Annotated in this window: 55 protein-coding genes (1 of these 55 cut by a window edge); 20 read left to right on the plus strand and 35 right to left on the minus strand. The window is 55.2% G+C overall.

Annotated features, from left to right (window positions below; all coding sequences use genetic code 11):
• Positions 1–211 precede the first annotated feature (211 nt).
• Entirely contained in the window at positions 212–622 is a 411-nt protein-coding gene (locus ABJL60_RS19420) for a PaaI family thioesterase (protein WP_348374043.1), read from the plus strand.
• Positions 619–1,302, plus strand: a complete 684-nt coding sequence (locus ABJL60_RS19425; RefSeq protein ID WP_348288087.1) for a hypothetical protein — start codon at positions 619–621, stop codon at positions 1,300–1,302. The genes ABJL60_RS19420 and ABJL60_RS19425 overlap by 4 nt, the downstream gene beginning before the upstream one ends.
• Before the next feature lie 3 nt (positions 1,303–1,305).
• Here the strand turns inward: ABJL60_RS19425 and ABJL60_RS19430 are convergent, their stop codons facing one another.
• The 6 genes from ABJL60_RS19430 to proS form a co-directional block, all read right to left on the minus strand.
• Entirely contained in the window at positions 1,306–2,292 is a 987-nt protein-coding gene (locus ABJL60_RS19430; RefSeq protein ID WP_348288088.1) for an Ldh family oxidoreductase, read from the minus strand.
• Between the two features lie 71 nt (positions 2,293–2,363).
• On the minus strand, positions 2,364–3,725 hold the full coding sequence (locus tag ABJL60_RS19435; protein ID WP_348374044.1) for a calcium-binding protein: 1,362 nt from the start codon (positions 3,723–3,725) through the stop codon (positions 2,364–2,366).
• A 143-nt stretch (positions 3,726–3,868) separates the two neighbouring features.
• The gene (locus ABJL60_RS19440) at positions 3,869–4,549 is read right to left on the minus strand and encodes an ABC transporter ATP-binding protein (RefSeq protein WP_348374045.1); all 681 of its coding nucleotides are present in this window, start codon (positions 4,547–4,549) and stop codon (positions 3,869–3,871) included.
• Positions 4,542–5,828 (minus strand): ABC transporter permease, encoded by a 1,287-nt coding sequence (locus tag ABJL60_RS19445; RefSeq protein ID WP_348374046.1) that lies wholly within the window; start codon positions 5,826–5,828, stop codon positions 4,542–4,544. The genes ABJL60_RS19440 and ABJL60_RS19445 overlap by 8 nt, the downstream gene beginning before the upstream one ends.
• 52 nt (positions 5,829–5,880) lie before the next feature.
• Positions 5,881–6,381: a DUF2937 family protein gene (locus ABJL60_RS19450; RefSeq protein ID WP_348374047.1), complete on the minus strand. Its 501-nt coding sequence runs from the start codon at positions 6,379–6,381 to the stop codon at positions 5,881–5,883.
• 11 nt (positions 6,382–6,392) lie between these two features.
• A complete protein-coding gene (gene proS, locus ABJL60_RS19455) occupies positions 6,393–7,730 on the minus strand; it encodes a proline--tRNA ligase (protein ID WP_108829080.1) in 1,338 nt (445 codons plus the stop codon).
• A gap of 253 nt (positions 7,731–7,983) precedes the next feature.
• Between proS and ABJL60_RS19460 the strand changes: the two genes are divergently transcribed.
• The 5 genes from ABJL60_RS19460 to ABJL60_RS19480 all read left to right on the plus strand — a co-directional run bounded on the left by ABJL60_RS19460 (position 7,984) and on the right by ABJL60_RS19480 (position 14,402).
• A complete protein-coding gene (locus tag ABJL60_RS19460; RefSeq protein ID WP_348374048.1) occupies positions 7,984–8,499 on the plus strand; it encodes a fasciclin domain-containing protein in 516 nt (171 codons plus the stop codon).
• Between the two features lie 294 nt (positions 8,500–8,793).
• Positions 8,794–9,903 carry an AI-2E family transporter gene (locus tag ABJL60_RS19465; protein WP_348318589.1) on the plus strand — a complete coding sequence of 370 codons (1,110 nt, stop codon included), beginning with the start codon at positions 8,794–8,796 and terminating at the stop codon, positions 9,901–9,903.
• Position 9,904: 1 nt separating this feature from the next.
• On the plus strand, positions 9,905–10,576 hold the full coding sequence (locus ABJL60_RS19470; RefSeq protein ID WP_348374049.1) for a chromosomal replication initiator DnaA: 672 nt from the start codon (positions 9,905–9,907) through the stop codon (positions 10,574–10,576).
• Between the two features lie 52 nt (positions 10,577–10,628).
• The gene (locus ABJL60_RS19475; RefSeq protein ID WP_348288105.1) at positions 10,629–12,800 is read left to right on the plus strand and encodes an RNA degradosome polyphosphate kinase; all 2,172 of its coding nucleotides are present in this window, start codon (positions 10,629–10,631) and stop codon (positions 12,798–12,800) included.
• A gap of 57 nt (positions 12,801–12,857) precedes the next feature.
• Positions 12,858–14,402 (plus strand): Ppx/GppA family phosphatase, encoded by a 1,545-nt coding sequence (locus ABJL60_RS19480; RefSeq protein WP_348374050.1) that lies wholly within the window; start codon positions 12,858–12,860, stop codon positions 14,400–14,402.
• Here the strand turns inward: ABJL60_RS19480 and ABJL60_RS19485 are convergent.
• From ABJL60_RS19485 to ABJL60_RS19500, 4 genes are read right to left on the minus strand one after another with little or no spacing between them, the layout of a single operon-like run.
• A complete protein-coding gene (locus tag ABJL60_RS19485; protein ID WP_348374051.1) occupies positions 14,399–15,424 on the minus strand; it encodes an endonuclease/exonuclease/phosphatase family protein in 1,026 nt (341 codons plus the stop codon). The genes ABJL60_RS19480 and ABJL60_RS19485 overlap by 4 nt on opposite strands.
• Complete coding sequence (locus ABJL60_RS19490) at positions 15,425–16,105, minus strand: molecular chaperone DjiA (protein WP_348288111.1); 681 nt, start codon at positions 16,103–16,105, stop codon at positions 15,425–15,427. It abuts the gene before it with no gap.
• A gap of 41 nt (positions 16,106–16,146) precedes the next feature.
• Positions 16,147–16,620: an N-acetyltransferase family protein gene (locus ABJL60_RS19495; RefSeq protein ID WP_348374052.1), complete on the minus strand. Its 474-nt coding sequence runs from the start codon at positions 16,618–16,620 to the stop codon at positions 16,147–16,149.
• Positions 16,617–17,225: a VOC family protein gene (locus tag ABJL60_RS19500; RefSeq protein ID WP_348374053.1), complete on the minus strand. Its 609-nt coding sequence runs from the start codon at positions 17,223–17,225 to the stop codon at positions 16,617–16,619. The genes ABJL60_RS19495 and ABJL60_RS19500 overlap by 4 nt, the downstream gene beginning before the upstream one ends.
• A gap of 299 nt (positions 17,226–17,524) precedes the next feature.
• Between ABJL60_RS19500 and ABJL60_RS19505 the strand changes: the two genes are divergently transcribed.
• Together ABJL60_RS19505 and ABJL60_RS19510 are read left to right on the plus strand one after the other, a co-directional pair.
• The gene (locus ABJL60_RS19505; RefSeq protein WP_348288117.1) at positions 17,525–18,136 is read left to right on the plus strand and encodes a tail fiber protein; all 612 of its coding nucleotides are present in this window, start codon (positions 17,525–17,527) and stop codon (positions 18,134–18,136) included.
• 72 nt (positions 18,137–18,208) lie between these two features.
• Positions 18,209–18,817: a tail fiber protein gene (locus ABJL60_RS19510; RefSeq protein WP_348288119.1), complete on the plus strand. Its 609-nt coding sequence runs from the start codon at positions 18,209–18,211 to the stop codon at positions 18,815–18,817.
• Positions 18,818–18,895: 78 nt separating this feature from the next.
• On the opposite strand, the gene scpA is transcribed toward ABJL60_RS19510, so the two are convergent.
• Positions 18,896–21,025 (minus strand): methylmalonyl-CoA mutase, encoded by a 2,130-nt coding sequence (gene scpA / locus ABJL60_RS19515; RefSeq protein WP_348288121.1) that lies wholly within the window; start codon positions 21,023–21,025, stop codon positions 18,896–18,898.
• Complete coding sequence (locus tag ABJL60_RS19520) at positions 20,988–21,932, minus strand: hypothetical protein (RefSeq protein WP_348374054.1); 945 nt, start codon at positions 21,930–21,932, stop codon at positions 20,988–20,990. The genes scpA and ABJL60_RS19520 overlap by 38 nt, the downstream gene beginning before the upstream one ends.
• Before the next feature lie 162 nt (positions 21,933–22,094).
• On the opposite strand from ABJL60_RS19520, the gene ABJL60_RS19525 reads away from it, so the two are divergent.
• Positions 22,095–22,553 carry a DUF4174 domain-containing protein gene (locus tag ABJL60_RS19525; RefSeq protein ID WP_348374055.1) on the plus strand — a complete coding sequence of 153 codons (459 nt, stop codon included), beginning with the start codon at positions 22,095–22,097 and terminating at the stop codon, positions 22,551–22,553.
• Between the two features lie 32 nt (positions 22,554–22,585).
• Here the strand turns inward: ABJL60_RS19525 and ABJL60_RS19530 are convergent, their stop codons facing one another.
• The 9 genes from ABJL60_RS19530 to ABJL60_RS19570 all read right to left on the minus strand — a co-directional run bounded on the left by ABJL60_RS19530 (position 22,586) and on the right by ABJL60_RS19570 (position 29,617).
• Positions 22,586–24,631 (minus strand): acetyl/propionyl/methylcrotonyl-CoA carboxylase subunit alpha, encoded by a 2,046-nt coding sequence (locus tag ABJL60_RS19530; RefSeq protein ID WP_348288127.1) that lies wholly within the window; start codon positions 24,629–24,631, stop codon positions 22,586–22,588.
• Positions 24,632–24,997: 366 nt separating this feature from the next.
• Positions 24,998–25,201, minus strand: coding sequence for a hypothetical protein (locus tag ABJL60_RS19535; protein ID WP_348288129.1), 204 nt, complete (start codon positions 25,199–25,201; stop codon positions 24,998–25,000).
• A gap of 340 nt (positions 25,202–25,541) precedes the next feature.
• Positions 25,542–25,889: a hypothetical protein gene (locus ABJL60_RS19540; protein WP_348288131.1), complete on the minus strand. Its 348-nt coding sequence runs from the start codon at positions 25,887–25,889 to the stop codon at positions 25,542–25,544.
• 81 nt (positions 25,890–25,970) lie between these two features.
• Positions 25,971–26,117, minus strand: coding sequence for a hypothetical protein (locus ABJL60_RS19545; protein WP_181364489.1), 147 nt, complete (start codon positions 26,115–26,117; stop codon positions 25,971–25,973).
• Between the two features lie 214 nt (positions 26,118–26,331).
• Positions 26,332–26,718 carry a DUF6497 family protein gene (locus ABJL60_RS19550; RefSeq protein ID WP_348374056.1) on the minus strand — a complete coding sequence of 129 codons (387 nt, stop codon included), beginning with the start codon at positions 26,716–26,718 and terminating at the stop codon, positions 26,332–26,334.
• Complete coding sequence (locus ABJL60_RS19555; RefSeq protein ID WP_348374057.1) at positions 26,715–27,113, minus strand: cupin domain-containing protein; 399 nt, start codon at positions 27,111–27,113, stop codon at positions 26,715–26,717. The genes ABJL60_RS19550 and ABJL60_RS19555 overlap by 4 nt, the downstream gene beginning before the upstream one ends.
• Positions 27,110–27,556, minus strand: a complete 447-nt coding sequence (locus tag ABJL60_RS19560) for a hypothetical protein (RefSeq protein ID WP_348374058.1) — start codon at positions 27,554–27,556, stop codon at positions 27,110–27,112. Before ABJL60_RS19560 ends, ABJL60_RS19555 begins: the two co-directional genes overlap by 4 nt.
• Positions 27,553–28,074 (minus strand): hypothetical protein, encoded by a 522-nt coding sequence (locus tag ABJL60_RS19565; protein ID WP_348374059.1) that lies wholly within the window; start codon positions 28,072–28,074, stop codon positions 27,553–27,555. Before ABJL60_RS19565 ends, ABJL60_RS19560 begins: the two co-directional genes overlap by 4 nt.
• A 10-nt stretch (positions 28,075–28,084) precedes the next feature.
• Positions 28,085–29,617 (minus strand): acyl-CoA carboxylase subunit beta, encoded by a 1,533-nt coding sequence (locus ABJL60_RS19570; RefSeq protein WP_348374060.1) that lies wholly within the window; start codon positions 29,615–29,617, stop codon positions 28,085–28,087.
• Positions 29,618–29,808: 191 nt separating this feature from the next.
• Between ABJL60_RS19570 and ABJL60_RS19575 the strand changes: the two genes are divergently transcribed.
• Positions 29,809–31,023, plus strand: a complete 1,215-nt coding sequence (locus ABJL60_RS19575) for a multidrug effflux MFS transporter (RefSeq protein WP_348374061.1) — start codon at positions 29,809–29,811, stop codon at positions 31,021–31,023.
• An 89-nt stretch (positions 31,024–31,112) separates the two neighbouring features.
• Entirely contained in the window at positions 31,113–32,513 is a 1,401-nt protein-coding gene (locus ABJL60_RS19580) for a short-chain fatty acyl-CoA regulator family protein (RefSeq protein WP_348318588.1), read from the plus strand.
• Between the two features lie 9 nt (positions 32,514–32,522).
• Here ABJL60_RS19580 and ABJL60_RS19585 read toward each other — a convergent pair whose 3' ends face one another.
• From ABJL60_RS19585 to ABJL60_RS19615, 7 genes are all read right to left on the minus strand, one after another.
• Positions 32,523–33,188, minus strand: a complete 666-nt coding sequence (locus tag ABJL60_RS19585) for a thermonuclease family protein (protein WP_348374062.1) — start codon at positions 33,186–33,188, stop codon at positions 32,523–32,525.
• Positions 33,189–33,274: 86 nt separating this feature from the next.
• Complete coding sequence (gene betA / locus ABJL60_RS19590; RefSeq protein ID WP_348374063.1) at positions 33,275–34,924, minus strand: choline dehydrogenase; 1,650 nt, start codon at positions 34,922–34,924, stop codon at positions 33,275–33,277.
• Entirely contained in the window at positions 34,924–36,375 is a 1,452-nt protein-coding gene (betB, locus tag ABJL60_RS19595; RefSeq protein WP_348374064.1) for a betaine-aldehyde dehydrogenase, read from the minus strand. The genes betA and betB overlap by 1 nt, the downstream gene beginning before the upstream one ends.
• 75 nt (positions 36,376–36,450) lie before the next feature.
• The gene (locus tag ABJL60_RS19600) at positions 36,451–37,635 is read right to left on the minus strand and encodes a BCCT family transporter (RefSeq protein ID WP_348374065.1); all 1,185 of its coding nucleotides are present in this window, start codon (positions 37,633–37,635) and stop codon (positions 36,451–36,453) included.
• A gap of 84 nt (positions 37,636–37,719) precedes the next feature.
• Complete coding sequence (gene betC, locus ABJL60_RS19605; RefSeq protein WP_348374066.1) at positions 37,720–39,228, minus strand: choline-sulfatase; 1,509 nt, start codon at positions 39,226–39,228, stop codon at positions 37,720–37,722.
• A complete protein-coding gene (gene betI, locus ABJL60_RS19610) occupies positions 39,215–39,799 on the minus strand; it encodes a transcriptional regulator BetI (RefSeq protein ID WP_348374067.1) in 585 nt (194 codons plus the stop codon). The genes betC and betI overlap by 14 nt, the downstream gene beginning before the upstream one ends.
• 86 nt (positions 39,800–39,885) lie before the next feature.
• Positions 39,886–40,791 carry a DMT family transporter gene (locus tag ABJL60_RS19615; RefSeq protein WP_348374068.1) on the minus strand — a complete coding sequence of 302 codons (906 nt, stop codon included), beginning with the start codon at positions 40,789–40,791 and terminating at the stop codon, positions 39,886–39,888.
• A 313-nt stretch (positions 40,792–41,104) separates the two neighbouring features.
• Here ABJL60_RS19615 and ABJL60_RS19620 point away from each other — a divergent pair, with 313 nt between their 5' ends.
• Entirely contained in the window at positions 41,105–41,374 is a 270-nt protein-coding gene (locus ABJL60_RS19620) for a hypothetical protein (protein WP_348288153.1), read from the plus strand.
• A 103-nt stretch (positions 41,375–41,477) separates the two neighbouring features.
• On the opposite strand, the gene ABJL60_RS19625 is transcribed toward ABJL60_RS19620, so the two are convergent.
• Positions 41,478–42,218, minus strand: coding sequence for a YebC/PmpR family DNA-binding transcriptional regulator (locus ABJL60_RS19625; RefSeq protein WP_348288151.1), 741 nt, complete (start codon positions 42,216–42,218; stop codon positions 41,478–41,480).
• 192 nt (positions 42,219–42,410) lie between these two features.
• On the opposite strand from ABJL60_RS19625, the gene ABJL60_RS19630 reads away from it, so the two are divergent.
• The 3 genes from ABJL60_RS19630 (at position 42,411) to ABJL60_RS19640 (ending at position 46,776) form a co-directional block, all read left to right on the plus strand.
• Positions 42,411–44,183, plus strand: coding sequence for an SLC13 family permease (locus ABJL60_RS19630; protein WP_348374069.1), 1,773 nt, complete (start codon positions 42,411–42,413; stop codon positions 44,181–44,183).
• A gap of 65 nt (positions 44,184–44,248) precedes the next feature.
• Complete coding sequence (locus ABJL60_RS19635) at positions 44,249–45,106, plus strand: bile acid:sodium symporter family protein (RefSeq protein ID WP_348374070.1); 858 nt, start codon at positions 44,249–44,251, stop codon at positions 45,104–45,106.
• 11 nt (positions 45,107–45,117) lie between these two features.
• Complete coding sequence (locus tag ABJL60_RS19640) at positions 45,118–46,776, plus strand: FAD-binding dehydrogenase (protein ID WP_348374071.1); 1,659 nt, start codon at positions 45,118–45,120, stop codon at positions 46,774–46,776.
• 276 nt (positions 46,777–47,052) lie between these two features.
• Here ABJL60_RS19640 and ABJL60_RS19645 read toward each other — a convergent pair whose 3' ends face one another.
• From ABJL60_RS19645 to ABJL60_RS19660, 4 genes are read right to left on the minus strand one after another with little or no spacing between them, the layout of a single operon-like run.
• Positions 47,053–48,840, minus strand: coding sequence for an SLC13 family permease (locus tag ABJL60_RS19645; RefSeq protein ID WP_348374072.1), 1,788 nt, complete (start codon positions 48,838–48,840; stop codon positions 47,053–47,055).
• Between the two features lie 27 nt (positions 48,841–48,867).
• Positions 48,868–49,809: a DMT family transporter gene (locus tag ABJL60_RS19650; RefSeq protein WP_348374073.1), complete on the minus strand. Its 942-nt coding sequence runs from the start codon at positions 49,807–49,809 to the stop codon at positions 48,868–48,870.
• The gene (locus ABJL60_RS19655) at positions 49,806–50,618 is read right to left on the minus strand and encodes a TIGR00282 family metallophosphoesterase (RefSeq protein ID WP_348374074.1); all 813 of its coding nucleotides are present in this window, start codon (positions 50,616–50,618) and stop codon (positions 49,806–49,808) included. Before ABJL60_RS19655 ends, ABJL60_RS19650 begins: the two co-directional genes overlap by 4 nt.
• A 54-nt stretch (positions 50,619–50,672) precedes the next feature.
• A complete protein-coding gene (locus ABJL60_RS19660) occupies positions 50,673–51,308 on the minus strand; it encodes an outer membrane beta-barrel protein (RefSeq protein WP_348431215.1) in 636 nt (211 codons plus the stop codon).
• Between the two features lie 107 nt (positions 51,309–51,415).
• Here ABJL60_RS19660 and ABJL60_RS19665 point away from each other — a divergent pair, with 107 nt between their 5' ends.
• The 3 genes from ABJL60_RS19665 to ABJL60_RS19675 are packed head-to-tail and all read left to right on the plus strand — an operon-like array spanning position 51,416 to position 53,807.
• Positions 51,416–51,988 carry a DUF2975 domain-containing protein gene (locus ABJL60_RS19665; protein WP_348374076.1) on the plus strand — a complete coding sequence of 191 codons (573 nt, stop codon included), beginning with the start codon at positions 51,416–51,418 and terminating at the stop codon, positions 51,986–51,988.
• 23 nt (positions 51,989–52,011) lie between these two features.
• Positions 52,012–52,221 carry a helix-turn-helix transcriptional regulator gene (locus tag ABJL60_RS19670; RefSeq protein WP_348374077.1) on the plus strand — a complete coding sequence of 70 codons (210 nt, stop codon included), beginning with the start codon at positions 52,012–52,014 and terminating at the stop codon, positions 52,219–52,221.
• A 5-nt stretch (positions 52,222–52,226) separates the two neighbouring features.
• Positions 52,227–53,807, plus strand: a complete 1,581-nt coding sequence (locus ABJL60_RS19675; RefSeq protein WP_348374078.1) for a GSCFA domain-containing protein — start codon at positions 52,227–52,229, stop codon at positions 53,805–53,807.
• On the opposite strand, the gene ABJL60_RS19680 is transcribed toward ABJL60_RS19675, so the two are convergent.
• Together ABJL60_RS19680 and mgtE are read right to left on the minus strand one after the other, a co-directional pair.
• A complete protein-coding gene (locus ABJL60_RS19680; RefSeq protein ID WP_348374079.1) occupies positions 53,794–54,354 on the minus strand; it encodes a 5-formyltetrahydrofolate cyclo-ligase in 561 nt (186 codons plus the stop codon). The two genes, ABJL60_RS19675 and ABJL60_RS19680, sit on opposite strands and share 14 nt — an antisense overlap.
• Positions 54,351–55,748, minus strand: a complete 1,398-nt coding sequence (gene mgtE, locus ABJL60_RS19685) for a magnesium transporter (RefSeq protein WP_348374080.1) — start codon at positions 55,746–55,748, stop codon at positions 54,351–54,353. The genes ABJL60_RS19680 and mgtE overlap by 4 nt, the downstream gene beginning before the upstream one ends.
• Positions 55,749–55,842: 94 nt before the next feature.
• On the opposite strand from mgtE, the gene guaD reads away from it, so the two are divergent.
• On the plus strand, positions 55,843–56,734 hold the 5' portion of the coding sequence (gene guaD, locus ABJL60_RS19690) for a guanine deaminase (protein ID WP_348374081.1). Its footprint extends 401 nt past the window's final position; only the first 892 of its 1,293 coding nucleotides appear in the window; the start codon lies at positions 55,843–55,845; its stop codon lies beyond the right edge, outside the window.

Here is a 56,734-nt window from a genome sequence, read left to right on the forward strand (position 1 = left end):
TTTCTCCATGACAAATCTTCCTTTCCAAGCAAAGCCTTAGCCTTGCGGTGCGTGCCGCGGCGGGTTGTCCGCTGCGATCATGATAAAGAGGTAGGTGCGACAGAATGACACAAACACCCCCATTTCCATCACCCTTCATCACGCGTTGCGGAGCGCTTGAAACTTTTGCAGCAAGCCTTACTCTGGCACGCATTCCAAAGGACACCACACGATGACCCCTGAAAAAGCCCAAGCCATTCTGAATGAGAACTTTGCCCCTTGGGTGCGTGCGCTTGATCCTCGGGTGACCAAAATTTCGTCAGCCGGCGCTGTGCTGGAAATCCCTATCACTGATCAAATTACCCGCATGGGGGATATCGTGTCGGGTCAAACGATGGCCACATTGGCAGACACTGCAATGGTGTTCGCCTGCATCGGCGACCTTGGAACATTGGAACCTGTGGCCACCGTCACCCTTGATACACAATTCCTACGCCCCGGATCCGGCCGGATGCTGCGGGCCGAGGCCAGCGTAACGCGCACAGGCAAGGCGATGATCTTCACCCGCTGCGTTTTGACCACATGGCCGGGGGGCAAAGATGTGGCCCACGCCACTGCCACTTTTGCGCGGCCTGCAAAATGAAGCATCTTCTGACGTTTTTCTTGTGCCTGGGCCTAGCATCCTGTGGCCGTCCGCTGACAGAAACCGAGATTGCATTTAGCAAAACGATCCACGGCGATGCGTTGGATGTCTCACGTGTGCGTTTGCACGACGGCGCCCCCACCCGCGCCGTCACCTTCAAACGCAAACCCCGTCCACGCACGACGTGCCGCGAACGTATTTTACCACCACCCACAACAGATATCGTCACCGCGAAACCCGCAGCTGTTGCCTTGTTTAACACTGTCTTATTCGACAAGGACTGGTTTCTGGACGACTATCTGCCGGACTATCCAGACCGTATCGGGCTGGTGGCTGCGATGCTGCTGGCACATGAACTGACCCATGTCTGGCAATGGCAAAACCGCGCCCAAACCGGATATTCACCACTGCGTGCCGCATCAGAGCATTCGAAAGGCGGCGATCCCTATCTGTTTGATATCACAAAACAACCCAAGTTCTCAGACTTCGGCTTTGAGCAGCAAGGCGCCATCGTGGAAGAATTCGTCTGCTGCCGCGCCCTCGCCCCGCAAGCCCCGCGCACCCAACGTCTGCATGCGTTGATTTCCGGCGCGATGCCTGTGGCCCCACTGCCCCAATCCCGCGAACATACTGTGCGTATGCCGTGGGATGGGGTGCAGATCCAAGGGATTTGCGGTTAGGGTTTAGGGCGTTGCTTCGGCCAAGCCGGTGACAAGATCCCAAACCGCATCCGGCACCTCGACGGGATCCGCCGCGAGTCGGTTTTGCCCCGGCATACGGGCCCCTTCGTCCTGGGATACGGCTTGTGCCAGTTCTGTCATTCGTTCCCCGAACCCATCGGTCACGCTTGGGTCCATGATAATGTAGTATTGCCCCAGATCATGCGGCGCGCCTTCCGGGGCCTTCAGGGGCTTCACGTCTTTGCTGAGGACCGACCCTGTCATGCCAGCCGCAAGAACTTCAGCCATCAGCCCAAAACCCCAGCCTTTGTAACCCCCCATAGACACCAACGATCCGCCAAGCGCCGCTTCCGGGTCTGTGGTGGGGTTGCCGTCTTTGTCGACGGCCCATCCTTCGGGAATACGCTCACCCGCTGCTTTGGCCATGGTTATTTTACCCAAAGCCACGGTGGTTGTAGATTGATCAAATTGCATCGCCAGACCGCCCTTGCCATCAGGAACCGAGAAAGCGATGGGATTTGTGCCGATCACGCGGGTTTTCCCACCAGGAGCCGCCACGATCGGCGACGCGTTGGTCAGGCCGATTGCGACAAACCCCGCGTTGGCAATCTGTTCGGTGAAATATCCCAACGATGTGCAGGTGTGTGCATGGCAAATAGCCAAGGTCGCCGTGCCAAACTGGCGGGCTGCATCCAGTGCAGTTGCGATGCCATAGGCGAAAGCCGGTTGTGCAAATCCGAACTGCGCATCAACTTGAACAACCGCTGGACGCGGCGTTGTGATCAAGGGGGCCACTTCACCTTTAACACGGCCGGACAGCAGTTGCTGGCAATAGCTTTCTACATAATACAGCCCGCAAATGCGGTTGCCGTGGGCCTCTGCCTTGCGCACAGCGCGGGCCACCTCGGCGGCTGCAAAATTGCCTGCCCCATGCGCCAACAGCGCGATGCGGACTGTTTTTTCAATTTCGTCTTGTGTGACCGTGACCATACCCGTCCCCCTGTTTCGACGTGTAGTCAAAACAAAGGGTTAGGCTTTGGTCAAGCGTTGATTGCCCCCATTTAGGCTGTTGGTCCAACAATCACGATGTCATCTGCATCCAAGGCGACACCGATACCCTGCAAGGTGATCGTCGCACCCGTGCTGAGTGTAATGATCAAATTGCCTTCATCGACGGTCTGGTCTGTAACCGATACATCCTCCGGCACCAATGCCTGCACAACAAGGCTGTCTTCCGCGTCGTTGTAGTCGGTGATTGTCACGGCACCCGTCGTGTCGCTGGCAACAATGAACTGATCTGCATCGGCGCCGCCTGTGCCAACATCGCCAGCCCCCAGGAACAACAAGTCTGCCCCCGCGCCACCCGTCAATGTATCTGCAGAGGCGTCGGATGCCGCTGTTTGCGTGCTTGTTGTGCCGTAAAGTGCGTCGTCGCCTTCACCGCCCTGCAAAAGATCCGCACCTTCACCACCAGCCAGCGTATCATTGCCATCGCCACCTATCACAGTGTCTGCGCCGGCACCGCCATCTGCGCTGTCATCACCTGCGCCCGCATCAATGCTGTCGTCGCCCAGATCACCCGCAAGAGTGTCCGCGCCGATACCGCCAAACACTGTGTCGTTGTCGTCGCCGCCCATGATGTCATCGTCGCCGTTGCCACCGCCCAACAGATCCGCACCAGCACCACCGGTGATCGTGTCATTGTCGTCATTGCCGGCCACAACATCATCGCCGCCGCCGCCATTGATCACATCAGCGCCTTCATTCCCCGAAAACGTGTCCGACCCTAGTCCGCCGTCCATCGTATCGTCACCTTGGCCGCCGAACAGTGAATCGTCGCCCTCACCGCCATCGATGCTGTCATTGGCCAAGCCGCCGCTTAGGGAATCATTACCCAAACCGCCCACAAGCGTGTCCGCACCGCTGCCACCTGACAAGCTGTCGTCACCTTCACCACCATCCAGCATGTCGTCGCTCGCACCGCCTGTCAGGGCGTCATTGTCACCCCCGCCGCTCAAAGTGTCGCTGCCGGCGTCACCCGACAATGTGTCAGCGCCCAAATCACCCGAGATATTATCCCCGCCGTTGCCGCCACTGATCACGTCAGCGCCATCATTGCCCGACAGCATATCTGCACCATCTTCACCCAAGATCGAATCCGCGCCGATGCCGCCTGAAATGACGTCTTCGCCACCGCCGCCAGACAGCGTGTCCGCGCCATCTGCTCCGGTAATGGTGTCATCACCGCTTTCACCTGTCAGCGTCTCGTCAGTTCCGTCCGTGCCTGTCAATGTCAGGCCGGGATTGCCGACGGGTTCTACAGGCTCCGTGCCGCCCCCATCATCGTCGGATATGGAATCCGTGTCGAAGACTGCAATCATCGGACCAAGCGCCGCGATCAACATGATCATAAGGGGTGTCATAGGTGGTACTCCTGAACAAAACTAAGAGTTGCGTTTACCATGACTTTTATTCAAAAAATACGCGCCACGCGGGAAACAAACTGTTTCCGCTTACGATGTGGCAATGCTAACGCACCTCAAAACTTCTAAACAAAATCAGATCTTTACGACACAATCTGCCCTGCATCTAACCGCACCACCCGATCCATACGGGCTGCAAGTTCAAGATTGTGCGTCGCAATCACCGCAGCAAGGCCTGTTCCACGGACAAGGTCCATCAAAGCACCAAAAACCTGGTCAGAGGTGGCCGGATCCAGATTGCCTGTTGGCTCATCCCCCAATAGCAAACGCGGCCCGTTGGCCAAAGCCCTGCAAAACGCAACACGTTGTGCTTCGCCGCCCGACAGCTCTGCCGGACGGTGCAAGCTGCGGCCTTTCAATCCAACCTTATCCAGCAGATCAAGCGCTTTGCCTTCTGCCATTTTCCGCGATGTGCCAGCGGTGAGTTGCGGCAAAACGATGTTCTCGACTGCGGAAAACTCGGGCAAAAGGTGATGGAACTGGTAAATAAACCCGACCTCATCACGCCGGATCACCGTACGTTTGTGGTCGTTTAGCCGTGTGACATCAGTGCCATTGAAAACGACTGCCCCTGTATCAGGCTGATCCAAAAGCCCCGCCATGTGCAAAAGTGTCGATTTGCCTGCGCCTGATGGTGCCACCAAAGCCACTACTTCACCTGCCTGCACCGTCAGATCGATGCCGCGCAACACCTGAACTTCGCCGGGCAGACCTGCGTTGTATGTCTTGGCCAGTTTTTGCAACTGCAACACTGGATCACTCATAGCGCAACGCCTCTACCGGGTTCATGCGCGCCGCCTTTCGCGCGGGGAAAATCGTGATGATGAAACTGAGCCCCAATGACAATGCAACCGCTGCCACCACATCCCCCAATTCAAGCTTGGCAGTGGGAAAGATAAATCCCTGTTGTTCCAAGGACGTGCGCGCCTGTCCCATAAACAAGTCAACAAGCTGGTAAATGCCCTCAATGTTAACCGAAAAGAGCACACCCAACAGCAGACCGAACAGCGTGCCCATGGTGCCAATAGATGCACCAACAATGAAGAAAATCCGCAATACCTGCCCTTCCGTCAGCCCCATGGTGCGCAGAACCCCAATATCGCGGCCTTTGTTTTTCACCAGCATAATCAACCCACTGATGATGTTCATCGTTGCAATCAGCACCAGAATGGCCAGCAAAATGAACAGCGCGTTGTCCTGCATGGAAATCGCACGCATAAAGCCCCCTGCCCGTTCCTGCCATGTCCATGGCAGCGCGCGATCGCCCGCTGCGGTCACAATCGCAGGCACCAGGCTCGCGATGTCTTCGGGGGCTTGCACCATCACTTCCAGTTCGGTTGCGACGCCTTCTTTGTTGAAGAATTCCTGAGCATCGGCAAGCGGAAGATAGGCCCGGCTTCCATCGATGTCGAAGCTGCCGGACTTAAAGATGTAGACGACTTCGTAAGCGTTGATGCGGGGACTTGTTCCAAAGGCTGTGCGCACGCCGTTGGGCGAAATCAGCTTGATGCGATCGCCAACATCCGCATTCAACGCTCGCGCCACACCAGATCCGATAGCAATGCCCTGATCAAATCGTGCGATATCACCGCGCCCGGTTTCGGGGTTCACAACCTTTGGCAAAGACGCAAGATCAGACGCGGCGATGCCGTAGACGTCCAGTCCGCTGTTGTCCTGACGCAGACTTGCCATGACTTGGCCGCGCACCAAAGGTGCCACGCGCGTGACCCCGGCCACGGCATCAATACGCGCGGCCATGTCGTTGTAGTCGGCGATGTTGCGGTCTATTTGGCCGGTTTGCGTCACCTCACCCGCATTATAAATCGTCACATGCGCGTTGGCCCCAAGGATTGTGCCCACAAATTCAGCGCGAAACCCTGCGCGCACCGCCAAGGTCGCGATCAACGCAAAAACGGCCAATGTGATCCCGATCAGGCTGATCCACGTCATGACACTGACCCCGCCTTCGGCACGGCGGGCGCGCAAATAACGCCACGCGATCATCCATTCAAAGGGGGCAAAGGGCTTTGGGGTGCTGGCCATTTACGGCTCCTGCTGCTGCTCAGGCGCAAAGTGGACTTTGTGCTGCGTGGGGTCAAGCGTGCGTACGGCGCATGAACCGCAAGGGCCAGCGAAGAACAGCCAACACTGCGCCAAGCCCGATCATTCCTGCCAAAAAACCCACACCTGCAAACACGGCACCAGCAAAGTTCAACGGCAGCGCGGGTTGAAAATTGTCCCACGCCGCACCCGCAACATCCCCGTCGGTCATCCGTGCGGCATGATAGGCGCGCGTAAAGGGGCCTTGCCCCTGCAAAGCATCCAGATCAGCGCTGAGCTTGGCGTGGCGCTCAAAGGTCCGCTCCATGTCTTTTCTGCGCCGTTCCACAAAGGCTGTGCCATTCATCTGATCCAATGCGGCGCTGCGGGTCAGACCTTCTTGCGCCGCAGATGCATCAAAATCCGCCACAACCTGTGACAACGCATCCACGGCACCACCCAGCCGTTGCGCATATTGCTGCGAAAACTCCGGAAACTGCGATGTGGCGGCACCGGCAGCCAAACCACCGGCCAAAGTCAACGCACGCAAGATCATTGGCTTTCACCTCAGTGTTGCGCGTAAATTTCCGCAATTTTTTGCACTGCGGCCTCTGGTGCCATCTCGACACTTTCGCCCGTGCGCCGCGAGGTCAGTTCAACCACACCGTTTTTCAAACCACGAGGGCCAACGGTGATACGCCACGGCAGACCGATCAGGTCCATCGTGGCAAATTTCCCGCCCGCACGTTCCTTGCGGTCATCATAAAGCGGCTCTAGGCCAAGTGCTGTGATGGATTTGTACAACGCATCACAGGCCGCATCGGCTTCTTCGTCCCCTTGTTTCAGGTTCACAATACCGCAGTGGTAGGGCGTGACGCCTTCGGGCCAGATGATACCTTTGTCGTCATGGCTGGCTTCGATGATGGCGCCCAGCAACCGCGAAACGCCGATACCGTGACTGCCCATGTGCACAGGCGTCGGCTTACCATCAGGGCCTTGCACGGTCGCTTTCATCGCTTCGGAATACTTGGTGCCGAAGTAGAAAATCTGCCCCACTTCGATGCCACGAGCCGTTTTGCGGCGTTCTTCTGGAACTTCGTGAAACAGCGCTTCATCGTGGGTTTCGTCGGTGCGGGCGTATTTGGTGGTGAATTCTTCCATCACTGCGGCACATTGGGCGTGATCATCATAGTCGATGTCACGATCGCCAAACGTCAAATCGGTGACGGCGCTGTCATAGAAGACCTCGGATTCACCGGTGTCCGCCAGCACAAGGAATTCGTGTGTGTTGTCACCGCCAATAGGCCCTGAATCGGCGCGCATCGGGATCGCTTGCAGCCCCATGCGTTCATAAGTGCGCAGGTAGCTGACAAGGTGACGGTTGTAGGCGTGCAGCGCGTCTTCTTTGGTCAGGTCAAAGTTGTAGCCGTCTTTCATGTAAAATTCACGGCCCCGCATCACGCCAAAGCGCGGACGGACTTCATCGCGGAATTTCCATTGGATTTGGTACATGGTCAGCGGCAAATCTTTGTAGCTGCCGACATGTGCACGAAAAATATCCGTGATCATTTCTTCGGCCGTGGGTGTGAACAGCATATCGCGGCCATGGCGGTCTTTGATGCGCAGCATTTCCTCACCGTAGGCATCATAGCGCCCGCTTTCACGCCATAGATCAGCTGACTGGATTGTAGGCATTTGCATGGCGTGATGCCCTGCACGCGCTTGTTCTTCATGCACGATGTTTTCGATTTTGCGCAAAACTTTGAAGCCCAAAGGCAACCATGAATAGATACCGGCCGAAGACTGTTTGATCATGCCCGCACGCAGCATCAAGCGGTGGCTGACAATCTGCGCCTCAGCGGGGTTTTCTTTGAGGACGGGCAGAAAATAGCGGCTCATACGCATGGGGGCGGCTCCTGATGACAATGTTTAGCTGTGAGTATGCCAAAGCGAGCGCACCCGCAATCTTACAATCGTCACACATGCTATGCGCCTTGACGCCTAGTTCAAAGCGGCTTTCGGACAGGTTTTTGCTTTGGTTTGCACAATTTTTCAAAAACATTGCCCCCTTCGTGATCCAATCAAAGACAGGGCGCGTATCTTGTTCATATCAAGCGTGTGCATTTTGCACACACATTTATGTGAAAGGACCACACCTATGAAATCTTTGCGCACCCTGACCGCTGCCGCTGTCGCCGCCCTGACGCTGGGAACTGCCGCTTCTGCCAACACAATCGTGGACATTGCCGCAGGCGACGAACGTTTCTCGACTTTGGTGGCGGCTGTATCCGCTGCTGGGCTTGTGGAAACGTTGCAAGGCCCCGGCCCTTTCACAGTCTATGCGCCTGTCAATGACGCGTTTGCAGCATTACCTGCTGGCACCGTCGACACATTGTTGAAGCCTGAAAACAAAGGCGATCTGACAAACGTCCTGCTGTACCATGTCGACGACCGCAACCTGCCAGCCGAAGCGATCCCAGCGGGTTCAAACTATTTCAAACCGGTGCTGGCATCCGAACGCTTGTGCATCACGAAAAGCTCCGCAGGTGTGTCCATCGCAGATGGCACCGGCGAAACCGCCAATGTGATTATCGCAAACATCAAGGCGGACAACGGCGTCATCCACGTGATCGACAAAGTATTGCTGCCGGGCACGCGCCCTGCCTGCCACTAAAGGAAAAGTACTTTTTGTCGCGCATGTCGTCGGAACCCTGGTTCAAGACATGCGCGGCCATAGCCCCGGGGTGCGAACTGCCGGGGCTTTTTCGTGGCTAGAAGCTAAATGACGTCCACTGACAAAATATCTGCCGATCATCGGCAAAACCCGAGGTGATTTGGACATTGCGGTCAAGGTTAACCACTTATGTAAAGCATCGCCCCCGACCGGAAACGGCCAAGCAAAACGGGCAAACACCTTGAAATCCCGGCTGCCGTTTGCGATGTGATGCCTATCCCGAAGGAGAAACGCATGGGCCTACCCGTCCGAGATCAGCTAAAATATTGGGGCCTTGTGGCCGTGGTTTTTTTCGTTCTGCTGTGGGCGCTTGGGGACGTGCTATTGCCCTTTATTCTTGGTGGCGCTGTTGCATATTTTCTGGATCCCGTAGCGGACAGGTTGGAACGCATGGGGGCCAGTCGCATGTTGGCCACTGCGATTATCACAGTCTCGGGTCTGATGATCTTTGTGCTTATGGCACTTTTGGTGGTGCCCACGCTGGTGAACCAAACCACCGCGTTGATTGCCAGCGCACCGGATTATGCAAAAAATTTCGGCGCCTTCCTGACAGAACGCTTCCCTGCGTTGCTGGACGAGACCTCAACGCTAAGCCAATCCATTGCCAGCATCGGCAGCACCATCCAAAGCAAAGGCGGGCAGCTTTTAAACACGGCGCTCAGTTCTGCCGCGTCATTGCTGAATGTGGTGATGCTGTTTGTGATTGTGCCGGTTGTGTCGGTGTATTTGTTGCTGGATTGGGACAATATGGTGGCGCGTATTGATGCATTGCTGCCGCGTGACCATGCGCCTGTTATCCGGCAATTGGCCAGTGACATAGACAAGACGCTGGCGTCTTTTATTCGCGGCATGGGCACTGTGTGTCTGATCTTGGGCACATATTACGCGATGGCCTTGATGCTGGTGGGATTGCAATTCGGCCTCGTCGTTGGCTTTGTTGCGGGCCTGATCACTTTCATCCCCTATCTGGGGTCGCTGATCGGTGGCGCGTTGGCCATCGGGCTTGCGTTGTTCCAGTACTGGAACGGCATCGAAGTGACCAATGGAGATGTCACAACATATAGCACCGACTGGATTCGCATCGGCATTGTGGCTGCCATCTTTGTGACGGGCCAAATCTTTGAAGGCAATTTCCTGACCCCGAAACTGGTCGGCAACAGCGTCGGATTACACCCGGTATGGCTGTTGCTGGCGCTGTCCGTTTTTGGAACGCTGTTCGGGTTTGTAGGCATGTTGGTTGCGGTGCCTTTGGCCGCGTCCATCGGGGTTGTGATCCGCTTTGCAGTCAACCAATATCAAAGCAGTCGCCTGTATCAGGGCCTGACGGGACAAGATCAGGACTGACATGGCAGAACAATTGAACTTTGATTTGCCCCCTCGCACCGCGCTGGGGCGGGACGACTTCTTGATATCGCCCAGCAACGCTGTGGCCGTGTCCATGATTGACAGAACGCCAGCATGGTCTTTGCACAAAATGGTATTGTGCGGCCCGTCAGGCGCGGGCAAAACCCATCTGGTGCATGTTTGGGCCAAAGATGTGGGCGCCCGGATCGTCGACGCCGCGGCCTTGAACGAAGACATGGTGCCAGCCCTTGCAAACACGCCTGTGGCCCTCGAAGACCTCGATCAGATCGCGCAGAACGCAACCGCGCAAGCCGCCGCGTTTCACTTACACAACATGATGTTTGCGGCCCAGATGCCGCTGCTGATGACCGGAACAGGTGCGCCAAACCTATGGTGCATGGGGCTTGCCGATTTGCAAAGCCGCATTGATGCCGCTGGTGTGGCGGTGCTGGATGCCCCGGACGATACTTTGCTGGCTGCCGTAATGGCGAAGCTTTTCCACGACCGTCAGGTGCAACCGGCAAGCGACGTCATTCCCTATCTGGTGTTGCGGATGGATCGCTCATTTGAGGCCGCCCGCCAAATTGTTGCCGTTCTGGATCATGCCTGCCTGACAGAGCAGCGCAAACTGACACGCAGCTATGCCGCGACTGTACTGGACAAAATCCTGTAGGCTATCGCATAACTGTCACCTGAACTTTACATCCATATTATAGGAAGCCCCTATGTCGCATGCAGACTTCCTAAAGGCCCCTTTTGACGCAGGTGTTGAAATGCCGGACCTGGACCTTGACGGGCCCGGTCGATTTTACAATCGCGAACTCAGTTGGTTGGGTTTCAACTGGCGCGTTGTGGAAGAGGCTGAAAACCCACGGGTGCCACTGTTGGAGCGGCTGCGCTTTTTGTCGATCAGCGCCGACAATCTGGATGAATTTTACACCGTGCGCGTGGCAGGTCTGCGCGAACTGGCCCAAGCGGGCAACACGACCCCCGCCGCGGACGGCCTGACACCCGCCGAGCAGCTTGTGCTGATCAACGACAACGCGCGCAATCTGATGCAAACGCAACAAAGGGTTCTGACAGCATTGCGTGCCGAGATGGAAGCCGAAAAAATCAAGATATTGCGTGCGGCGGATTTGACCGATGCGGACCGCACACATCTAGAACAGGTCTTCCTGACCGAGGTGTTTGCGGTTTTGTCGCCCTTGGCCATCGATCCCGCGCACCCTTTCCCCTTTATTCCCAACACCGGTTACGTGCTTGCGCTGCAACTTGAGCGCAGCAAAGACAAGCGCAGCTTGCAGGCCTTGTTGCCTATTCCCGCCCAGATCGACCGTTTCATCGCGGTTCCGGGGGGCGACGGGCATCGCTTTTTGCCTCTGGAAGAACTGCTCGTGATGAATATCGGCGGGTTGTTTCCGGGATATGTGCTGAAAGATCATTTTGAATTCCGCGTTTTGCGCGACAGCGACCTTGAAGTCGAAGACGAAGCGGAAGATTTGGTACGAGAATTCGAAGTGGCATTAAAGCGGCGGCGGCGTGGGGAAGTGGTGCGTATGACCATGTCTGCAGGCGCCCCCGACAAGCTGAAATCCGTCGTCATGAAAGAACTGGCCGTCAAGGAACACGAGATCATCGAAATCGACGGCATGATCGGCGTCGATGATCTGTCGGAACTTGTTCTGGACGACCGCCCCGACTTGCTTTGGCCAACCTTCACCCCCCGTGTGCCGGAACGCGTCACCGACTTTGACGGCGATATGTTTACAGCGATCCGTCAGAAAGACATGCTGTTGCACCACCCCTATGAAACCTTCGATATGGTCGTGCGGTTCTTGCAACAGGCCGCGCGTGATCCCAAAGTCGTGGCGATCAAACAGACCTTGTACCGTACCTCAAAGCGGTCGCCGATTGTGGAAGCCTTGTGTGAAGCGGCCGAAGACGGCAAATCCGTCACCGCCCTTGTAGAATTGAAAGCCCGCTTTGACGAAGCTGCCAACATTCGCCAGTCACGTCGGCTGGAACGGGCGGGTGCACATGTCGTTTACGGGTTCATCGATTTGAAAACACACGCAAAAATCAGCACGGTGGTGCGCCGCGAAGGCAAGGAACTGGTCACCTACACCCATTACGGCACCGGCAATTATCACCCTATCACGGCGCGCATTTACACCGATCTGTCGTTCTTCACCTGCGATGCAAAACTCGGGCGCGATGCCACCAAAGTGTTCAATTACCTGTCTGGCTACGCCCCACCCGAAGGCCTGAGCAATCTTGCGATTTCACCCATGACGCTGAAACCGCGTCTGTTGGAAATGATCGCTGCAGAAGCCGAACACGCCCAAGCTGGCCGCCCCGCCGTCATCTGGGCAAAGATGAACAGCCTGATCGATGCCGAAGTCATTGACGCACTGTATTCGGCCAGCAAAGCAGGTGTGAAAATCAGCCTGATCATCCGCGGCATTTGCGGCCTGCGGCCCGGCGTAAAAGGTCTTAGCGAAAACATCCGTGTCAAATCGATCGTTGGCCGGTTTCTGGAACACAGCAGGATCGTTTGCTTCGGCAATGGCAAAGGCCTGCCCCATAAAAAATCACGCGTTTTCATGTCGTCTGCCGACTGGATGGGCCGCAACCTGAACCGGCGAGTTGAAACACTGGTCGAAATCGAAAATGCCACTGTCAAAGCCCAAATCGTAGGCCAAGTCATGGCCGCCAACCTGGCTGATGTCGCCCAAAGCTGGGTGATGAAACCCGACGGCAGCTTTGATCGCCCCGATATTGCAGAAGGGACCTTCGCGTTCAACTGCCACCGTTTCTTTATGGAAAACCCGTCTCTGTCCGGGCGCGGGTCGGCAGGCGCTTCCGATGTGCCGAAATTGACCCACACCGAAGATTGACCCTGCGCCAAGGCTTGGTACACAACTTGATAACGACACAGCGCCTTTGGGGGGCCCATGCAAACTGAAACCCGCGCCGACACAGAGGCCAACCCCTTTGGCCGTCCACTGTTTGATGACCCGAGATCGCGTAAACTGGCGCGGGTCGGCGTTGTGGATGTGGGGTCAAACTCTGTCCGGTTGGTCGTGTTTGACGGTGCCGCACGGTCACCGGCCTATTTTTATAACGAAAAAATCATGTGCGCTTTGGGTGCAGGCCTGTCTGAAAGCGGCAATCTGAATCCGGCCGGACGCGTCCGCGCACTTTCGGCTTTGCTGCGCTTCAAGCATTTGGCCGATGGCATGGGGCTGAAAGAACTGATGGTTGTGGCCACGGCCGCTGTGCGCGATGCAGCGGATGGGCCAGAGTTTTGCGCGGATGTTTTGCGTGAAACGGGATTGCGCATCTGGGTCATCGACGGTGAAGAAGAGGCACGTCTGTCGGCTCAGGGCGTTTTGTTGGGCTGGCCGGGGTCATACGGGCTGGTGTGCGATATCGGCGGGTCCTCGATGGAGTTGGCCGAGATTTCCGATGGCCGTGTCGGGCGACGCGTCACATCCAATTTGGGGCCATTGAAGCTGCGCGACATCAAAGGCGGCAAAAAGGGGCGGTCCGCCCACATCAACGCCGTCATGGCAGATTTGCACAGCCGGATGGGCGCACAACGTGATCGTCTGTTTCTGGTCGGTGGCTCTTGGCGTGCTATCGCCCGTGTTGACATGCACCGGCGCGGGTACCCCCTGCATGTTCTGCATGAATATCGCATGACACCCAAAACCGTACGTGAAACCGCGAAATACATTGCAAAGGCCGACATCGAAGACCTGCGCGCGGCATGTGGTATATCGGCGGCGCGTATGTCCTTGGTGCCTTTGGCCGCAGAAGTCCTGAAGCGTTTGGTCAAAACCTTCAAACCAAAAGACATCGCAATCAGCAGCTACGGCATCCGCGAAGGGATGCTTTATGAACAGATGCCGCAGCAGTTGCGGGACCGTGATCCGCTGATCGAAGCGTCACGTTTCGCAGAAGCCAAAGACGCCCGTCTGCCCGGCTTTGGCAAAGTGCTGCATGACTTCATAATGCCCATATTCAAAGGCTATTCTGCGCCGCGCAAACGGTTGGTACGTGCGGCCTGTCTGTTGCACGATGTCAGTTGGCGTGCCCATCCTGATTACCGCGCCGAAGTCTGCTTCGACAACGCCACCCGTGCGAATTTGGGCGGGCTTAAACATTCTGAACGCATTTACTTGGGATTGGCTTTGTTACATCGCTATTCCAATTCCCGTGAGGGAACCCGGTTCGAAGACCTGTACGAATTGGTAGACGAAAAGACCCGGCTTGAAGCGGAAATTCTAGGCAAGGCCATGCGCTTTGGTGCCATGCTTTGGATGGACAAAGACGCCGACCGTGCTGCGTTTCGGTGGTATCCGAAGAAAAAGCTGCTTGAATTGCGCCTGAGCAAAGCTGCTGTCCCATTGTTTGGCGAAGTCGCGGAATCGCGGCTACAGTCCCTTGCGCGGTCTTTGTCGGCAGAGGTTCAGGTGAAGGTCGTCAAAGACTAAACTTCAATATCCAAAGTTACCGGAAAGTGGTCCGACGCATCCACCAATGCATCACGCAGTTCGGGTTGTGCCCAGCAATCGGGATCATCCAAAGGGTGCCATATCCGCCAGACAGGCGCATGATCACGCAAATCGGGCGATATCATGATGTAGTCCAACAAGGCCTGCAAAAAACGCTTTTCATGCCTGATCCAAAACCGCGAAGTCGTCGGGGCAGCCCCCAGTTTGCGCGATAAGGCCATGCGTGCATGTGGGTCAAACAAGAGAATTTCGTCGGCACGTCCCAGAACGATTTCGACGGAAGACCGCCCGAACAAATGTTCAAATTCATCCAGTCCGGGGCCGTCGTTCAAGTCCCCCATGACCATCAACGGGACCCCCACGTTCAGATGGTCCGAAACCCGTTGACGCAACCAGATTGCCTGCGCCAGTTGTTTGCGCCGGTTTGCAATAGAAAAGCGCATCGCCTCATCATGGTTTTTGGCACCATGCGGTGCTTTCGATTTCAAATGCGCCCCAATAATACGAAATTCGAACCCCTGCGTTGTGCGCATGGCCAATTCCAGTGGCGGTTTGGAAAACTTCACCAGATCCTCTGTGCGGTCCACATCCAGATCGATACGAAACACTTCGTCAAAACGCGGGGCAGTTTTACTGCCGCTGAACCCTGTTTCTGCCCCGATCGGATCATGGCGGGCCTGCATCTTGTCCGGATCAAATAACAGTGTAATTTCTTGCTGCGTGTCGTTGGTAAATCCGGTCACGGCCTTGTTTGTTCGCAACCCAAAGGCTTTGGCAAAGCTTTCCAAAGCCGTGGTTGACGACCGCTTGCGCCCGCTGTCAGGGGCTTCGATTATCATCACGGCATCCGCGTCCATGGCTTTGAAAACAGTGCCTAGTGCATCTGCCTGACGGGCTCTGGTGATGTTGTGCCGCGCGGACCAGGCGGTATCGCGCATCAATGTCCCATCATCGTCAAAAAGCGTGTTCATCCATTCGACATTGTAGGTCGCGATCCGCATTCAGGCCGCCTCTTTTTGGATTTCATCCCAGGCCCGATTGATGTCGCGCATACGTTTTTCCGCCAGTTGCACGGCTTCCGCAGGAATGCCCCGCGCCATCATGGCATCGGGGTGGTTTTCACGGACAAGCTGGCGCCAGACCCGGCGAATGTCCTCAAGGCTTTGCGCGGGATCAACCCCCAGCACCGAATAAGGGTCAGAGCGCGACGCGGGCACAAAACGCATCCGCAATGCCCGAAATTGCTGGTTGCTTAGATTGAAAATGTCGGCGACGCGTTCCAGAAACGCATTTTCATTGGGATGATAAAAACCATCAGCCATAGCGATGTGGAACAAGCCCTCCATCAGATCCGTCAGCGTCTTTTCTTCGTCAGCAAACATCGCGTGAATGCGCGTCGCATAATCTTCGAAACCGGCAACATCTTGCCGCGCCAGATTAAACACCCTTGCAGCCCCTGCTTCGTCTTGCGCCGCGATCTGGAACACTTCACGAAAGGCTGTCACCTCATCACGGGTCACATGCCCATCCGCTTTTGCCATTTTTGCGCCCAAAGCAATCACCGCAATGGCAAACGCCACAGACCGTTCTGGCGGACTGCGCAATTTTTCGAAAACCGCAGACAAACCTTCGCCGGACGTCAGCGCCGAAATGGCTTCAGTGATGCGGGACCAGATAGACATGCAACCAACCTACCTGTTGCGGCGCGGCATGTCAGGCCGTTTCACAGATTTTTCTGCATCAAAATAAGATCCAGGCGCGTCCCCCACTTTTCACCGATTTCAGGCAAAACACCGACCTTGGAGAAGCCAAGTTTTTCATGAAACGCAACTGCCGCGGGGTTGCTGCCGCTGACCGCACCGATCAAGGCACGAAGACCAATGCCTTTTGCGCTCTTTTGCACCGCCATCATCAACGCTTTCCCTTGGCCAGCGCCTTGTGCGTCGTCGCGCAGGTACACTGTGTGTTCTGCGACATGACGATACCCTGGACCCGCGCGAAACGGGGACAGGCTTGCAAAGCCCGAAAACACACCATTTCGGGTCGCAATCAGCGTGGGCCACGGGCCGTCAAGCGTCTGGAGAACATCCTGAGGTGTTTTGTTTTGCGTGGTGAAGGTGATTGTTGTGGACGTAATAACGTCGTTCCAAAGCGCACAAATATCGTCAACGTCAGATGGCGTCGCGGGCCGGATCATAGGTTACGTGGTCCGTGAGGCGTTGAAAATTCCGCCTGCATGGCCACTGCACCTGTTTCAATCGCGATCCGGTCATCCCTCATGACCTTGTCCAAAGTCGCTTTCAACGCATCCGCGTCCGGATGGGTTAACGTCAACCGACGTAGGCGACACCCTGTTTGAACCATGGCGGTCGCCGGATGAAGCGGTGTGTCCCATTTGATCAAAGCGGCACAAAGGTTGTCGAACGGCAGATGGCCGGTTTTTGGCACAACCATACGCCACCGCAGGTCGCCCCTTTGCAACGCCACAGGCGTCCCCATAGACGCAGGCAAGTTGTGCATATCTGCCTTCAGATCATCCGTACGACAAATCCAGTTGGTCAAACGCGCAGCCCCTTCAAAGTCGTCCAATGCAAACCATCGGGGGCGGTCCGGCTGAGGGGCATCCGGATTGATCGCAATCGCTTCCAGATACAGCCCGTCTTCAAGACCCATCAAAGCGTTATGGGTGTGGAACACATCATGTTCTCCGCCGGGCTGCATATTTACGCCGAGCGCGTCTTCAACATGGGTGCGTGCCTCATGCAGGGTCGCCCCAGATACGGCCAAATGATCCAATTGCAATCGTCTTCCCCCTGAATATGTGCATCACGATTTTACAAAAGCATAGCCTATGGGTTGAGGATGTTAAAAGAACGAAGCAAGGCCCCGCACCCTCCCTTTCGTCTTTTTTCAAAACTTCCGAAATTTTCTGATTTTTCCTCCTTAGGTTGCATCCAGCAATGGATCAGTGTTGACACAGGGACTTTTGCAGTGCGAACTTTGCCCCATACTGAGTTCTGTTTTTAAAATTATCATTCTTTTATGGGGCACGTGCCCGGATTATTTTGGCGCCGCCCCCGTAAAACTGCAGGGGAATACGAATGAAGCATTATAAAACCAAACGCTTAGGTGGCGTCTTGACTGCGGTCATGCTTACCTTGGGCGTCGGCGGAGCGCCGCAAGGCGTTTCTGCTCAGCCTGTTTATTTAGGTGAAATCTTTCCGGTCGGGTTCAATTTCTGCCCTCGGTCATCATTGCCACTGAACGGCCAACTGCTGCCTATCTCAAGCAACAACGCGTTGTTTTCTTTGCTGGGAACAATCTATGGCGGGGATGGGCGCACAACCTTCGCGTTGCCTGATCTTCGCGGGCGCATTCCGCTACACAACGGACAGGGTCCGGCGCTGTCGAACCGTCCAATCGGTCAGAAACAAGGTTCCCAAACTCAGCAATTGACCATCGCAAACATGCCATCCCACAACCACATCATCGCATCTGTGAACAAGGATGGTGACAAAGCTGGTCCAGTCACGGATTTGTTGGCAAAATCGTCCAGTTCAGCACGAGAGTATCACGACGGGCCACCGGATTCAGCGATGGATTCGCGTATGGTTTCTATGACTGGTTCGAACTTGCAATTCGGGATCGAAAACCCGTTTTTGGCGATCAATTGGTGCATTGTGAACTCGGGTATCTACCCGTCACGCAGCTGATCACATTTGAATTTAGGACTATTCAGCTTTGCTTTTTGGCAAAACGTTTAGATGACAAAGGACGACTTTAAGATGAAAAAACTAACCAAATATTTTGCAGGTGCTAAAGCCGCAGCGCTGGTGTCACTTGGCATGATGGCTGCGCCGCAATCTGCTTCCGCACAGGATTTTTACATTGGCCAACTGGTGCCGGTCGGGTTCAACTTCTGTCAGCGCACAACCGCTGCTGCAAACGGCCAACTGCTGGCGATTTCCAGCAACACTGCACTGTTTTCTCTATATGGCACCATTTACGGTGGCGACGGGCGGACGACTTTTGCATTGCCGGACCTACGGGGACGTATCCCGATGCACTACGGCACTGGTCCAGGCCTATCAACGCGCAACATCGGGCAACGCGGCGGATCAGAAACTGTTGTGCTGAATGCAACCAACCTGCCGTCACACAACCACAACATCCTGTCCGTCAATAAGACCGGTGACAAAGGCGGTCCAGTGACCGATTTGTTGGCCAAATCAAGTGATGGCGCAAAAATCTATCACGATGGCCCCCCGGATTCGACAATGGATCCTCGCATGGTTCAAAACACAGGCTCAAATCAGGCATTCAATGTTTCGAACCCCTATCTTGCCATCAACTGGTGTGTTGCGTTGCAGGGGATTTTCCCTTCCCGCTCCTAATTGTCGTAGGCATTTAACGTGAAAGGAGCCCCAATCGGGGGCTCCTTTTTTTGATCTAACCGTCGGCTAAAGCGCAATCTAGGTGCGCATGTCGCGAATAATGTCCAGAATTTCCGAAGCGGCTTTCGGGATGTTTGTACCAGGTCCAAAGATTGCTTTGACTCCATTGTCGTACAGGTACTGGTAGTCTTGCTGCGGAATGACGCCGCCACAAATGACGATAATATCGTCCGCACCTGCGTCTTTGAGGGCCTGCACCAGTTGTGGCGCCAACGTCTTGTGACCTGCCGCTTGTGAACTGATGCCAATCACATGGACATCGTTGTCCACCGCATCTTGTGCTGCTTCAGCAGGTGTTTGGAACAACGGACCAACGTCCACATCAAACCCAATGTCCGCAAAGGCAGTCGCGATCACTTTTGCACCACGGTCGTGGCCATCCTGTCCCATTTTAACAACCAACATACGGGGGCGACGTCCTTCGACTTCGGCAAAATCTTCTACAGATTTCTGGATCGCAGCAAAACCTTCATCCCCTTCATAAGCGGCACCATAGACACCTGCCAAAGTCTTCACTTCTGCACGGTGGCGTCCGAACACTTTTTCCATCGCCATGCTGATTTCTCCTACAGTGGCACGTGCGCGCGCAGCCTCAACAGCGCCTTCCAACAAATTCCCTCCCTCTTCGGAGCGGCGGGTCAATTCAGCCAGTGCAGCTGTGCAAGCGGCGTCATCGCGCGTTTGGCGGATGGTGTTCAGTCGTGCAATCTGGCTGTCGCGCACAGCCGCATTGTCGATGTCGAGAATGTCGATCGGGTCTTCTTTATCCAGTCGGTATTTGTTCACACCAACAATAACCTCCGCCCCACGGTCGATGTTGGCCTGACGTGTGGCCGCGGCTTCTTCGATGCGCAGTTTTGGCATGCCTGATGCCACAGCTTTGGTCATGCCGCCCAGGTCTTCGACCTCTTGGATCAGCTTCCATGCGTCTTCGGCCAGATCATGTGTCAGTTTTTCAACGTAGTAAGAGCCGGCAAGCGGGTCGACCACGTTGGTCACACCCGTTTCCTCTTGCAAGATCAACTGGGTGTTTCGGGCGATACGTGCCGAAAAATCCGTCGGCAAAGCGATGGCTTCGTCCAACGCGTTGGTGTGCAACGATTGCGTGCCCCCAAGTGCCGCAGCCATGGCTTCATAGGCCGTGCGAACCACATTGTTGTAGGGGTCTTGTTCTTGCAAAGACACACCCGATGTCTGGCAATGTGTGCGCAGCATGGACGATTTTTCATTCTTGGGCGCGAATTCAGACATGATGCGGTGCCACAGCAGACGCGCCGCACGCAGCTTTGCCGCTTCCATGAAAAAGTTCATGCCGATGGCGAAGAAAAAGCTAAGCCGTGGCGCAAAACGGTCCACATCCATGCCTGCCGCAATCGCAGTGCGCACATATTCGCGGCCATCCGCCAAGGTAAAGGCCAATTCCTGTACAAGGTTCGCGCCGGCCTCTTGCATGTGGTAACCCGAAATCGAGATCGAATTGAACTTGGGCATGTGATCGGATGTGTATTCGATAATATCACCGATAATCCGCATCGAAGGCTCAGGTGGATAGATATAGGTGTTGCGGACCATGAATTCTTTCAGAATGTCGTTCTGAATGGTTCCCGCCAGAACCGATTTGTCATGCCCCTGTTCTTCTCCAGCGACGATGAAGGACGCAAGAATCGGGATCACGGCCCCATTCATGGTCATGGACACCGACACTTTATCAAGCGGGATACCGTCGAACAGGATTTTCATATCCTCGACGCTGTCAATCGCAACGCCCGCTTTGCCGACATCGCCAACGACCCGTTCATGGTCGCTGTCATACCCACGGTGCGTTGCAAGATCGAAGGCCACAGATACACCTTGTTGCCCTGCCGCCAAGCCGCGACGGTAAAAGGCGTTGGATTCTTCAGCTGTTGAAAACCCGGCATATTGGCGGATCGTCCATGGGCGACCGGCATACATGGTTGCTTTGACACCGCGCGTGAACGGCGCTTGCCCCGGGATGGTGCCCAGATGGGCCACGTCCTTAAGGTCGTCTTCCGTATAGATCGGCTGCACTTCAATGCCTTCAAGCGTTTTCCACGTCAGGTCGTCCAATGGCCGCCCACGTAATTCGCCTTCAGCCAGATCGCGCCAAGTTTCTTTCTTGTTGGTCATGTCTGTCGTGTCCTCTTGTCTGTGAGCCGGCAGACGGGATTGGTCCCGCTCTTTTCCGGCCCGGATCCTCTGTCAGGGTTGCTGTTCCGTCTGCTCCGGCCATAAGCCAATGCAAATCGTCAGCGTAAGCTTCGCGCAGCGCTGCGCGTTGATCATCATCGAACGGGTGCCAGCGTTCGGTGTCGTTCTGCGAAAAATTGGGGACAATGCCGCGTTCAAGCAACGTGTCGCGTAAATTGGCGATTGTTGGGGCACGGTTCAACCACTCATGCGCCGTATCGCGTGGTGCAGCAATGCCAGTGCCTGCACGAAACATTGCATCCGGACGCCCAGCAAATTCTTCAAACGGCAGCACCCAAATGGCCGCATCCGGCACAGCACAAGACAAGTCCGCAATAACATCCCGCCATGTCCGCGTACTATCGGCAATGGCTTGTAGCGCACGTCCCGTGGGCAACGCATGGCCACGGCACACACCGTAAGACGCGGCAGAGGCCCAATAGAGATCATGTGACCGCACATTCAGGACGATTTCCTTAATGCGCCCGTCAAATGCATGCGCAAACCGCGCCATGCGGTCCCCGATGGCCGGGTAAAGCATATGTTGGCGTAAGTTGTCGCGCACAGAGCCAATCAGATTTTCATCACTGACCATCAAGGTCTGGATGCCACTTTTCGCAGAGCGTTCAAGTTGCAATTGGACGCGCCCTTTGGCCCGCCGTTGCAAATCACGACCAGATGCGACGCCCGGCACAGGCAAAACACCGGCAAACAGTCCCTTGCGGGTGCGCCGTGGCCCCCAGAAGCCGACACCTTTGTCCCGAAAGCTCTGCGCGTTGCGCCGTAAGTAACTTTGGAAAGTGGTGCTGCCTGTGCGGTGAACACCAAGGTGAAGGGTTACGTCCATTGTGCGGCCTGCTCGTTGCTGCGCCGCCCCGTACGGCCATTTACCGGGAATTGCCCCGTTCATGCCCACACATCCATTGAGATCGATTTAACGTCAAAATATCTACCCAACCCCATCGCATTCTTGGAAAAACGGCCTATCTTAGGCTCAACAGGAGCGCATATGAAACCACTACTTCCCCTTGTTTTAACAGGCTTATTCGCATTTCCGCTCTTTGCGGAAGATACCCAGGACACGCAAAATTCGGACGTGTTCGACAGCGTAGAAACAAAAGACTTGTCACAATTTGTCTGGAAAAAGCGGCCCGTCGTGGTCTTTGCGGACAACGAAGCAGACCCGCGCTTTATCGAACAGCTCGAGTTGTTGCGTGAAGGCGAAGCCGATTTGGCAGACCGCGATGTGGTTGTGTTGCTGGACACAGATCCTGCGGCCAGGTCCGACCTTAGACTGAAATTGCGCCCACGCGGCTTCATGCTTGCGATTATCGGGAAAGATGGCGGCATCAAGCTGCGCAAGCCATTCCCGTGGGACGTTCGTGAAATCACCCGCAGCATCGACAAAATGCCAATGCGCAAGCGCGAAGTCCGCGAGCAAAAAGAGGCCGCAGCCACAGACGGGTGAACCGCCTTTATGGGTTGCGGCCTATTCATGGGTTATTCGAACTCCATGATCACATCATCAACCGACAGGCTGTCGCCCGCCCCTGCGTTGATCTTTGTAACCACGCCCTTCTTTTCGGCGCGTAGAATGTTTTCCATCTTCATGGCTTCGATCGTGCACAGCGCCTGGCCTTCTTGCACTTCGTCACCTTCGACAACATCCAGCTTCACAACCAGACCAGGCATCGGGCACAGCAACATCTTGGATGTGTCCGGAGGCAATTTTTCGGGCATTTTGCGTGCCAGCTCTGCCTGACGCGGCGTGCGAATGTGAACTTTAAGATCGGCACCACGCGCACGAATACGGAACCCGCCGCTTACCTTGCCGACTTTCAACACCAATGCAGTGCCATCCACCGTCATTTCTGCGATTTGGTCGCCAGGCGTCCATGCCCCCGACACACGCATCGCAGTGCCATCTTCGAAGGTGATGGTTGACCCGTCATGGTCCGCGTTGATCGCCACGTCAAAAGACTGCCCTTGCACCGCAACATTCCAGTCAGAACCGACTTTGCGTTCGTGGTTGTCCATGCGCCCCGACACACGGGCGCGGCGAATTTCTGCAACGCGGTGCATGGCGGCTGTGGCGGCCCCGATCCGGCGGACGTCGGTGTCGGACAAAGTGACGCCTTCGAAACCATCAGGGTATTGTTCTTCGATGAAGGCTGTTGTCATTGTGCCGTCGATGAAAATCTGGTGATCCATCACAGCCGACAAAAACGGCAAGTTGTGACCGATGCCTTCAACCTCGAAGCTGTCAAGCGCCACACGCATCGCTTCGATCGCCTGATCGCGGGTTGGCGCCCATGTGCAAAGTTTGGCGATCATCGGATCGTAATACATGCTGATCTCGCCGCCTTCATAGACGCCGGTATCATTGCGCACAGCAACCGTGGCCGAGGGTGCATCGCCTTGCCATTTGTCGTTGTCCAGAAGCGGCCCTGCCGCTTGCTCCATCGGGGGGCGGTAGCGTGTCAGACGTCCGATGGACGGCAAGAACCCGCGATAAGGGTCTTCTGCATACAGGCGGTTTTCGATGGCCCAGCCCGTCAGCGTCACATCGTCTTGCGTGATGGTCAGCGCCTCACCATTGGCGACGCGGATCATCTGTTCGACCAAATCGACACCAGTGATCAATTCGGTGACAGGGTGTTCAACCTGCAAACGCGTGTTCATCTCGAGGAAATAGAAGTTCTTGTCGCCGTCCACGATGAATTCAACCGTACCTGCGCTGGCGTAATCCACAGCCTGCGCCAAAGCGACGGCCTGTTCGCCCATGGCTTTGCGGGTCGCTTCATCCAGGAACGGCGAAGGCGCTTCTTCAACCACTTTCTGGTTGCGGCGCTGGATCGAACATTCGCGTTCACCCAAGTAGATGCCGTTACCGTGGCTGTCACACAGCACCTGAATTTCGATGTGGCGGGGCTGTGTGACAAACTTCTCAATGAAAATCCGATCATCGCCAAAGCTGTTGGCTGCTTCGTTTTTGGAGGATTGAAAGCCTTCGCGGGCCTCTTCGTCATTCCACGCGATGCGCATGCCTTTGCCACCGCCGCCGGCCGACGCTTTGATCATGACCGGATAACCAACCTGGTTGGAAATTTTAACCGCGTCTTCTGCGTCCTCAATCAGCCCCATGTAACCCGGAACAGTGGATACGCCCGCATCCTGAGCGATCTTTTTGGATGTGATCTTGTCGCCCATCTTTTCAATTGCGCCAACGGGCGGGCCAACAAACGCCACGCCAGCGGCGTCCAGCGCTTCGGCGAATTTCGAGTTTTCGGACAAGAAACCATAGCCCGGATGCACAGCCTGCGCACCCGATGCCTTGATTGCTTCCATGACCTTGTCGATGACAATGTAGGACTGGTTGGCAGGCGGCGGGCCGATGTGGATGGCTTCGTCCGCCATTTGCACATGCAGGGCCTGCCGGTCGGCGTCGGAATAAATGGCAACCGTGGAAATACCCATTTTTCGGGCTGTCTTGATGACGCGGCAGGCAATTTCGCCACGGTTGGCGATCAGGATCTTGTTGAACATGTGCTGTCCCTTTTGATGTGAAAGGATGAACGCAAGCGACCGCCCTGCATCGGCAGGGCGGGTCTTGCAGTGTTATATTGGCACGGCACAAGGCCGCGCGGCTTTAGTTGCTTGTTAGCGGCCCCAACAGGGATATGTCCCCGCGGCTGGATGCGTCTTGGGGCTGGGTACAACCGGCTGCACACAATAGTGCTGCAACCGCAAAAATGCTGGTTACTCGTTTCATAATATCTGCCTCGCTCAGGGGCTTTTAATTTTGCCCATTGAACCCAGTATACACGAGAATCTGCCTGAAATGTGGCAAAAGCACCTGACGCTAAAGAGAGTGATTTTTTCGCATCACTCTCTTTGCAGCGCCAATAACGATTAGCATTTGCCGGGATTGAGTTCGCAATACACGATGTTACCTGCAGCCCCGACGACGGCACCTGTCGCCAGGCTCCCACTTGTGACGGCCGCTGCGCCGGCGCCGATTGCACCACCCGCAAGCGCTTGCTCACCGATCGTGTCGCCACACGCGCCAAGCGCCAAGGCTGTTGCGCCCGCGATAATCCATTTTTGTACTGCCATTGCCGTGATCCTTTTTCTGTACGGTCTATAACGACCTTCAAATCACAAACTATGTTGGACGCAACATGGTTCCAATGCACAGGGCGCCATTGGGCAGCATTCCGCCAAATAATTGATTCAGAACGTAAAAAAACAGGCGACACGGTGCAGAACGCATCGTGCCGCCCATTAGGGGAAGGGGTACGGAAATGGTACACGACACGCACGTTTGTTTGGGGAACGCGTGCCGATAGGGCCATATTGCGCGTAGATTTTGCATCTGCCAAGCCGCTATTCTCGCGATGCGGGAAGTCGGCCAAGCTCCGCCGTTTTTGAGAATACATGCGCAACATCATGCCGATCAGCCCTCGAACGCTTCGGGAAAGGCCGCTTGTGCTGCGCTTTCGTCGATCACCAGCAAAGCTTCGTAGTCTTCCGGATCGAAGGGATCGGTGGCTGGCAGGATTTCGCGACCAAATAACCAAGACAACCGCCCGGCATCCAGATTGCCCCGTTCAAAGGGGTGTGGTCCAAAATGTTCCCACAATGCCTTCATGAATCCCGCGTCAGCGCGGCGGTCCGCCGGCTTGCGGTCACGTTTGCGTTCGCGGCGTGTGATTGCTGTCACCCCTTTGGGGTTTGCACGACGAATGATGAATTGGAAATCTGTCCCCGTTAGTCGGCCGGGAAAGCCGCGATGCTTCATCATAATGCCACCTCCGCATCAAAGAGGGTTGGCATGAATGTCAGGGTCAGGGCAGCCGCGAACGCCTGCCCTGTAGCAGTACGATTACTTGTACTTGCCTGTGTATGTCGGTTCCTGGCTGATCGGCTCTGGATCAACCACGACAAATTCTTCGGCCTGCTGCTCACGCGCACAGGCAGCAACAACGGCGATAAAACCGAAGGTTGCCAGCAATTTGATGCTCTTTGACATCTAAGTCTCCTGTCACTTTCAATAACTTGCAAAGACGCGAAATGCGCCCCCACTTCCTCTACCGAGGTCGGGCTCCGATTGGAATTCCCTTGGGGGATCATAGGCGAAAAGGTGCGAAAAAGATATCCACAGCCAGCCAATCGGCGGAGTTGTGTCTTCAAAGCCTCAAAAACCTGCCCACATAAGAAGTGAGCCGCAACATGTTGTGTATCCATCAGAAAGCTTCCCAGATGCAGGCATCATTTTGGACCCTATATGCCTCAAAAAATTGCGTGGCCTCTTGGTCCTGCACACCAAATTCAGTTTCACGGTCGCTCAGAGAAATCACAACCGTGTGTGGGTCTATGGCGTATTCGTTGGCGTAAGGCAGGGCTGCGGACGCACATAAATGGGCCATATCTATGCTTGCTGTGTCGTAATCCACACCGCCCCCGTCCCGCGCAATGGCCGGAGCCACATAGCGCATCCGCAGCCATGTCTGACCTTCCACCTTATCAATCAACGCATCAAAAAGCGTCACAGATTGGCCAGAAGGCACATCTTGCGCAACCGCCCCAGACCCTGCCAAACCCATCACCAAAGTTACAATGCGCAGCATCATGGCGCTGTCTCATCTTTGGTGGCGAAGTCGGCAGGTGCGATAATTTCGATCAGTTCCAGATCATCGGAATGGCGTACTTCGCGGTGCTTGATGCCGGGGGGCTGCAACACACAAGACCCTTCGCGCAACACGTGTTCGCCGGTGCCCTCGTATTCAAACACCACCCAGCCTTTGGTGACATAGACCATCTGGAAATCAAGGTCATGGCTGTGCCACGTCGCAGGGCTTTCCATACCCGGCACAGCACGAATGGCATGCGCCCCGAAATCGCCTTTGGTGGCCGCGCTGATGCCCAGATCGCGATATTCAAAGAAAGGCCGCAACCCTTTGCCTTCAAATGCCCCATCATCGGCATGAGCGATGGAAAAGGCTTGGTTCTTCCAAAGCTGTGTCATTGGTTTCCCTTTGCACATCGCAGCCAACGGGCGCGGTTTTTCGGATCATCCAGCACGGCCCCGACTTGTTCTGTCATATGGCGTGTGACACGTCCCGAAACACGTCCCCCCGCTTTCACATGCAGCCCCTCTGCCATGTGCGTGATCTGAACCACTGGCGAAAAACCACGCACATTTTGCAACTTACGCCACATGTCTTGGCGTATTTGATGGGCAAGACGAACAGGATGGGCGTTTGGGAAGATGGTACTGGCATCAAAATCAAACTGCGCAGGGTACCTACGGCATAGAACTGTCCGTTCACCCTCGCACAGCAGATACCAGCCGTTGACGGGCCGTATGCTCATGCTGCGCTTGCTATAATCCGCCCCCGACATGTGAATGCTCGCAGCCGCGAGCTGCTTTTTGCCCGATACGCCCTGAAATGCCTGCTGATCTTTCATCTGCTACTTTTCACAAGACAGCCACGCGTCAGGTATGCTTGGTTGGTGTCGTAGCCCATCTTGGTTACGATTTTCATCCGGCCGTCGGATGTCCGTACTATTTTGCCATCTTTATCCTGTTCTACAATCTGATATGGCCTCTCTGAACCCCAACGCACGACAACAACCATGAAGGGGTTGCCGAAGGTTTCACCGGAACCCAGAAATTGCCCCCTGTAGGTTTGACATAGTTCCTTGCCCAATTTCCGCGCATGGCGCTCTGAGTTTTTGGGCGGGCTTTTGACATTCACGATGTTAACCACAACGACTGCAGCCTTCGATTGCGAAGAAAGCCGCGCGGCGGGTCCACCGCCAATCACGTAGCGTGTGCGGCTCAGAAAGTCTGATTTTGCCTCTGTCGCACACCCAACAAAACCATTTGAATATGTTGTCCGATCCGAACTCTTGCACGCAGCATCTGCTGCACCCGCAAAGGAGAACAGCAAACAACATGCGATAAAATGAAGTTTCAAATACAATTTACTGATCTCACAACGGAATGTTATCGTGCTTTTTCCAAGGCATCTGCTGCTTCTTGTTGCGCAGGGATGCAAAGGCGCGGCTGACCCGTTTGCGGGTTGAACGCGGCTGGATCACTTCGTCAATGAACCCGCGTTCGGCGGCAACAAACGGGTTGGCAAAGCGGTCTTCGTAGTCCGCCACATGCTCCGCTGTTTTCTCGGCATCACCAAGGTCAGCGCGGTGGATAATCTCAGTCGCCCCCTTGGCCCCCATCACTGCGATTTCGGCTGTGGGCCACGCGTAGTTGAAATCAGAACGCAAATGCTTGGACGACATCACAACATAGGCACCGCCATAGGCTTTGCGCGTAATGACGGTGACTTTCGGCACTGTCGCTTCACCATAGGCAAACAGCAGTTTCGCACCGTGTTTAATCACACCGCGGTATTCTTGGGTAGTGCCCGGCAAGAAGCCCGGAACGTCGATCAGTGTCAGGATTGGGATTTCAAACGCATCACAAAAGCGCACGAACCGCGCAGCCTTACGCGAGCTGTCGATGTCCAGAACCCCTGCCAAAACCATCGGCTGGTTGGCCACGACACCCACGGTGCGCCCCTCAAGACGGATGAAGCCGGTGATGATGTTCTTGGCGAACTCTTCCTGAATTTCGTAAAAATCGCCCTCGTCCGCCAGCTTCAGGATCAATTCCTTCATGTCGTAAGGCGTGTTGGGGTTGTCTGGTACAAGCGTGTCCAGAGATGCCTCAACCCGGCCCGGTTCATCAAAGAACGGACGCACGGGGGGTTTTTCACGGTTGTTCAGCGGCAGGAAGTCAACAAGGCGGCGCACTTCGGCCAATGCCTCCACGTCGTTTTCAAACGCCGCATCCGCAACAGAGGATTTCTTGGTGTGGGTCGATGCCCCGCCCAATTCTTCGGCGGTGACCACTTCGTTCGTGACGGTTTTCACCACGTCAGGACCAGTGACAAACATGTAAGAGCTGTCTTTGACCATAAAGATGAAGTCGGTCATGGCGGGCGAATAAACGGCCCCACCGGCGCATGGCCCCATGATCACGGAAATCTGTGGCACCACACCGGACGCCATGATGTTGCGCTGAAACACTTCACCGTAGCCCGCAAGCGAATCCACGCCTTCCTGAATACGCGCACCACCGGAATCGTTGATGCCGATGACGGGTGCGCCATTTTGCATCGCCATGTCCATGATTTTGCAGATTTTCATCGCATGTGTGGCCGAAACGGAGCCGCCTAGAACCGTGAAATCCTGGCTGAACACATAGACCATGCGGCCATTGATGGTGCCCCACCCCGTGACAACGCCATCGCCCGCAGGCTTTTGTTTTTCCATGCCAAAATCGGTGCAACGGTGCGTGACGAACATGTCGAACTCTTCGAAAGACCCCTCATCCACCAAAAGATCAATCCGTTCACGGGCCGTTAACTTGCCTCGTCCATGTTGCGCATCAAGACGCTTTTGGCCTCCGCCCAGACGGGCGGCCTCGCGGCGATCATTTAACTCGGTCAGAATATCTTTCATCGTCAGCCCCGTTCATGGAATTCGAATTCATTTGGGTTGTTTTATCAAGGAGCATGGGCAGATCACAGCCTCTTTCCGCAAATTTGCAAATACTATTCCGTCAATCTTTTGCAAATTGCAAAACTGCAAATAGTGAACTGTTCCGTTCGGTTCATATAGACAACCCACAGCACGAGGCCTAGCTGTTAACCATGAATAAGCCGATCACGATCCGCTTTCTGGATCGCAGCACTCCGCCACATATTTTCACACTGATTTACCTGTCGGGTATGTCGGCGATGGTGATGAATATGTATTTGCCCAGTTTGCCCGGCATGACCGCATATTTCGACGCCGATTACAGTGTAGTGACACTTTCGGTGCCCTTGTTCTTGATCGTCAGCGCTATTTTGCAAATCTTTATTGGCCCTGTCTCGGACAAAGTTGGCCGCCGCCCTGTTTTACTTGGGGGGCTGGTTGTTTTCCTGACCGCCAGCGTCGCCTGTATCTACGCCCCGACCGTCGGATGGTTTTTATTTTTCAGGATGGTGCAAGCGTCGGTCGCGGTGTGTATGGTTCTCAGTCGTGCGATTGTGCGCGATTCATATGACCAAGACCAATCCGCGTCGATGATCGGCTACGTCACGATGGGCATGGCCGTGGTTCCGATGGTCAGCCCGGCCATTGGCGGCGTTTTGAACGAATTTTTTGGCTGGCAATCCAATTTCTGGGCATTTTTCATTGTGGGTCTGGTTCTGTTTTGCCTTGTTTGGAACGACTTGGGCGAAACATCGAAACCCTCTGGTTTGACGCTGGCACAACAGTTCAAGGAATACCCGGAACTGCTGCGATCCCCTAGATTTTGGGGATATTCCATGGCGTCCGGCTTTAGCACAGGCGCGTTTTTTGCCTATCTTGGCGGCGGACCTTTTGTTGGCTCCGATGTGTTTGGCCTGTCATCTGTCTGGGTTGGCATCTGTTTTGGGGCACCCGCCATTGGCTATTTCACCGGAAACTGGATCACGGGCCGCAATGCGCAGCGCTTGGGTGTGAACAAACTTATTTTGGCAGGCTGCCTTGTTCTGGTCTTTGGCATGGCCTTGATGTTGTTGTTGTTTCTGACGGGCCTGGACAATGCGTTCACATTCTTCGGCTTGATGACATTTGTGGGCTTGGGCAACGGCATGGTTATCCCGAATGCCACAGCGGGCATGCTGTCGGTGCGGCCACATCTGGCTGGTACAGCATCCGGTTTGGGTGGCGCAATCATGATCGGCGGGGGCGCTGGCCTGTCTATGCTGGCACTGTTTTTGCTGACGCCTGAAACAGGGGCCTACCCGTTGATTTTGATCATGCTGATCACCTCATGCGCGGCCTTAACCTCAATACTGCTGGTGTATCGCCGCGAAGCACGGTTGCAGCTGTAGCGCCTGAAACCTGCGACTTGCACGGGATGCTTTGCAAAGTTACGCTAAACCATTGCAAATCTGCAAAGACACGGCGGTGAAGGTAGCTTATGGCAACGCAGAAACTTTATGCAGGCGCAAAACTGCGCGAGGTGCGCACCCGCGTTCAGCTGACGCAAAAAGACTTTGCTGCGAAGCTGGGTGTGTCGCTGCCTTATCTCAATCAGATGGAAAACAACAACCGGCCCGTCAGCACAGCGGTTGTGCTGTCCCTTGCTGGTGAGTTCGGTATTGATGTCACGGAACTTTCGACCGGAGATGGCGAACGTCTGGTCAGCGACATGCGCGAAGCTTTGGCCGATCCGGTTTTTGCCGGTGACATGCCACCGATCGCGGATCTTCGGCTGGCAGCATCAAATGCACCGACGCTTGCACGCGCCTTTATCGAATTGCACAACAGCTACCGCCAAACCCATGAAAGACTTGCATCATTAGACGAGGCGTTGGGACGTGAGGACGCGCGCGCACGACCAAGCCCATGGGAGGAAGTCCGCGACTTTTTCCACTATTGTGACAACTACATTGATCCTGTGGATCGCGCCGCGGAGCATTTTGCCACGGATCAGGGCCGTTCGGGAAACATCCGGCTCGCCGCCGTCTCAACCCTTGGCACGGAAGGGATCACAGTTGCATTTGAGGACACCGACAGACTGCGATCTTACGTTCCATCGACTAAAAAACTGACCATTTCCTTGCGTGCAGCCCCCGAAACGCAAACCTTCCAATTGCTTCTTCAAGTCGCCTTGATCAAACAAAACGCACTATTGGAAGCGACCCTAGATCTGGCCCGGTTTCAAACGCAAGAAGCCCGCGCTATCGCAAAAATCGGATTGGCAAACTACTTTGCTGGCGCCGCACTGATGCCCTACGCCACCTTTTTGCAATCCGCCCAAGACAGCCGGCATGACGTCGAATGGTTGGCGGGGCGGTTTGGTGCCTCGATCGAACAGGTCGCACACCGTTTGGCCACCATGCAACGACCCGGCGCGAAAGGTATTCCGTTTTTCTTTGTGCGCGTCGATCAAGCAGGCACGATCACCAAAAGGCATTCCGCCACGCGTCTGCAATTTGCCCGATTTGGCGGTGCCTGCCCGCTTTGGAACGTACACCGCGCGTTCGAACAACCGGGCCAGTTTCTGCGCCAGTTGGCAGAAACGCCAGACGGGGTCGGCTATATCAACTTGGCCCGCGACGTGTCGAAACCGGCGGGCCGTTATGGCGCACCCGTGCGCCGGTTCGCGATCGCTTTGGGGTGTGAAGTCGCGCATGCCGGGGCGTTGGTCTATGCGGATGGTTTGGATCTTGGCCGGACCGATGCGTTTGAACCTATCGGGATTTCGTGTCGGATTTGCGAACGCAAGACCTGTCACCAACGCTCAGTGCCGCCGCTTGAACGCAAATTGACCATTGATACCGACTTGCGTGACGTGCTGCCTTACACTGTGGATTAGCGCGTAATTTCAGCGCTTTGCGGCCCGCCACCCGGATGCAACCGCATCTTGAACGGAACAAAACCACCGTTCGCCTTTTTGGGTGTTGATGCCTGTACGCTCATAGAATGCCTGACCTGGCCGGTGAAAGATGCGCTTACCATCCGCCGACACATTGCCTTTGATCACACAGTCCCGGTCCGGCGGAATGCGTCCCTTGATGCGGCTTTTGCGAAACTGTGACGGGCTTTGCACACGGCTGGCGTGCAAACCACGATCGTTGATCGCAGCGCCCTTTTCATCCAGAACATAGGCCGTGGAATATTTGGCATAGGCAAACGCCAATCCATCGGACACCAGCGCGCGACCAATGTCTTCGCCGGCCACGTCACATGAGGCAACAACACGGTTGTATCTGTCGACAGTGATTTGGGTGCAAGTCGCGATTTGCCCTTGTATCCGCTGGCGCACCTGATCGTTGACCCATGCCCCACATTGCCAGGACGTTCCCTGTTCGGTGACACAATGCTGGTCTTTTTCAGGGGCATCAACGCCATGCAAACGCACCCGCGTGTCACCGACATCAAAGGTGTCACCGTCAATGACAACAACGCGACCGGTAAATTGGCCAGACGTTTCCGCCCCGGCAAGAATAGGTAACAAACATAAAACGATGGCGGTGCAAAACGTGTTCATGCCCCCTCAAATGAGGGTAAAGCATGAACACATCAAGCAAAACCAGTAACTAAGGTAAACAAAACATGAAGGAAAGCGCGAACGCTTTACCTTTGCTCTGTTTCCCAGTCTGGGTGAATCCACGGCTGATCGTTGGCGCGTGGCAAGGGATCGCGGCCCAGCACATGATCAGACATCTTTTCCCCAACCATGATCGACGGCCCATTCAGATTGCCATTTGTGATGCGTGGAAAAATGCTGCTGTCTGCCACACGCAGCCCTTCGACGCCAATCACCTGTCCCTGCGCGTCCACCACAGCCATCGGGTCATCCCGCCGCCCCATTTTACAGGTTCCGCAGGGATGGTAGGCGCTTTCCACATGTTCGGCGATGAATGCGTCCAGCTCATCGTCTGATTGCACCGCCTCCCCGGGTTGGATTTCGTGCTTCACATAGGGCTTGAACGCATCTTGCGAGAAGATCTCGCGGGTCAAGCGAATACAGCGGCGGAAATCTTCCCAATCCGAAGGGTCCGACATGTAATTAAACAAAATCTTCGGGTCGTCTTGCGGATTGTTCGAGCGCAGCGTGACGGACCCACGCGACACAGATCGCATCGGGCCTGTGTGCGCTTGAAACCCGTGGCCTTCAGCCGCCACCTTGCCGTCATATCGCACAGCGATGGGCAAGAAATGGTACTGAATATCGGGATAATCCACACCGGGTTTTGACCGGATGAACGCCGCACTTTCAAACTGGTTGGACGCGCCCATACCCGTCTTTGTGAACAGCCATTGCGCCCCGATCATCGCCTTGGAAAACATATTCCAGTGTTTGTACAGCGTGATGGGTTGGCTGGCCGCCATTTGCAAATACAGCTCCAGATGATCTTGCAAATTCTGCCCGACGCCGGGACGGTCGGCGACCACTTCGATACCGTGTTCAGCCAGATGACCGGCAGGTCCGATCCCCGACAACATCAGAATTTTCGGGGAGTTGATCGAGGACGCCGCAAGGATCACTTCGTGGCGCGCTTTCACAACCTGCCCACCCGCCAAGGCCACACCAGTGGCTTTACCGTCTTCGATCACGACCTTCTCAACCAAACCGTTGATCAGTTTGCAGTTTTCGCGTTTCAAGGCAGGCCGTAAATAGGCGTTGGCCGCAGACCAGCGTCGCCCTTTGTGCACCGTTTGCTCCATCGGGCCAAAGCCTTCCTGCTTTTGCCCGTTGTAGTCATCCGTGGCCTCATAGCCTGCCTGCTTGCCAGCCTCGACAAAGGCTTTGAACAGCGGGTTCTCACGTGGGCCGCGTGTCACATGCAAAGGCCCATCTGTGCCGCGCCATTCGGGGTCACCGCCGTGCCCGCCATCGTCCCATGTCTCCATGCGTTTGTAATAGGGCAACACGTCCGCATAGGCCCAACCATCCGCGCCGCTTTCGGCCCAATGGTCAAAATCGCGTGCGTGCCCGCGCACATAAACCATGCCGTTGATTGACGACGATCCGCCAATGACCTTGCCGCGTGGGCATGCCAGCTTGCGCCCCCCCAGATGCGGTTCGGGTTCCGATGTGTAGCCCCAATCGTACCGTTTCATGTTCATCGGGTAAGACAGTGCAGCAGGCATCTGGATGAACGGCCCTGCGTCCGTGCCCCCGTGTTCGATCACCAATACGTCTTTTCCCGCCTCGGCCAAACGGTAGGCCATAGCGCATCCCGCACTGCCGGCCCCAACAATCACATAATCTGCTTCCATCAAAACGGCGCCTCGACATCACCCATACGCACATAAACGGATTTGAGTTGCGAATAGTGTTCAATCGCCGCCTTGGAGTTCTCACGTCCAACGCCTGAGTTTTTCGATCCGCCAAAGGGCGCTTCAACAGGGGCATCGTTGTAGGAATTGATGAAACATGTCCCTGCTTCAAACCCGGCTGCGACACGGTGTGCGCGTGTCAGATCGTTGGTGAACACACCTGCGGCCAAGCCAAATTCCGTGTCATTGGCGCGTGCCATCACATCCGCTTCATCCTCAAAATCAAGAACCGCCATCACGGGGCCAAAGATCTCTTCACGTGCAATGGTCATATCGTCTTTGACGTCCGCAAAGACTGTAGGTTCCAGATAGAACCCGTCGCGGTCCAAACGTTTGCCGCCATAAACCAGACGCGCCCCCTCAGCCTGACCTTTTTCGATGTAACCCAGCACGATATCCATCTGGCGTTCAGACACCACTGGCCCGAAGTTGGTGTCGGGGTCTTGCGGATCGCCGATCACTGCGGTGGCCAGGCGCTCGGAGAGGCGCTTTAGAAACGCTTCTTTGATGTCTTTATGCACAAACACGCGTGTGCCGTTGGAACAGACCTGTCCCGAGGAATAAAAGTTCCCCAAGATCGCGCCGCCGACTGCATTTTCGATATCTGCATCTTCGAACACAATCATCGGGGACTTGCCGCCAAGTTCCATGGTGACGTGTTTGATGCCTGCTGCCGCCGCCGCATAGACCTTGCGGCCTGTCGGAACAGATCCTGTCAGCGACACCTTGTCGACACGGTCATCGGTGACCAAAGCCGCGCCCACATCCCCCAAACCCTGAATGACATTGTAGATGCCTTTCGGAAGACCAGCCTCAACCAAAATCTCGGCCACTTTCAACGCACATAACGGCGTGGTCTCAGACGGTTTGAACACCAACGAATTGCCACACGCCAAGGCCGGTGCGCCCTTCCAGCAGGCGATTTGTGTGGGATAGTTCCACGCGCCGATCCCGACGCAGACGCCCAGCGCCTCGCGGCGGGTATAAACCCAATCGTCACCCAATTGGATGTGTTCGCCCGTCAGGGTCGCGGCCATGCCGCCGAAATATTCAAGCGCATCCGCCCCCGAGGTCGCGTCAACCGCGATCGTTTCCTGATAGGGTTTGCCTGTGTCGTAGGTTTCCAGAACTGATAGCTCGTGATTGCGATCACGGATCATGTCGGCCGCGCGGCGCAAAATGCGGCCCCGTTCTGTGCCAGACATCGCCGCCCAAGCGGGCCAAGCCGCACGTGCAGCATCCAAAGCCTGTTCGACAATTGCAGGCGTCGCAGAATACACCTGCGCGATTTTTTCACCTGTGGCGGCATAAATCACCTCGATGGGTGTTCCGGCAGTGTCTTCGACATATTCACCGTTGATAAAGTGGCTGGCTTTGGGTTGGGTCTGCATGAAATCTCTCGTTTTGTTGCGTCCCGCCCAATGCACAGATCATGCGTTGGACGGGGGATTGATTTTTGAAGGTGCTTATTCAGCAGGTGTTTGCGCGTTGCCCGTCAAACCCGAAAGCCTGTCGCGTTTTACAAAGAACATATACGCAAGCGCCAACAGGTAGATCACGATGACCACAGAGCCGACCCACTGGATTTGCAACCACTGGCTTTGGAACAGCAGTGTCAGAACAAACAAGCCGATGGCGTTGGCCAACACATAAGACACGGTGCCGAAACGCTCGGTCGTCAGGTTCAGGTTGTCTGTGTACAAGCGAATGAGACTGTCGAACGAATTTACGACAAACACGATGCCCACGATGGTCATGGCCCAGTTCGGGAAGCCTGCTGTGCCGATACCGTTCAGGTGGTAATAGTACAAAACGGTGAACCACAGCGCCAATGGAATGGATGGGAACACAAGCAAGGACGCCAGCAATTGCCATGTTTTCAACCCACCGACAAAGCGACTGACAAACTGACCAATCATGATGGACCATGCAAACCACCAGAACAGGTAGAATTCATGATAATCCGTCAGCGGAATGATGAACTTATGGATTTTGGTGAAATACCCGCCGATATTGCTGCCGGTTGATGCCAGATCGCCCACGCTCATGCCTGCGTTCAGGAACATGTAAAGGATAAGCAACAAGAACAGGATCGTCGAGCTGACGGATAGAACCCGCACAAACTTGAGGTCTGTGGACGAAAACGCCGCCACCAGGATCACAAGGAAGCAGATCAGGTAGAAGACCGGCAAAATCGTTTCGCCGTCACCGACTTCTGCGATGTAATAGGGCATGTAGATCAGGAACAATGCGCCTGTGAAGGCGCAGGTTGTGATGATCACGATATTGTTCAGAAGCTTCACAAACGGGATGTCAAAGAACTTCACGCGTGGTTCGATTGCGCAGAAGTAAAAGGTCGTCAAAAAGTAGAACGCCCAGATCAAAAAGCCCCAGAAACCGAATTCAAGCGCAAGCGGATTGGTGAAAGCATAGGCCGGTTCGGTCGCCGTGTCGGCGTATAGCGGATAATCAAAGGCGAGCGGAAACATGATAAGTCCCACATCCAAACCCGACGTAAACAGGATCGCGATAAAGGTGAACAGCGGCACAGGCGTCACGCCCGTCAGCGGCAAATTCCACCATTTGATCACGCAAATGGCCACCAGCACAAATGCCAGAATGACCCCGAAAGAAATGAGCGACGTTAACATTTTCGGTCCTCGTTGGTTGTTGGCTTGAATGCTTCGTTAAGGCTCAAACACCCTGCATCCTTCGAAGTGGTCGTTACATTTATGTCATTCGCCGCGCGGATATCGTGCGTCTTCCTCAACTGTGTTGAGGTCCATATGATTGCGCATGTACCGCTCCGATGCTTTTTGCAAAGGCTGGAAATCCCACGGGAAATATCCGCCTTCACGAAGGGCCTCGTAAACCACCCAGCGTTTCGCTTGGCTGGCGCGCACCTCTGCGTCGAACTTATCCAGATCCCAACGCGCTTCGGATTTGGCGCGTAGCTGGTCCAGCGTCCCTTTGTGCGCAGGCACCTGCGCCAGATTGGTCAACTCATGTGGGTCGGCGTCCAAATCAAACAACTGGTCCGCATCCAAAGCACAACGGTTGTATTTCCACTTGCCGTACCGCAGCGACACCATCGGGGCATAAGACGCCTCGGCTGTGTATTCCATCGCGACAGGTTCCGTGCGTTCAACGCCCTGCCCCATCGGCACGACAGACTGGCCCGCGGTCCATGGCATCACCTCGGACATGTCCACCCCCGCCAGATCACACAGCGTTGGGCAAACATCGATGTTCGACACAGGCGTTGTGTGCAATCCCGGTTCCATTTGCGGGGCGCTGATCATCATCGGAACCCGCGCAGACCCTTCAAAGAAGGACATTTTGAACCACAATCCGCGCTCGCCCAACATATCCCCGTGATCCGATACAAACAGAATGATCGCTTCTTGGCGGGTGCCTTCCAAGGCTTCCATCACCTCACCGATCTTGTCGTCCAGATACGAAATATTGGCAAAATACGCGCGACGGGACCGCTTGATGTCGTCTTCGGTGATGTCAAAGCTGCGCCAGTCGTTGGCGTCAAAAATGCGCTTTGAATGGGTGTCGTGATCGTCGTACTCCATTGCGGGCACAGTCGGCAGCAGGTGTTCGCAATCCTCATAGAGATCCCAATACTTCTTGCGCGCAACATAGGGATCGTGCGGATGCGTGAAGCTGACGGTCAAGCACCAAGGGCGGTCGTCCTTGCCCCGCGCCAGATCATAGACCTTGCGGGTCGCGTGATAGGCGACTTCATCGTCGTATTCCATCTGGTTGCTGATCTCGGCCACGCCCGCGCCGGTGACAGACCCCATGTTGTGATACCACCAGTCGATGCGTTCCCCCGGTTTACGGTAGTCCGGCGTCCAGCCAAAATCGGGCGGATATACATCCGTTGTCAGGCGTTCTTCAAAACCATGCAACTGGTCGGGGCCTACGAAATGCATCTTGCCTGAAAGGCAGGTTTGGTAACCGGCGCGGCGCAAATGGTGGGCATAGGTGGGCAACGACGATGGAAATTCTGCCGCGTTGTCATAGACACCTGTCGCGGAGGGCAATTGGCCCGACATAAACGCCGCCCGTCCCGGGGCGCACAACGGCGACGCGGTGTAGGCGTTGGCAAACCGCGTGGACCGTGCGGCCAGTTTCTTCAAATTGGGTGCATGCAACCAATCCGCCGGACCATCGGGAAACAGCGTGCCGTTCAACTGGTCCACCATAAATATCAAGATGTTAGGCTTGGTCATTTTTGGGGGCCACAATCGTTTTTAGGGCATTCAGTGCCGTTTGATGCGCGTGGTTTGCATCAGACGTGCGCGCCAAAGCTGCACGTAAATATAGGCCATCAATCAAAGACGCCATTGTTGTTGCCGCGACATCGGGGGTGTCGGTCAGGGGCCGCAAAGCATGCGTCAAATTCGAATGCAAACGCAGTTGGTACAGCCGCAACAAACGCGCTGTGCCGTCGTTTGTCTGCGCTCGGGCATAAAGCGTCATCCAAGCACTGATCGTGGCGGGGGCAAAACAGGACGGCGCAAAACAGGCCCCCACGATGGCCTCGGCGCGGGCGTAGGGCGTGCGGGCGTCGCGCAATCGCACAAGGGCTTCTTGCCCGAACTCGCGCAAAATATGGCGCATGGCGGCCAGAAAAATCTGATCTTTGCCACCAAAATAGTGATGGGCCAACGCAGTGGACATGCCTGCGCGTTTGGCGATTTGGCCGACGGTCACACCCAGATGGCCAGCTGCGCCTATTTCCTCAATGGTCGCCGTGACCAAGGCGGATCGTCGAATAGGTTCCATTCCAAGCTTTGGCATGCATCCCCCAACACATAAATAAAGCAGTTTTCTATTGGCGCTAACCCTAGAAGGATTTTTATTAACTCGTCAATCAATAAAAACGGCTAGACCTTCGTGGCAGGTGTTGTGGGGGTGATGGGGCCGCGTTTCAAAACAGCTTCGCGCCATGTGATGAACGTGACAGAAGCCAAAATCAGAACGCCTCCAAGAATGACATATGTGTCGACGGCTTCATCGAAAACGATCAAGCCAAGCAAAGTGGCCCAGACAAGTTGCAAGAAGGTGATAGGTTGCGTCACGGTCACAGGGGCCGCTGCAAAAGCGAGGGTCATGGTGTAGTGCCCCGCTTGGGCAAAAAGGGCCACAGCAAACAATATGCCAATATCGGACCACGTCGGCGTCACCCAATGATAGGCCGCAAACGGCGCCAAAGCCACGGTGACAAACAACGACAACATGGCAACAACCACCGTCGGTTTGGTCTCATCGGCCATGATCTTCGCCAAAAGATACGACCCCGCGAAGACAACGGCCGCAACCAGCATCGCCAGATGACCGGGCAAAACTTCCCTGAATCCGGGCCGCAATATTATGGCCGCCCCCACCAACGCGATAACCACAGCCATAATGCGCCGCAGTGCCAGACGTTCGCCTAGAAAAATAGCGGCTCCGATCGAAACGTAGACCGGTGCCAGATAGTTCATCGCGGTCACTTCAGCGATAGGAATGCGCGTCATGGCAAAAAACCAAAGCATCACACCAAATGCATGCAAAAAGCCACGCAGTCCGAACAGCTTCCATTGCCGCGGTGTCACGGTTGCACTGCGCAATTCGCGGATCATCGGCAGCAAGAAAACCAGACCCAACAAATACCGCAAAAACGCAGATTGCGCAGGTGGCATCGTGGGGCCCATCCACTTGACCAATGCCGTGACCGCAACAAAAGAAAGCCCTGTCACCAGCATCCAAAAGATACCGGCCATCGGGCGCGAGGAAGATGTTTGAACCATACCGCGTATCAACACCCAAACACCAAGCGGTCACAAGGGCTAACGGCCTGACTGCGCCGACAAACGCGCCCCCCGGATGAAAACAGGGGCACAAACGTGCCAAACCCAAGCCGCTTCGTGTTTTATTTTGACCGCAAATCCATTTCAAACCTGCGCACAATCAACTGATGCTGAAATAGTGAAAGATGACGCCTTTACAAAGCGATGAGCTATACTTAGATGCTGCCGACTGGGCACAAATTTGCACAAAAGTTTCATCCATATCACAGCGATCTGAACATTGATGATTGGCGTATCTCTTTGCAATTACCATATGACTAAGCAGGCACATAGAAAGATCGAAAAGATGTTGGAAAACGCACATAATCTGGACCTAAGCGCGAGGGATCTCAAACTGATCCAGGACGCGCTTTATACTCAGGAAAAAATTCTTAGCGTGCAAAGTCGCGCGGGGGGCAACGCGGCCAAGCTGCGCCTGAACGAAGTCAAAGAGCTGATGCGCCGGGTCGATGTGAAAGCACCCCAGCGCGAAAGCGAAAACCGCAAAAGCTGGATTGGACTGACGCGCGCCTTGTTCGGCTAACTGCGTCAGCCGTTCGCGGCACATAGACGTAAAAAAAGCCCCTCCAATTGAATGGAAGGGCAGGAATTTTTGACAACCGATTTTTTCAGTTATGGACGCCGCATCAGAGTTGCGACATCACCTCGTCAGACGCTTCAAAATTGGTTGTAACGCGTTGGACATCATCATCATCTTCCAGCGCATCGACCAGTCGCATCAACTTTTCCATCGCCTCAAGGTCCATTTCAGTTGTCGTCGTAGGACGCCATACCAATTTGGTCGAAGAAGATTCGCCCAATTCCGCCTCCAAGGCCGTGGACACATCATTCAGGTCGGTGTCGGCACACCAAACGATATGACCCTCGTCCGAGCTTTCGACATCTTCTGCGCCCGCCTCAATGGCAGCCATCATCACAGTATCCGCATCGCCAACATCCGCGCCGTAGCTGACTTCGCCTTTGCGGTCGAACATAAACCCAACGCTGCCCGTCTCGCCGAGATTTCCGCCGTTTTTTGAAAATGTGGATCGCACAGTGGATGCGGTGCGGTTGCGGTTGTCAGTCATGGTTTCCACGATGACAGCCACGCCATTGGGGCCGTAACCTTCATAGCGGATTTCTTCGTAATCATCCCCCTCACCCGCTTGGGATTTCTTGATCGCGCGATCAATCACGTCCTTAGGCACAGAGTTGGATTTGGCTTCTTTTACGGCCAATCGCAAACGCGGGTTCTTGTCGGGGTCGGGGTCCCCCATCTTCGCGGCCACCGTGATTTCTTTGGCCAGCTTGGAAAACAATTTAGAGCGCAGTTTGTCCTGACGCCCTTTTCGGTGCTGAATATTCGCCCATTTTGAGTGGCCTGCCATAGCATCCTCCAAGAATTCATCTGCTGCATGTTGGCCGTTGCTATAAGGCAGGCAAGGTTGCAGGCGCAAGCCCACGTGCGCATTCTGCACCACAGGATACGGTTCCACAGCCAAATAGATCGCGGGCAAAGCCTTCAAACCGCGTTGAAAATCGCGCTGGCCCCCACGTGCACAAGACCATACTGTGCCGCTATGACACCTGATCAAATCATCCTGTTTTCGCTGTTCGGCGCGGTCTTTGGCCTTCTGCTGTGGGGGCGTTTTCGCTACGATATCGTGGCCTTTTCGGCCCTGATGGTCGGCGTGGTGCTGGGGGTCGTGCCGCAAAAAGATGCCTTTTCGGGCTTTGGCCATCCAGCCACGCTGGTGGTGGCGTTGGTGCTGGTCGTATCAGCGGGCCTCGTGCGGTCGGGTGCTGTTTTTTTGATCACCCGCACGCTGGTCGACGCAAGCCGGTCGCTTGGGGCCCACATCACTTTGATGGGCGCAATTGGTGGCGTGCTTTCCGCCTTTATGAACAATGTCGCGGCCTTGGCACTGTTGATGCCAGTCGACATCCAGACCGCACGCAAAGCAGGACGCAGTGCAGGTTTGTCGCTGATGCCGCTTAGCTTTGCCACCATCCTGGGCGGCATGGTCACTTTGATCGGCACCCCGCCCAATATCATCATCGCTGCCATCCGCGAAGAAAGCCTTGGCGCACCGTTCAAGATGTTTGACTTCGCGCCTGTCGGTGGTGTTGCGGCCATTGCCGGGCTTTTGTTTGTGGCACTGATTGGGTGGCGTTTGATCCCCGCGCGTGAAGACGATGGCGGCGGACCAGACGATCTAAGCCAATACATCGCAGAGCTGACCGTGCCTGCGGGCAACAAACACATCGGCAAACGCGTCGCAGAGCTGGATGAAGACGCCGAAAAGACCGACGTTGCCATCATTGGTTTGATCCGGGATGGCAAGCGCCGCTACGGTCAGGCCCGCAATACAAAAATTCAGGAAGGCGACGCCTTCGTTTTGGAAGCCACACCAGACGCATTAGACGAATTTCGCACAGCGCTGGATTTGGCATTGGCAGACGAGACACGCACGGAACGCTTAAATGCGGCCGGAGAAGGTGTTGAGATCATTGAAGTCGTGGTGATGGAAAACAGCCGCTTGGTGGGCCGAACGGCGCAAGCGGTCGGGCTGTCTTGGCGTCAAAGCTCTGTATTGATGGGCATTTCACGCGAAGGAAAACGCATATCCAAAGAGATCCGCAAAACTGAAATGCGGCCCGGAGACATTTTGCTTCTGCTGGTGCCACGCGACCGTGGACCGGATGTCACCGAATGGTTGGGGTGCTTGCCCTTGGCGGATCGCGGGTTGGCAGTGACTGAAAACAGCAAAGTCTGGCTGGCGATTGCCATGTTCGGCGGGGCCGTGATCGCCGCAAGCTTGGGGCTTATCTATCTGCCTGTCGCATTGGGCATGGTTGTGGTGGCTTACGTTTTGACGCGCATCGTGCCCTTGTCGGAACTTTACACGCATATCGAATGGCCCGTGGTTGTGCTTTTGGGGTCTATGATCCCGCTTGGGGCCGCCTTGGAAACATCAGGCGGCACCGAGCTGATTGCAGGTGCTTTGATAGGATGGACCCAAGGATTGCCTGCGTGGATGGTGCTGACCGTCTTGATGATTGTTACCATGACGTTGTCAGATGTGCTGAACAACACCGCGACAACCATTGTCGCCGCCCCTGTGGGCATTCAAATGGCCCAAACTCTGGGTGTTTCGCCGGATCCGTTTTTGATGGCTGTGGCTGTGGCTGCGTCATCGGCGTTCCTGACGCCCATCGGCCATAAGAACAACACGCTTATTCTGGGGCCGGGCGGCTACGGTTTCGGAGATTACTGGCGCATGGGGCTTCCGTTGGAAATCATAGTTGTAGCGGTCTCTATTCCTGCAATTCTGGTATTCTGGCCGCTCTGACGGGACGTTTTTCTTGCCAATCGGCAAGCACATTAGAATGTGTAGAAAAACCTGAAGGGCCTTCGATGGACATTCTTATCAACGTGGTTTTGCCACTGTCGCTTGCAATCATCATGCTATCCTTGGGGATCGGCCTGACGTTTGGCGATTTCGCAGGTGTTCTGACACGATTGCGGGCCTTCGGGGTCGGCGCTGTTGCACAAATCATCGCCCTTCCCGTTGTGGCCTATCTGGTGGTGATCGCATTCAAGCTACCCGGTGAGCTGGCGGTTGGGTTCATGCTGCTGTCTTTTTGCCCGGGCGGTGTGACCAGCAACATGATTACCAAACTGGCCAAAGGTGATGTGGCACTGTCAGTGTCCCTTACCGCCGTCATAAGCCTATTGGGGTTGCTGACTGTGCCCTTTCTGGCAGCATGGTCCGTTGTGCATTTCATGGGCGAGAACGCACCGCAAATTGACATTGCCACACTGGCAATCGCGGTCTTTTTGATCACCACTTTGCCCGTATTGATTGGTGTGACAGTCAGACACTTTGCAACAGGGTTTGCGCAGCGCATCGAACCAGTTTTGTCGGTGCTGGCCACGGTTTTGTTTGTTGTTATCGTTTTGGCCGCGATTGCTGGCAATTGGGCGCTGTTGATCGACAATCTAAGCACCCTTGGTCCGGCCCTGATTGTGATGAACATCGGCCTGATGCTGCTTGGGCTTGGTTTGGCCCGCGCATCCGGTCTGACATGGAATGAAATGAAAACTGTTTCGATCGAAACTGGTGTACAGAACGCGACGCTGGGTATTGCCTTGGCTGCGATCATTTCTGGGCAATCAGAAGGCTTTTCAACCATGGCCCTACCATCAGCCGTCTATGGTATATTGATGTACTTTGTCGCGGCCCCCTTTGTGGCCTGGTACCGCAAAAGATAAGGATTTCCATTATGGATCAAGCAGATGCAATCGTCGTAGGCGCGGGCCTATCCGGGTTGGCCGCGGCCGCAGAGCTGGGCGACCGCGGGAAATCAGTGATTGTTCTTGACCAAGAACCTCGCCATTTTCTGGGCGGCCAAGCCTTCTGGTCCTTGGGTGGTTTGTTTATGATCGACACCCCGGAGCAACGCCGCATGGGTATCAAAGACAGCCCTGAACTTGCCTATAACGACTGGATGGGATCGGCCCAGTTTGACCGCCCTGAAGATGCGATGCCACGCAAATGGTCTGAAGCTTATCTGGAATTTGCAGCAGGCGACATGCGCCAATGGCTTTACGATATGGGCAACCGATGGTTTCCAATTGTGGGCTGGGCCGAACGCGGCGGGTCCTATGCCGACAACCACGGCAATTCGGTGCCCCGTTTTCACATCACTTGGGGGACGGGCGAAGGTATTATCGAACACTTTGTCAGACGCTGCCTGGAACACGAAAAAGCCGGACGAATTACATTCAAATTCCGCCATCAGGTGGACAGGATCGACATGGAAAATGGTGCGGCCAAAGGCGTTTGTGGCACTGTGTTGGCCGAGGATTCTGTTCAACGCGGCGCGCCCACAAATCGCGATCCTATAGGCGATTTTTCCCTGCAATCCCCATCTGTTATCGTGACATCCGGAGGCATTGGTGGAAACTTCGAGATGGTGCGCAAAGTCTGGCCAACCGACCGTTTAGGACCCGCGCCGAAACAGATGATCGCGGGGGTGCCTGCGCATGTGGACGGGCGTATGATCGGGATCTCTGAGGCCGCCGGTGGGGACGTGATCAACGGCGACCGAATGTGGCATTACACGGAAGGCGTTAAAAACTGGAACCCCATCTGGCCATCACATGGCATCCGCATCCTGCCAGGCCCATCTTCTATGTGGTTTGATGCCACTGGCAATCGATTTGCGCCGCCAAATTTACCCGGTTTCGACAGCATGACATCGCTTAGGGAAATACTGTCGACGGGTCATGACTACAGCTGGTTTATCCTGACCCAAAAGATCATCGAAAAGGAATTCGCCTTGTCGGGATCGGAACAAAACCCCGATCTGACCTCCAAAAGCTGGCTGGAAGTGATCAAGGCCCGCCTTCTGTCTGGAAAAGGGGCGCCAAAACCCGTCGAAGCGTTCAAAGACAAAGGCGAAGATTTCGTTGTTGCACAAACACTTGAGGACCTTGCCCGTGGTATGAACCAAGTCGCGGGTGGTGATCTGATAGATGCCGACCATCTGCGCCGCCAGATCAGCGCCCGCGATTTGCAGGTCGACAATCCCTTCACAAAAGACGCGCAACTGATGGCCATTCATGCTGCACGGAATTATCGCGGCGACAGGTTGGTGCGTGTCGCAAAACCGCACAAAATTCTCGACCCAAGCAACGGACCATTGATCGCTGTGAAGCTCAACATTTTGACCCGCAAAACGCTTGGTGGTCTGCACACCGATCTGGAAAGCCGCATGATCGGTGCCAACGGGGAAATCGTGCCCGGCCTGTTTGCGGCAGGCGAAGTTGCGGGGTTTGGCGGCGGGGGGTATCACGGGTACAACGCGCTCGAGGGAACGTTCTTGGGGGGCTGCATCTTTTCTGGACGCGCTGCGGGACGGTCGAAATCTATTGCCTAAGCGCTTTGAACAACTGTGAAGGAAAAGGTACGAATCTTGTAACCTGCGGCGGTCCACGTGGACCCCAATCTTGGTAGGTTTATGGCTGCTAACCAAATTCTGCTCACCTTAACTATTTGTTTACGCATTGCGTAAGGTGAGGCGAACACGCCTTTGATCTTTTGATCTGAATCGTCTTATCCACAGCTTCGCCCGCCAACGTCCCTGCAGGTTTTCGTATAACGTTACATGGCGTGTGTGACCCAAGTGCCAAAATGTGTGGATCAGATAAGCGTTTTACTGAGAATAAAGTGGCCAGATAAACGGAATGACCGCAGAAGCCAAAAGACCGATGCTTAGATTCAACGGAATCCCGACTTTCATGAAATCCGAAAACGTATAGCCACCCGGACCATAAACAAGCATGTTGGTCTGATACCCGATAGGTGTCGCAAAGCTGGCAGAGGCCGCAACCATCACCGCCACAACAAGGGGTCTGGGGTCGATCCCCATGGCCCCGGCCAATCCGATTGCTATGGGCGTGACCACAACCGCCACCGCATTGTTGCTGACCATTTCGGTTAACACGGAGGTCAAAAGGTAAATGGCCCAGACAATCAGAAACGGTGGCAGAACGCTTAAACCCGGGGCAATAAACCCGACAATCAAAGCAACCGCACCCGATGCTTCCAATGCAGCACCAATTGCCAACATCGAGAAGATCAGCGCCAGAAGGCGCCCGTCAACAAATCCAAATGCCTCGTCTGCATCGATACATCTGGTGATCAGAACAAGGGCAACGGCCAGCACCGAAAGCAGAAAAATCGGGGCTATTCCAAGCGCCGCCAGCAAAACAATCCCCGTCAAAGCGACAATAACGACGGGCGCGTGGCTGCGTCGAAACGCACGGGCGGATGGCTTGGAAACATCCACCATATCCATTTCAGAACTGAGGCGCTGAATATCGGACGGGGCCCCTTCTAGCAAAAGTGTGTCGCCAATTTTCACAATCAAATCATCAAGTTGGCGTCCAATATTTTGATTTCGGCGATGTACTGCCAAAGGATAGACACCGAACCGCCGACGCAATCGCAAAGCCCCCAATGATCGTCCGACCATCTTACATCCTGGCGTGATCAGCACCTCTACGGTGGTGGTTTCAACCGCCGAAACCTGATCCACACGTTTGAGTTCCTTGTTGCGTTGCAAGCTCAGCAGTTCGGTGATTTGCGTGCGCAAAACCACCCTGTCGCCCACCGCCAATTCAACGCCTTGCAGATTGCGCCGTAACGACACATCGCCGCGAATAACATCGATCAACCGCACGCCATCGCGTTTGAACAATTGCACGCCAGTGACTTCACGTCCGACCAAGTTGGATTCCGGTGGGATAACCGCCTCTGTGAAGAACTTCATACGGCTTCGATCCGACAAAAGGTCAGCCATGCTTTCGCGGTCAGGCAGCAACTTCGGCGCAACAAAACGCAAGTAAATCATCCCCCATATGACCAAAATGATACCCAGCGGCGTCACTTCAAAGATGGAAAAGGCTGCTAGTCCGTTGGCGCGTGCAACGCCGTCCACCAGCAAATTCGTGGAGGTCCCGATCAAGGTCAAAGTGCCGCCCAAAATCGCGGCATAACTAAGCGGTATCAATAGCTTAGATGCCGTAATACCCATCGTTTTCGCAAGCTGGATAAACACCGGAATCATAACAACAACAACGGGTGTGTTTGACACAATCGCAGAACTGAGCACTACAAACGCCATCAGCAACACAATGGCCAACGCCGGGTTGGTGCGCGCTTGTTTGTCGGCAATTGCGGTGAATGCGTCCAAAGCGCCGGTGCGCACCAATGCCCCCATGATGATGAACATCGCGGCGATGGTCCAAGGCGCAGGGTTGGACAAGACTGTCAGGGCGCGGTCATACGGCAAAACGCCCAACCCCAGCAGCGCGGCTGCTCCGGTGATGGCAACGACCTCCGTGGGGAAGGTTTCGCGTAAAAAGAGTACAAACATGACAATCACAACGGTTAACGTGACCACTGCGCTGCCGGTTTGGGAAAGGTTGAGAAAGCCCATGGTATCTGCCCGCTGTAAGGGAGTGCTTTATGTGTGAGTGTCTTTGATTGTGTCAGCCTGTGCAAGCGGCGTTCGCGGTCTTGGTTGGACAAGGTACATCGCACCGATCATCAATGCCAATGCCATCCAGATTTGCGGCGCATATGCTTCGTCCAGCAGAATTTTAGACCAGAACACCCCACACAACGTCACCAGATAGCTCACTTGCACTGCAAAGACTGCGCCCGTCTTGCCAACCAGCCAAACATACCCTGTGTATACCAGAACATGCACGACTGAGCCCGCGACATGTGCTGCATCGGGCACACCGTAGGGCGGCAACGGGTTGATCCATTGTCCGCTCAAAAGTGCGATAGGCAATGTGATCACACACCCCACCAAGGACGCCCCGAACAGAACCTGAATGGGGTCCAGTCCCGCAGTGCCCCATCTGGCAACAAAATTGCCCTCAAACGCATAGAACATGCCGGCAATCAAACCAACAAACACCCAAACAACGGATGGAATGCCAAGCCTGCCTGCCCCCGGCAATACGATCAGCATAACAGCGCAAAGCCCCGTCAACAGCCCCGCAAACCGGCGGACATCAAACCTGTCGTTGCCCAAGGCCAACGCGATGGGAAAGGCAAAGATCGGGATCATCGACAGCAAAATGGACAACAGGCCACCCGGCAAATGCACCGCGGCCTGAAAGCTTGCGGTGTTGGGCAGCACCGTACCAATCAGCGCGATAATGACATACACCCGAATTTGGGCCCGTCCCATGGGTAACGATTTGCGCCGCACTGAATTGATTATAAACATCAAAACCGTTCCAATAGCGACTTGCCAAAAGATCAGGCCGAAATGTTTATACCCTTCGCTGACTGCTATTTTGGTCATTGGAATCGTGAACGACCAACCCATGCCCAAAAGCACTAGAAACAGACTATATCCCAGTTTTTCACGACCCGACAAACTGTCCGTCATGGTCCGCATTGCTGCAAACGACCACCCTGACGCACCATTTCGATGCGTGTGGCTTTGCCCGTTTGGTCATCGGTCTCGATGTAGACCCCCGACAATGTTGCTTCTCCGGTCGCGGGGGTGAAGCGGTCTTTGGGCATGCCAGTGATAAATCGGCGCAGGGGTTCATGTTTTTCCATGCCAATCACGGAATTATAATCACCACACATGCCAGCATCGCTTAGATGTGCAGTCCCGCCTGGCAAAATCATCGCGTCGGCTGTGGGCACATGGGTGTGTGTGCCAACCACAAGGCTGGCGCGTCCGTCACACCAATGCCCCATCGCCATTTTTTCTGACGTGGCTTCACAGTGGAAATCCACAACGATTGCATCAGCTTGTCCGCCAAGAGGATGCGTCTTGAACACAGGTTCAACCGCCGAGAAAGGGTCATCAAAGGGCCGCTTCATAAAGACCTGCCCCAAAGCTTGCATAACCAGAACCTTGCGCCCGTTTTTTGTGGTAAAAAGCCGTGATCCTTTGCCCGGAGACGCCTTTGAAAAATTCAAAGGCCGGATTACACGCGGTTCGTGTTCGATGAATTGCATCATATCTTTTTGGTCAAAAGCATGATCCCCAAGCGTCACGCAATCCGCGCCAGCATCCAACAGCACTTTGGCGTGCGCACCTGACAACCCCATACCAGACGTGGCATTTTCACCGTTCACAACGACAAAGTCCAATGCCCAAGTCTCGCGCAATCGGGGTAGATTTTCGGTGATCGCCCGACGCCCCGCGCGGCCCATCACATCGCCTAAGAACAATATTTTCATAACTCAACGCCTAGGCCGCGCCAGTCGCAGGAGCAAGAGGCGCGGCCATTATTTTTAGCGCTCCGCATCGAAAAACCGGGTGTTGGAACTTGCGGGACAAACCAATCGTGAATTGCGTGGTTTTCGTATCGGCCCCTTGCACATTGCCATTGAAGGTCTTGTTGACGTCATTCCAGGTGTAGTGCACGGCCTCGATCTTGGTAGACCAGTCATCGCGCAGGGCAAATTCTGCGCCAACGCCGATCGACCCTGACACATAGATGTCGGTGCCAAGGTTTGTATCAGGTTCCGCACCGGCATCCGTGAACCCAGCCCGACCAAGCCGTAGAAAAAGGCGCGATCCGTCGCATATCCAAGTCGCATCCTTGGATTAAGCAAGAACGACCCGCGAAAACTTGATGTGCCCAACGCCGCATCCGACCGGCTGTCCGACGCATTAATTCCCGTCAAAGCGATCTCTGGGCCCCAAACGAAACCATTGGCGCGTGCAAAGTTGTAGCCCGCATAAAGGCCCAGCGACGCACCGTTGTTAGAATAGCGATGCGTCGCATTGCTGGCCACGTCTGACGATGTGTCCACGGCGTCAAGACTGAGGCCCGCGTAAAACCCCGCCCACCGATCTTGTGCCTGTGCCTCGGCCCCAAGCCCTAAAATGATGGCAGATGTCAAAATCAACTCTCGATACAGCATGTGTTTCCTCATATGTTTGATTCACGATGCGCAATAACCGCAACAGTTGCATTAATTATTGTTTTACGATAATTAATGCAACTGATGATTTTATGTGGAGCAAACTCATGCTAACTGATCATTCTATGTCCGACCCTGTGATGGGAAAAATTCAGCGCACTGCAACCATCGGCATCTGGCTTAGCACTGGTGCTGTTGCGGTTGCTTTGACGGTGATCTTCTATTTTCTGGCTACGGCTTTTAGCGATTCTGACATGTTGGCGCGTGAACTCAGTGCACAGCTGGACCTTGATCCTGCCTTGACCCAATTGCCCACATCCCATGCCGTACTTGCAGCCGCATTGTGGTTGGTGATGGATGTGATTGGCGTCATTTTGTTGATGACTGTCCGTCAGCTGTTTGTTGGCATCAAAACCATCGGTATTTTCACACCGCAGTCTGCCCTTCAGTTGCGACGCATTGGCTGGATGCTGTTTGCGCTTGGTCCCGTCAGCATCATTCTGAACGCCCTGACCGGCACGCTGATGCAATACTGGGCGAACCCGAACAGCTTAAGCATTGAAATCGCTTTGGAAGACACGGATGTCTATGCCATCGTGATCGGTCTGGTCATTGTCGCTGTGGCCCATATTATGGTCAGCGCCGCGCAATTGTCGGAAGACCACAAAGCGATTGTTTAGGCACGGGGTGCGAAGGGAAAACCATGGCAATAATCGTCACCTTGGATGTGATGCTGGCGCGGCGCAAAATGCGGTCCAAAGAGCTGGCTGAAATCGTAGGCATCACAGAACAGAATGTCAGCCTCTTGAAGTCTGGCAAGGTCAAAGGGGTGCGCTTTGAAACTCTGGACAAGATTTGCCATGCCCTGGATTGCACGCCTGCAGATATCCTTGATTTCGATCCCGAAGGATAACCGGCATGGCACAGGACAACAAAAACGCACCCCCGCCCTTTTTGGCAGAGCTATCCGCGCAGGATGCCTTTGCACATCTCAAGGCCAACGCCCATGCCCGCTGGCCCGATCGCCATGACAGCGAAAACCGTGTCGAGCCGTTCTGCACACCCCATTTCAACGCGCCCTTCACACTACAGACGGGCGCAAGTGTCTTTACAATAGGGTCCTGTTTTGCCCGAAATGTGGAAAAAAGTCTGATCAATCTGGGCTTTGATCTGCCAGCCCGCCGCGCCATCGGACCGGGCATGCAAAACAATGTGCTAAACACTTTCACAGCAGCTTCGATGTTGAACGAGGTCACTTGGGCGTTGAACCCCGACACCCCCTTTGACCCCGATCGTCACCTGTACGACGTTGGTCAGGGCAAGGTTGTCGATTTGCATCTGGGCCGACACTGGGCTCTGCCCACAGACAAAGCCACCGCTGTCGCGCGCCGCACCCAGATCAAACAGGCGTACAGTGCCTTGGCAGATTGTAAGTTGCTGGTTTTGACAATGGGTCTGGTTGAGGCGTGGTATGACGCGGAACTGGGCATCTATCTGAATTCTCCCCCCCTCAAGCGCATGATACAGACGGATCCCGACCGTTTTCGCCTGCGGGTCATGCGCCATTCGGATGTTGCAGCCTTGATGGCGCAACTGATTGACACCGCCAATGCCCACAACCGCGTAGGCGGCTTGAATTGCATTTTGACCGTGTCGCCGGTGCCTCTGGTTTCTACATTTCGCCCTGACACAGACGTCATCGTGGCCAACGCCTATTCCAAAGCAACACTGCGTTCAGCTGCGGAAGAAATCGCGTACAGCTATGAAAACGTGTCTTATTTCCCCAGCTTTGAATCCATCACCCTAAGTGATCGCCACGAAACCTGGGAAGACGATCAGGTGCATGTGCGTCAGGGGCTCGTCGATTTGAACGTGGCACGTATGGTTGCGAAATATGTGGACACCGCGGACGATCAGGCCGAAGACCCCGACGTGCTGACCCAATTGGCCGCCAACGAGGTCACGGCAAAGCGGTTCGACGCAGCGCTTGAACTGGCCGACCGCGCATTGACCGCGTCACCAGAATTGGAGCGTGCGGTCTTGGTCAAGGCGCGGGCTTTGGCGGGTCAGGGTGAGGTAACGCAAGCCTTCGATTTTTTGACCCATAAGTTCACAAACGAAAGTGGCGACCTGTCCCTTGAAACAACGTCTGTTGATGTTCAGGTGTTTGCCGCACGCCTGATGCTGCGTCTGAAACGCTTTGACGCGGCGCAAGCCATTGCATCCCAGCTTCTGGATCAAAGCCCCAAACATATGCCCGCCCTGATTGCTTTGGGGGATGCTCACATGGGACAGCGCGATTTTGCAGCTGCTGAGCGCGTTTTCATGCAGTGTTTGGACATGTCTAAACGTCAGGCTCAGCCCTATTTCAAAATGGCGCAGCTTGAACGTGCACGTGGCCAGACCGATGCCGCGTTACGCTTTGTTGATATGGCTTTAAAGATGAATCCGACCCACGCAGGGTTCGAGGCATTCAAAACACGGCTTACGTCAAGCTGATCACGCCGTTTTCGGTCACAATCATGTCCAACGGTTGATCCGTCGTTTCAAGAGGCAGACTGTCTGCCTGTTGCGCTGCAAACGCAAAGCCGATGGCCAAAGTCGCACGTTTGCCGCGCAACAGCTCTAGGGTGCGATCATAAAACCCACCGCCGTACCCCAGTCGCCCACCCTGTGCGTCAAACGCCACCAAGGGGACAATCACGATTTCCGGTTCAAAAAAGTCGTCAACTTCGGGGATTTGCGCCCCGAAAGGGCCGGCTTTCATCGCACCATCTGGCTGCCATTTGGAAAACTGCAACGGTAGCCCCGCAGCCTGTATGACGGGAACGCCAACAGGTCCATAAGCTGCGGCTTCAGCCATAGCCGACAGCGGATTTATTTCGGTTCGGATCGGCATATAGCCTGACAACGGCACACCGCGATAGCCCGCCAAAATCTCTGAAAGATAGCCCCCTGCACCGCCGCTGTTGGCGTCAAACGCCGCCTTGCGCCGGGCAAATCCTTCCTTGCGGGCCTGTGCCTTGATCGCTGTTAGATCCATCATAACAACACCATAGCAGCCAGTCCGAGAAATGCGAAAAAGCCAACAACATCTGTAACCGTGGTCACAAATGCGCCAGAGGCCAACGCGGGATCAACGCCAACACGTTCCAAAATCACCGGAATAACGGTGCCTGCAAGGCCCGCCACCACCATATTCACAACCATGGCTGCCGCAATGACATAGCCCAATGCGGGCGACCCGAACCAAACGACCCCAACGATACCCATAACAACCGCAAAAATCAGCCCGTTGACCAAGCCCACCATGACTTCACGCCGGATCACGCGCCACACGTTTGCGCCGGTCAGGTCTTTGGTGGCGATGGCACGTACAGCCACGGTTAACGATTGCGTTCCCGCGTTACCCCCCATAGAGGCAACGATCGGCATCAGAACAGCCAAGGCCACGATTTGGGTGATGGCGGCTTCAAACTGCGCAATCACCATGGAGGCCGCGATGGAGGTGGCCAGATTAACCGCCAACCACGGCATACGACGCTTGGTGGTGTCGATGACACGATCCGACAAAGACCCTTCGCCAACACCGGCCAGCCGCAAAATGTCTTCTTCATGTTCTTCGTCCAGCACAGCCATCGCATCGTCGATGGTGATGATGCCGATCAACCGTCCCTCGCTGTCCACGACAGGCGCTGAAATCAAGTGGTACTGGTTGAACGCATAGGCCACGTCGCCTTCGTCCTGATCCACAGGAATGACCTGAAAGACGTCCTCGATTATGTCCGTCAGCTTGACCTCACGGCGCGACCGCATCAACTTGCCAAGGGTCACATTGCCAACAGGGTGCAGGCGCGGGTCCACGACGACGATGTGATAGAACTGGTCGGGCAGATCGTCTTCTTTTGCATTGCGCAAATGGTCAATGGCTTCGCCCACATTCCAGTGTTCAGGCGCCATGACGACTTCGCGTTGCATCAAACGTCCGGCCGAGAATTCAGGATAGCTTAAGGACTGTTCAACCGCAGCGCGGTCTACGTCTTCCAGCGCATCGAGAATCACTTCTTGTTGCGGCTCGTCCAGATCTTCGACCAAATCGACAACGTCATCGCTGTCGAGATCACGCACAGCTTCGGCCAAGACCTGCGGCGTCAAGACCGCAATCACTTCTTCGCGGATGCTGTCGTCAAGCTCTGACAGTATTTCACCGTCGAAATCGCGGTCATAAAGCCGGATCAGACGCGATCGGTCGAACGCATTGATCTGTTCCAGAAGGTCGGCGATGTCGGCTGCGTGCAGCGGGTCCATCAGCTGTGTCAGCTTGGTCTTGTCTTCGATTTCGACCGCATACAGGATGGCGCTGATATCTTTACGATCCAGCGTATACGCCCCATCATCGCGCGGCTCTGAAGGGCTTTGATTGACATCATCCATAGACATATGGCGGACCATAGGGGGGGCGCTGTGCAGAGACAATGGGCAGCGGTCGTCAATTGCGATTTACGACCGCTGCTTGCAGGCGTAAGTAGGCGCAATGGATGATACAACTATATTGAGCGGTCAGATTCTGACCTATTCCGGTGATCCGTTTGAGACCCCTTGGCAAGACTGCGTGCATATCGACAGCGCGGGCGCGATAGCGATGCAAGGCGGGCATATTGTGGCCGTTGGTGCAGCTGCTGACCTGCGCCAAGCTTACCCGCAAGCGATCGAAGTGCGCTACGGTGATAAACTGATTGTTCCGGGGTTTGTGGACGCCCATGTCCATTACCCCCAGACGGGCATTATCGCGTCATGGGGCAAACGGCTGATTGACTGGTTAAACACCTATACGTTCCCGGAAGAAACGCGCTTTGACGATCCGGTCTATGCCTGCGAGATCGCCCGCCTTTACCTTAAATTAACGCGCCAACACGGCACCACAACCGTTTGTTCTTATGGAACTATTCACCCGGCATCCGTTGATGCGATCTTTGAAGCCGCGGCAGAATCCGGCCAACGCATCGTGGCGGGCAAGACCTGCATGGACCGCAACGCGCCGCAAGATTTGCAAGACACAGCGCAATCGGCTTACGACGACAGCCTTGCATTGCTGACACGCTGGCACGGGGTGGGCCGGGCCCAATATGCGATCACACCCCGCTTTTCGCCGACCTCTACCCCCGCGCAGCTGGACGCACTTGGCGCGCTCTGGGCCGCACATCCCGAGTGCCTGATGCAGACCCATCTTAGCGAACAAACGGACGAGATCGCCTGGGTCAAATCCCTGTACCCCGACGCGCGTGATTATCTGGACACCTATGAAGCACACGGCCTGCTAGGGACACGCGGTGTGTATGGCCACGCCATCCACATGGAGCCGCGCGAAATGGACCGTTTGTCCGAAGTTGGTGCATCGGCGGTGCATTGTCCGACATCCAACACAT

This window comes from Ascidiaceihabitans sp., assembly GCF_039986515.1.
Classification (GTDB): domain Bacteria; phylum Pseudomonadota; class Alphaproteobacteria; order Rhodobacterales; family Rhodobacteraceae; genus Ascidiaceihabitans.

What these genes read in the sequence shown, in the direction of transcription:
- ABJL60_RS19420 (WP_348374043.1), top strand. Translation starts at nt 212, where the DNA reads ATGACCCCTGAAAAAGCCCAAGCCATTCTGAATGAGAACTTTGCCCCT.
- ABJL60_RS19425 (WP_348288087.1), top strand. Translation starts at nt 619, where the DNA reads ATGAAGCATCTTCTGACGTTTTTCTTGTGCCTGGGCCTAGCATCCTGT.
- ABJL60_RS19430 (WP_348288088.1), bottom strand. Translation starts at nt 2,292, where the DNA reads ATGGTCACGGTCACACAAGACGAAATTGAAAAAACAGTCCGCATCGCG.
- ABJL60_RS19435 (WP_348374044.1), bottom strand. Translation starts at nt 3,725, where the DNA reads ATGACACCCCTTATGATCATGTTGATCGCGGCGCTTGGTCCGATGATT.
- ABJL60_RS19440 (WP_348374045.1), bottom strand. Translation starts at nt 4,549, where the DNA reads ATGAGTGATCCAGTGTTGCAGTTGCAAAAACTGGCCAAGACATACAAC.
- ABJL60_RS19445 (WP_348374046.1), bottom strand. Translation starts at nt 5,828, where the DNA reads ATGGCCAGCACCCCAAAGCCCTTTGCCCCCTTTGAATGGATGATCGCG.
- ABJL60_RS19450 (WP_348374047.1), bottom strand. Translation starts at nt 6,381, where the DNA reads ATGATCTTGCGTGCGTTGACTTTGGCCGGTGGTTTGGCTGCCGGTGCC.
- proS (WP_108829080.1), bottom strand. Translation starts at nt 7,730, where the DNA reads ATGCGTATGAGCCGCTATTTTCTGCCCGTCCTCAAAGAAAACCCCGCT.
- ABJL60_RS19460 (WP_348374048.1), top strand. Translation starts at nt 7,984, where the DNA reads ATGAAATCTTTGCGCACCCTGACCGCTGCCGCTGTCGCCGCCCTGACG.
- ABJL60_RS19465 (WP_348318589.1), top strand. Translation starts at nt 8,794, where the DNA reads ATGGGCCTACCCGTCCGAGATCAGCTAAAATATTGGGGCCTTGTGGCC.
- ABJL60_RS19470 (WP_348374049.1), top strand. Translation starts at nt 9,905, where the DNA reads ATGGCAGAACAATTGAACTTTGATTTGCCCCCTCGCACCGCGCTGGGG.
- ABJL60_RS19475 (WP_348288105.1), top strand. Translation starts at nt 10,629, where the DNA reads ATGTCGCATGCAGACTTCCTAAAGGCCCCTTTTGACGCAGGTGTTGAA.
- ABJL60_RS19480 (WP_348374050.1), top strand. Translation starts at nt 12,858, where the DNA reads ATGCAAACTGAAACCCGCGCCGACACAGAGGCCAACCCCTTTGGCCGT.
- ABJL60_RS19485 (WP_348374051.1), bottom strand. Translation starts at nt 15,424, where the DNA reads ATGCGGATCGCGACCTACAATGTCGAATGGATGAACACGCTTTTTGAC.
- ABJL60_RS19490 (WP_348288111.1), bottom strand. Translation starts at nt 16,105, where the DNA reads ATGTCTATCTGGTCCCGCATCACTGAAGCCATTTCGGCGCTGACGTCC.
- ABJL60_RS19495 (WP_348374052.1), bottom strand. Translation starts at nt 16,620, where the DNA reads ATGATCCGGCCCGCGACGCCATCTGACGTTGACGATATTTGTGCGCTT.
- ABJL60_RS19505 (WP_348288117.1), top strand. Translation starts at nt 17,525, where the DNA reads ATGAAGCATTATAAAACCAAACGCTTAGGTGGCGTCTTGACTGCGGTC.
- ABJL60_RS19510 (WP_348288119.1), top strand. Translation starts at nt 18,209, where the DNA reads ATGAAAAAACTAACCAAATATTTTGCAGGTGCTAAAGCCGCAGCGCTG.
- scpA (WP_348288121.1), bottom strand. Translation starts at nt 21,025, where the DNA reads ATGACCAACAAGAAAGAAACTTGGCGCGATCTGGCTGAAGGCGAATTA.
- ABJL60_RS19520 (WP_348374054.1), bottom strand. Translation starts at nt 21,932, where the DNA reads ATGGACGTAACCCTTCACCTTGGTGTTCACCGCACAGGCAGCACCACT.
- ABJL60_RS19525 (WP_348374055.1), top strand. Translation starts at nt 22,095, where the DNA reads ATGAAACCACTACTTCCCCTTGTTTTAACAGGCTTATTCGCATTTCCG.
- ABJL60_RS19530 (WP_348288127.1), bottom strand. Translation starts at nt 24,631, where the DNA reads ATGTTCAACAAGATCCTGATCGCCAACCGTGGCGAAATTGCCTGCCGC.
- ABJL60_RS19535 (WP_348288129.1), bottom strand. Translation starts at nt 25,201, where the DNA reads ATGGCAGTACAAAAATGGATTATCGCGGGCGCAACAGCCTTGGCGCTT.
- ABJL60_RS19540 (WP_348288131.1), bottom strand. Translation starts at nt 25,889, where the DNA reads ATGATGAAGCATCGCGGCTTTCCCGGCCGACTAACGGGGACAGATTTC.
- ABJL60_RS19545 (WP_181364489.1), bottom strand. Translation starts at nt 26,117, where the DNA reads ATGTCAAAGAGCATCAAATTGCTGGCAACCTTCGGTTTTATCGCCGTT.
- ABJL60_RS19550 (WP_348374056.1), bottom strand. Translation starts at nt 26,718, where the DNA reads ATGATGCTGCGCATTGTAACTTTGGTGATGGGTTTGGCAGGGTCTGGG.
- ABJL60_RS19555 (WP_348374057.1), bottom strand. Translation starts at nt 27,113, where the DNA reads ATGACACAGCTTTGGAAGAACCAAGCCTTTTCCATCGCTCATGCCGAT.
- ABJL60_RS19560 (WP_348374058.1), bottom strand. Translation starts at nt 27,556, where the DNA reads ATGAAAGATCAGCAGGCATTTCAGGGCGTATCGGGCAAAAAGCAGCTC.
- ABJL60_RS19570 (WP_348374060.1), bottom strand. Translation starts at nt 29,617, where the DNA reads ATGAAAGATATTCTGACCGAGTTAAATGATCGCCGCGAGGCCGCCCGT.
- ABJL60_RS19575 (WP_348374061.1), top strand. Translation starts at nt 29,809, where the DNA reads ATGAATAAGCCGATCACGATCCGCTTTCTGGATCGCAGCACTCCGCCA.
- ABJL60_RS19580 (WP_348318588.1), top strand. Translation starts at nt 31,113, where the DNA reads ATGGCAACGCAGAAACTTTATGCAGGCGCAAAACTGCGCGAGGTGCGC.
- ABJL60_RS19585 (WP_348374062.1), bottom strand. Translation starts at nt 33,188, where the DNA reads ATGAACACGTTTTGCACCGCCATCGTTTTATGTTTGTTACCTATTCTT.
- betA (WP_348374063.1), bottom strand. Translation starts at nt 34,924, where the DNA reads ATGGAAGCAGATTATGTGATTGTTGGGGCCGGCAGTGCGGGATGCGCT.
- betB (WP_348374064.1), bottom strand. Translation starts at nt 36,375, where the DNA reads ATGCAGACCCAACCCAAAGCCAGCCACTTTATCAACGGTGAATATGTC.
- ABJL60_RS19600 (WP_348374065.1), bottom strand. Translation starts at nt 37,635, where the DNA reads ATGTTAACGTCGCTCATTTCTTTCGGGGTCATTCTGGCATTTGTGCTG.
- betC (WP_348374066.1), bottom strand. Translation starts at nt 39,228, where the DNA reads ATGACCAAGCCTAACATCTTGATATTTATGGTGGACCAGTTGAACGGC.
- betI (WP_348374067.1), bottom strand. Translation starts at nt 39,799, where the DNA reads ATGCCAAAGCTTGGAATGGAACCTATTCGACGATCCGCCTTGGTCACG.
- ABJL60_RS19615 (WP_348374068.1), bottom strand. Translation starts at nt 40,791, where the DNA reads ATGGTTCAAACATCTTCCTCGCGCCCGATGGCCGGTATCTTTTGGATG.
- ABJL60_RS19620 (WP_348288153.1), top strand. Translation starts at nt 41,105, where the DNA reads ATGACTAAGCAGGCACATAGAAAGATCGAAAAGATGTTGGAAAACGCA.
- ABJL60_RS19625 (WP_348288151.1), bottom strand. Translation starts at nt 42,218, where the DNA reads ATGGCAGGCCACTCAAAATGGGCGAATATTCAGCACCGAAAAGGGCGT.
- ABJL60_RS19630 (WP_348374069.1), top strand. Translation starts at nt 42,411, where the DNA reads ATGACACCTGATCAAATCATCCTGTTTTCGCTGTTCGGCGCGGTCTTT.
- ABJL60_RS19635 (WP_348374070.1), top strand. Translation starts at nt 44,249, where the DNA reads ATGGACATTCTTATCAACGTGGTTTTGCCACTGTCGCTTGCAATCATC.
- ABJL60_RS19640 (WP_348374071.1), top strand. Translation starts at nt 45,118, where the DNA reads ATGGATCAAGCAGATGCAATCGTCGTAGGCGCGGGCCTATCCGGGTTG.
- ABJL60_RS19645 (WP_348374072.1), bottom strand. Translation starts at nt 48,840, where the DNA reads ATGGGCTTTCTCAACCTTTCCCAAACCGGCAGCGCAGTGGTCACGTTA.
- ABJL60_RS19650 (WP_348374073.1), bottom strand. Translation starts at nt 49,809, where the DNA reads ATGACGGACAGTTTGTCGGGTCGTGAAAAACTGGGATATAGTCTGTTT.
- ABJL60_RS19655 (WP_348374074.1), bottom strand. Translation starts at nt 50,618, where the DNA reads ATGAAAATATTGTTCTTAGGCGATGTGATGGGCCGCGCGGGGCGTCGG.
- ABJL60_RS19660 (WP_348431215.1), bottom strand. Translation starts at nt 51,308, where the DNA reads ATGCTGTATCGAGAGTTGATTTTGACATCTGCCATCATTTTAGGGCTT.
- ABJL60_RS19665 (WP_348374076.1), top strand. Translation starts at nt 51,416, where the DNA reads ATGCTAACTGATCATTCTATGTCCGACCCTGTGATGGGAAAAATTCAG.
- ABJL60_RS19670 (WP_348374077.1), top strand. Translation starts at nt 52,012, where the DNA reads ATGGCAATAATCGTCACCTTGGATGTGATGCTGGCGCGGCGCAAAATG.
- ABJL60_RS19675 (WP_348374078.1), top strand. Translation starts at nt 52,227, where the DNA reads ATGGCACAGGACAACAAAAACGCACCCCCGCCCTTTTTGGCAGAGCTA.
- ABJL60_RS19680 (WP_348374079.1), bottom strand. Translation starts at nt 54,354, where the DNA reads ATGATGGATCTAACAGCGATCAAGGCACAGGCCCGCAAGGAAGGATTT.
- mgtE (WP_348374080.1), bottom strand. Translation starts at nt 55,748, where the DNA reads ATGTCTATGGATGATGTCAATCAAAGCCCTTCAGAGCCGCGCGATGAT.